The 54,507-nt window shown below is 63.0% G+C and carries 56 protein-coding genes and 1 tRNA gene (1 of these 57 cut by a window edge); 31 read left to right on the forward strand and 26 right to left on the reverse strand.

The genetic code is table 11. The annotated features are described in order from the left end of the window. The 3 genes from prfB to EJ078_RS00910 form a co-directional block, all read right to left on the reverse strand. Nucleotides 1-698, reverse strand: a protein-coding gene (gene prfB, locus EJ078_RS00900) for a peptide chain release factor 2 (protein WP_127216475.1) whose coding sequence is annotated in 2 segments (ribosomal slippage) — nucleotides 1-631 and nucleotides 633-698 — 1,131 coding nt in all (it extends 434 nt beyond the left edge of the window). Because the reading frame shifts where the segments join, the coding sequence is not laid out codon by codon here. 127 nt (nucleotides 699-825) lie between these two features. Beyond that, a complete protein-coding gene (locus EJ078_RS00905; protein WP_066989516.1) occupies nucleotides 826-3,282 on the reverse strand; it encodes a penicillin-binding protein 1A in 2,457 nt (818 codons plus the stop codon). Between the two features lie 231 nt (nucleotides 3,283-3,513). Continuing rightward, entirely contained in the window at nucleotides 3,514-4,770 is a 1,257-nt protein-coding gene (locus EJ078_RS00910) for an N-acetylmuramoyl-L-alanine amidase (protein ID WP_095778678.1), read from the reverse strand. A gap of 637 nt (nucleotides 4,771-5,407) precedes the next feature. Here EJ078_RS00910 and EJ078_RS00915 point away from each other — a divergent pair. Beyond that, entirely contained in the window at nucleotides 5,408-8,362 is a 2,955-nt protein-coding gene (locus EJ078_RS00915; protein ID WP_208721047.1) for an Rne/Rng family ribonuclease, read from the forward strand. A gap of 103 nt (nucleotides 8,363-8,465) precedes the next feature. Here the strand turns inward: EJ078_RS00915 and EJ078_RS00920 are convergent, their stop codons facing one another. Both EJ078_RS00920 and EJ078_RS00925 read right to left on the reverse strand, forming a co-directional pair. After that, the gene (locus EJ078_RS00920) at nucleotides 8,466-9,395 is read right to left on the reverse strand and encodes a glutaminase (protein ID WP_189413829.1); all 930 of its coding nucleotides are present in this window, start codon (nucleotides 9,393-9,395) and stop codon (nucleotides 8,466-8,468) included. 5 nt (nucleotides 9,396-9,400) lie between these two features. Next, nucleotides 9,401-10,549 (reverse strand): aminotransferase class I/II-fold pyridoxal phosphate-dependent enzyme, encoded by a 1,149-nt coding sequence (locus EJ078_RS00925; protein WP_127216806.1) that lies wholly within the window; start codon nucleotides 10,547-10,549, stop codon nucleotides 9,401-9,403. 207 nt (nucleotides 10,550-10,756) lie between these two features. Between EJ078_RS00925 and EJ078_RS00930 the strand changes: the two genes are divergently transcribed. The 6 genes from EJ078_RS00930 (at nucleotide 10,757) to aat (ending at nucleotide 16,142) form a co-directional block, all read left to right on the forward strand. Continuing rightward, entirely contained in the window at nucleotides 10,757-12,148 is a 1,392-nt protein-coding gene (locus EJ078_RS00930) for a M48 family metalloprotease (protein ID WP_208721048.1), read from the forward strand. A 57-nt stretch (nucleotides 12,149-12,205) separates the two neighbouring features. After that, the gene (locus EJ078_RS00935; RefSeq protein WP_067321649.1) at nucleotides 12,206-13,009 is read left to right on the forward strand and encodes a DsbA family protein; all 804 of its coding nucleotides are present in this window, start codon (nucleotides 12,206-12,208) and stop codon (nucleotides 13,007-13,009) included. Between the two features lie 200 nt (nucleotides 13,010-13,209). Further along, nucleotides 13,210-13,644 carry a type II 3-dehydroquinate dehydratase gene (gene aroQ / locus EJ078_RS00940; RefSeq protein ID WP_066989889.1) on the forward strand — a complete coding sequence of 145 codons (435 nt, stop codon included), beginning with the start codon at nucleotides 13,210-13,212 and terminating at the stop codon, nucleotides 13,642-13,644. Nucleotides 13,645-13,670: 26 nt separating this feature from the next. Continuing rightward, complete coding sequence (gene accB / locus EJ078_RS00945) at nucleotides 13,671-14,138, forward strand: acetyl-CoA carboxylase biotin carboxyl carrier protein (protein ID WP_127216805.1); 468 nt, start codon at nucleotides 13,671-13,673, stop codon at nucleotides 14,136-14,138. 19 nt (nucleotides 14,139-14,157) lie between these two features. Beyond that, a complete protein-coding gene (gene accC, locus EJ078_RS00950) occupies nucleotides 14,158-15,501 on the forward strand; it encodes an acetyl-CoA carboxylase biotin carboxylase subunit (protein WP_066989500.1) in 1,344 nt (447 codons plus the stop codon). Between the two features lie 23 nt (nucleotides 15,502-15,524). Continuing rightward, nucleotides 15,525-16,142, forward strand: a complete 618-nt coding sequence (gene aat / locus EJ078_RS00955; RefSeq protein WP_066989498.1) for a leucyl/phenylalanyl-tRNA--protein transferase — start codon at nucleotides 15,525-15,527, stop codon at nucleotides 16,140-16,142. A 9-nt stretch (nucleotides 16,143-16,151) separates the two neighbouring features. Here the strand turns inward: aat and EJ078_RS00960 are convergent, their stop codons facing one another. The 3 genes from EJ078_RS00960 to EJ078_RS00970 form a co-directional block, all read right to left on the reverse strand. Continuing rightward, the gene (locus tag EJ078_RS00960) at nucleotides 16,152-16,535 is read right to left on the reverse strand and encodes a hypothetical protein (RefSeq protein WP_066989496.1); all 384 of its coding nucleotides are present in this window, start codon (nucleotides 16,533-16,535) and stop codon (nucleotides 16,152-16,154) included. Between the two features lie 69 nt (nucleotides 16,536-16,604). Then, the gene (locus EJ078_RS00965; RefSeq protein WP_067321586.1) at nucleotides 16,605-17,186 is read right to left on the reverse strand and encodes a DUF2155 domain-containing protein; all 582 of its coding nucleotides are present in this window, start codon (nucleotides 17,184-17,186) and stop codon (nucleotides 16,605-16,607) included. Nucleotides 17,187-17,302: 116 nt separating this feature from the next. Next, nucleotides 17,303-17,701, reverse strand: a complete 399-nt coding sequence (locus EJ078_RS00970) for an NADH:ubiquinone oxidoreductase subunit NDUFA12 (protein ID WP_127217301.1) — start codon at nucleotides 17,699-17,701, stop codon at nucleotides 17,303-17,305. Between the two features lie 225 nt (nucleotides 17,702-17,926). Here EJ078_RS00970 and panB point away from each other — a divergent pair, with 225 nt between their 5' ends. Together panB and panC are read left to right on the forward strand one after the other, a co-directional pair. Further along, on the forward strand, nucleotides 17,927-18,766 hold the full coding sequence (gene panB / locus EJ078_RS00975; protein WP_127217302.1) for a 3-methyl-2-oxobutanoate hydroxymethyltransferase: 840 nt from the start codon (nucleotides 17,927-17,929) through the stop codon (nucleotides 18,764-18,766). After that, the gene (gene panC, locus EJ078_RS00980) at nucleotides 18,763-19,626 is read left to right on the forward strand and encodes a pantoate--beta-alanine ligase (RefSeq protein WP_127404265.1); all 864 of its coding nucleotides are present in this window, start codon (nucleotides 18,763-18,765) and stop codon (nucleotides 19,624-19,626) included. The genes panB and panC overlap by 4 nt, the downstream gene beginning before the upstream one ends. On the opposite strand, the gene EJ078_RS00985 is transcribed toward panC, so the two are convergent. The 4 genes from EJ078_RS00985 to EJ078_RS01000 form a co-directional block, all read right to left on the reverse strand. Further along, nucleotides 19,623-20,111 carry a GNAT family N-acetyltransferase gene (locus EJ078_RS00985; RefSeq protein ID WP_127246958.1) on the reverse strand — a complete coding sequence of 163 codons (489 nt, stop codon included), beginning with the start codon at nucleotides 20,109-20,111 and terminating at the stop codon, nucleotides 19,623-19,625. The two genes, panC and EJ078_RS00985, sit on opposite strands and share 4 nt — an antisense overlap. A gap of 4 nt (nucleotides 20,112-20,115) precedes the next feature. Beyond that, complete coding sequence (gatB, locus tag EJ078_RS00990) at nucleotides 20,116-21,615, reverse strand: Asp-tRNA(Asn)/Glu-tRNA(Gln) amidotransferase subunit GatB (protein WP_095824716.1); 1,500 nt, start codon at nucleotides 21,613-21,615, stop codon at nucleotides 20,116-20,118. A gap of 175 nt (nucleotides 21,616-21,790) precedes the next feature. Then, nucleotides 21,791-22,222, reverse strand: coding sequence for a CBS domain-containing protein (locus EJ078_RS00995; protein ID WP_066989480.1), 432 nt, complete (start codon nucleotides 22,220-22,222; stop codon nucleotides 21,791-21,793). A 104-nt stretch (nucleotides 22,223-22,326) separates the two neighbouring features. Beyond that, nucleotides 22,327-23,064: a rhomboid family intramembrane serine protease gene (locus EJ078_RS01000; protein WP_127217009.1), complete on the reverse strand. Its 738-nt coding sequence runs from the start codon at nucleotides 23,062-23,064 to the stop codon at nucleotides 22,327-22,329. Nucleotides 23,065-23,490: 426 nt separating this feature from the next. Between EJ078_RS01000 and EJ078_RS01005 the strand changes: the two genes are divergently transcribed. The 4 genes from EJ078_RS01005 (at nucleotide 23,491) to EJ078_RS01020 (ending at nucleotide 26,585) form a co-directional block, all read left to right on the forward strand. Beyond that, entirely contained in the window at nucleotides 23,491-24,129 is a 639-nt protein-coding gene (locus EJ078_RS01005; protein ID WP_067321654.1) for a PAS domain-containing protein, read from the forward strand. Between the two features lie 171 nt (nucleotides 24,130-24,300). Beyond that, the gene (locus EJ078_RS01010; RefSeq protein WP_067321610.1) at nucleotides 24,301-24,915 is read left to right on the forward strand and encodes a PilZ domain-containing protein; all 615 of its coding nucleotides are present in this window, start codon (nucleotides 24,301-24,303) and stop codon (nucleotides 24,913-24,915) included. Nucleotides 24,916-25,182: 267 nt separating this feature from the next. Beyond that, nucleotides 25,183-25,788 carry a transglutaminase-like cysteine peptidase gene (locus EJ078_RS01015; RefSeq protein ID WP_127217008.1) on the forward strand — a complete coding sequence of 202 codons (606 nt, stop codon included), beginning with the start codon at nucleotides 25,183-25,185 and terminating at the stop codon, nucleotides 25,786-25,788. Between the two features lie 365 nt (nucleotides 25,789-26,153). Then, on the forward strand, nucleotides 26,154-26,585 hold the full coding sequence (locus EJ078_RS01020; RefSeq protein WP_245459042.1) for an ankyrin repeat domain-containing protein: 432 nt from the start codon (nucleotides 26,154-26,156) through the stop codon (nucleotides 26,583-26,585). Nucleotides 26,586-26,620: 35 nt separating this feature from the next. Here EJ078_RS01020 and EJ078_RS01025 read toward each other — a convergent pair whose 3' ends face one another. Both EJ078_RS01025 and EJ078_RS01030 read right to left on the reverse strand, forming a co-directional pair. Beyond that, the gene (locus EJ078_RS01025) at nucleotides 26,621-27,148 is read right to left on the reverse strand and encodes a gamma carbonic anhydrase family protein (RefSeq protein ID WP_067330137.1); all 528 of its coding nucleotides are present in this window, start codon (nucleotides 27,146-27,148) and stop codon (nucleotides 26,621-26,623) included. 17 nt (nucleotides 27,149-27,165) lie between these two features. Continuing rightward, nucleotides 27,166-27,510 (reverse strand): hypothetical protein, encoded by a 345-nt coding sequence (locus EJ078_RS01030; RefSeq protein WP_095801299.1) that lies wholly within the window; start codon nucleotides 27,508-27,510, stop codon nucleotides 27,166-27,168. Nucleotides 27,511-27,619: 109 nt separating this feature from the next. Between EJ078_RS01030 and EJ078_RS01035 the strand changes: the two genes are divergently transcribed. From EJ078_RS01035 to EJ078_RS01045, 3 genes are all read left to right on the forward strand, one after another. Then, a complete protein-coding gene (locus EJ078_RS01035) occupies nucleotides 27,620-28,342 on the forward strand; it encodes a hypothetical protein (protein WP_127403806.1) in 723 nt (240 codons plus the stop codon). A gap of 132 nt (nucleotides 28,343-28,474) precedes the next feature. Next, nucleotides 28,475-29,713 (forward strand): cytochrome P450, encoded by a 1,239-nt coding sequence (locus EJ078_RS01040; protein WP_127217230.1) that lies wholly within the window; start codon nucleotides 28,475-28,477, stop codon nucleotides 29,711-29,713. Beyond that, nucleotides 29,682-30,446 (forward strand): transporter substrate-binding domain-containing protein, encoded by a 765-nt coding sequence (locus EJ078_RS01045; RefSeq protein WP_127403807.1) that lies wholly within the window; start codon nucleotides 29,682-29,684, stop codon nucleotides 30,444-30,446. The genes EJ078_RS01040 and EJ078_RS01045 overlap by 32 nt, the downstream gene beginning before the upstream one ends. Before the next feature lie 18 nt (nucleotides 30,447-30,464). On the opposite strand, the gene EJ078_RS01050 is transcribed toward EJ078_RS01045, so the two are convergent. The 5 genes from EJ078_RS01050 to EJ078_RS01070 all read right to left on the reverse strand — a co-directional run bounded on the left by EJ078_RS01050 (nucleotide 30,465) and on the right by EJ078_RS01070 (nucleotide 34,415). Beyond that, on the reverse strand, nucleotides 30,465-30,809 hold the full coding sequence (locus EJ078_RS01050) for a cupin domain-containing protein (RefSeq protein ID WP_095824721.1): 345 nt from the start codon (nucleotides 30,807-30,809) through the stop codon (nucleotides 30,465-30,467). Between the two features lie 5 nt (nucleotides 30,810-30,814). Continuing rightward, nucleotides 30,815-32,095 carry an O-acetylhomoserine aminocarboxypropyltransferase gene (locus EJ078_RS01055; RefSeq protein WP_127403808.1) on the reverse strand — a complete coding sequence of 427 codons (1,281 nt, stop codon included), beginning with the start codon at nucleotides 32,093-32,095 and terminating at the stop codon, nucleotides 30,815-30,817. 158 nt (nucleotides 32,096-32,253) lie between these two features. Beyond that, nucleotides 32,254-32,775 (reverse strand): CoA-binding protein, encoded by a 522-nt coding sequence (locus EJ078_RS01060; RefSeq protein WP_066989458.1) that lies wholly within the window; start codon nucleotides 32,773-32,775, stop codon nucleotides 32,254-32,256. Then, the gene (locus EJ078_RS01065) at nucleotides 32,772-33,548 is read right to left on the reverse strand and encodes an AAA family ATPase (protein WP_128294547.1); all 777 of its coding nucleotides are present in this window, start codon (nucleotides 33,546-33,548) and stop codon (nucleotides 32,772-32,774) included. Before EJ078_RS01065 ends, EJ078_RS01060 begins: the two co-directional genes overlap by 4 nt. Before the next feature lie 45 nt (nucleotides 33,549-33,593). Continuing rightward, complete coding sequence (locus EJ078_RS01070; protein WP_127403810.1) at nucleotides 33,594-34,415, reverse strand: enoyl-CoA hydratase; 822 nt, start codon at nucleotides 34,413-34,415, stop codon at nucleotides 33,594-33,596. Nucleotides 34,416-34,563: 148 nt separating this feature from the next. Between EJ078_RS01070 and EJ078_RS01075 the strand changes: the two genes are divergently transcribed. The 3 genes from EJ078_RS01075 to rpsI all read left to right on the forward strand — a co-directional run bounded on the left by EJ078_RS01075 (nucleotide 34,564) and on the right by rpsI (nucleotide 36,190). Next, the gene (locus tag EJ078_RS01075) at nucleotides 34,564-35,025 is read left to right on the forward strand and encodes a PaaI family thioesterase (protein WP_127403811.1); all 462 of its coding nucleotides are present in this window, start codon (nucleotides 34,564-34,566) and stop codon (nucleotides 35,023-35,025) included. A 224-nt stretch (nucleotides 35,026-35,249) separates the two neighbouring features. After that, entirely contained in the window at nucleotides 35,250-35,714 is a 465-nt protein-coding gene (gene rplM, locus EJ078_RS01080) for a 50S ribosomal protein L13 (protein ID WP_066989450.1), read from the forward strand. Further along, on the forward strand, nucleotides 35,714-36,190 hold the full coding sequence (gene rpsI, locus EJ078_RS01085; protein WP_066989448.1) for a 30S ribosomal protein S9: 477 nt from the start codon (nucleotides 35,714-35,716) through the stop codon (nucleotides 36,188-36,190). Before rplM ends, rpsI begins: the two co-directional genes overlap by 1 nt. A gap of 57 nt (nucleotides 36,191-36,247) precedes the next feature. On the opposite strand, the gene EJ078_RS01090 is transcribed toward rpsI, so the two are convergent. Continuing rightward, the gene (locus EJ078_RS01090; RefSeq protein ID WP_127403812.1) at nucleotides 36,248-37,156 is read right to left on the reverse strand and encodes a LysR family transcriptional regulator; all 909 of its coding nucleotides are present in this window, start codon (nucleotides 37,154-37,156) and stop codon (nucleotides 36,248-36,250) included. A 95-nt stretch (nucleotides 37,157-37,251) separates the two neighbouring features. On the opposite strand from EJ078_RS01090, the gene EJ078_RS01095 reads away from it, so the two are divergent. Both EJ078_RS01095 and EJ078_RS01100 read left to right on the forward strand, forming a co-directional pair. After that, nucleotides 37,252-38,121: an aldo/keto reductase family oxidoreductase gene (locus EJ078_RS01095; RefSeq protein WP_127403813.1), complete on the forward strand. Its 870-nt coding sequence runs from the start codon at nucleotides 37,252-37,254 to the stop codon at nucleotides 38,119-38,121. A gap of 168 nt (nucleotides 38,122-38,289) precedes the next feature. Continuing rightward, nucleotides 38,290-39,336, forward strand: coding sequence for a hypothetical protein (locus EJ078_RS01100; RefSeq protein WP_208721049.1), 1,047 nt, complete (start codon nucleotides 38,290-38,292; stop codon nucleotides 39,334-39,336). Here the strand turns inward: EJ078_RS01100 and EJ078_RS01105 are convergent. Then, the gene (locus EJ078_RS01105; RefSeq protein ID WP_245459046.1) at nucleotides 39,265-39,924 is read right to left on the reverse strand and encodes a glycerophosphodiester phosphodiesterase family protein; all 660 of its coding nucleotides are present in this window, start codon (nucleotides 39,922-39,924) and stop codon (nucleotides 39,265-39,267) included. The two genes, EJ078_RS01100 and EJ078_RS01105, sit on opposite strands and share 72 nt — an antisense overlap. Nucleotides 39,925-40,007: 83 nt before the next feature. After that, a complete protein-coding gene (locus tag EJ078_RS01110) occupies nucleotides 40,008-40,178 on the reverse strand; it encodes a hypothetical protein (protein ID WP_164757334.1) in 171 nt (56 codons plus the stop codon). A gap of 139 nt (nucleotides 40,179-40,317) precedes the next feature. Between EJ078_RS01110 and speB the strand changes: the two genes are divergently transcribed. Together speB and argC are read left to right on the forward strand one after the other, a co-directional pair. Beyond that, complete coding sequence (speB, locus tag EJ078_RS01115; protein WP_127215769.1) at nucleotides 40,318-41,319, forward strand: agmatinase; 1,002 nt, start codon at nucleotides 40,318-40,320, stop codon at nucleotides 41,317-41,319. A gap of 29 nt (nucleotides 41,320-41,348) precedes the next feature. Continuing rightward, nucleotides 41,349-42,281, forward strand: coding sequence for an N-acetyl-gamma-glutamyl-phosphate reductase (argC, locus tag EJ078_RS01120; protein WP_127215770.1), 933 nt, complete (start codon nucleotides 41,349-41,351; stop codon nucleotides 42,279-42,281). A gap of 22 nt (nucleotides 42,282-42,303) precedes the next feature. Here argC and EJ078_RS01125 read toward each other — a convergent pair whose 3' ends face one another. Beyond that, nucleotides 42,304-43,395 (reverse strand): COX15/CtaA family protein, encoded by a 1,092-nt coding sequence (locus tag EJ078_RS01125; RefSeq protein ID WP_127403815.1) that lies wholly within the window; start codon nucleotides 43,393-43,395, stop codon nucleotides 42,304-42,306. A gap of 152 nt (nucleotides 43,396-43,547) precedes the next feature. Between EJ078_RS01125 and EJ078_RS01130 the strand changes: the two genes are divergently transcribed. Next, a complete protein-coding gene (locus tag EJ078_RS01130; RefSeq protein WP_067330098.1) occupies nucleotides 43,548-43,763 on the forward strand; it encodes a DUF2842 domain-containing protein in 216 nt (71 codons plus the stop codon). Nucleotides 43,764-43,856: 93 nt separating this feature from the next. Continuing rightward, nucleotides 43,857-44,222, forward strand: coding sequence for a hypothetical protein (locus tag EJ078_RS01135; RefSeq protein ID WP_245457074.1), 366 nt, complete (start codon nucleotides 43,857-43,859; stop codon nucleotides 44,220-44,222). 50 nt (nucleotides 44,223-44,272) lie between these two features. On the opposite strand, the gene EJ078_RS01140 is transcribed toward EJ078_RS01135, so the two are convergent. Beyond that, the gene (locus EJ078_RS01140) at nucleotides 44,273-45,331 is read right to left on the reverse strand and encodes a polysaccharide deacetylase family protein (protein ID WP_127215772.1); all 1,059 of its coding nucleotides are present in this window, start codon (nucleotides 45,329-45,331) and stop codon (nucleotides 44,273-44,275) included. Nucleotides 45,332-45,412: 81 nt separating this feature from the next. Between EJ078_RS01140 and EJ078_RS01145 the strand changes: the two genes are divergently transcribed. Continuing rightward, on the forward strand, nucleotides 45,413-46,642 hold the full coding sequence (locus EJ078_RS01145; protein ID WP_127403816.1) for a GNAT family N-acetyltransferase: 1,230 nt from the start codon (nucleotides 45,413-45,415) through the stop codon (nucleotides 46,640-46,642). 54 nt (nucleotides 46,643-46,696) lie between these two features. Here the strand turns inward: EJ078_RS01145 and EJ078_RS01150 are convergent, their stop codons facing one another. Next, nucleotides 46,697-48,901 (reverse strand): exopolysaccharide transport family protein, encoded by a 2,205-nt coding sequence (locus tag EJ078_RS01150; RefSeq protein ID WP_208721050.1) that lies wholly within the window; start codon nucleotides 48,899-48,901, stop codon nucleotides 46,697-46,699. Nucleotides 48,902-49,164: 263 nt separating this feature from the next. Between EJ078_RS01150 and EJ078_RS01155 the strand changes: the two genes are divergently transcribed. The 5 genes from EJ078_RS01155 (at nucleotide 49,165) to EJ078_RS01175 (ending at nucleotide 53,983) form a co-directional block, all read left to right on the forward strand. Then, complete coding sequence (locus EJ078_RS01155) at nucleotides 49,165-49,728, forward strand: polysaccharide biosynthesis/export family protein (RefSeq protein ID WP_067000804.1); 564 nt, start codon at nucleotides 49,165-49,167, stop codon at nucleotides 49,726-49,728. 8 nt (nucleotides 49,729-49,736) lie between these two features. After that, entirely contained in the window at nucleotides 49,737-50,867 is a 1,131-nt protein-coding gene (locus EJ078_RS01160; RefSeq protein ID WP_127216720.1) for a glycosyltransferase, read from the forward strand. Between the two features lie 139 nt (nucleotides 50,868-51,006). Beyond that, nucleotides 51,007-52,539: an undecaprenyl-phosphate glucose phosphotransferase gene (locus tag EJ078_RS01165; RefSeq protein ID WP_127216721.1), complete on the forward strand. Its 1,533-nt coding sequence runs from the start codon at nucleotides 51,007-51,009 to the stop codon at nucleotides 52,537-52,539. 65 nt (nucleotides 52,540-52,604) lie between these two features. After that, a complete protein-coding gene (locus EJ078_RS01170; protein ID WP_127216722.1) occupies nucleotides 52,605-53,852 on the forward strand; it encodes an O-antigen ligase family protein in 1,248 nt (415 codons plus the stop codon). Nucleotides 53,853-53,906: 54 nt separating this feature from the next. Further along, nucleotides 53,907-53,983, forward strand: a tRNA-Pro gene (locus EJ078_RS01175). A 44-nt stretch (nucleotides 53,984-54,027) separates the two neighbouring features. Here EJ078_RS01175 and EJ078_RS01180 read toward each other — a convergent pair. Beyond that, nucleotides 54,028-54,486, reverse strand: coding sequence for a YbaK/EbsC family protein (locus EJ078_RS01180; RefSeq protein ID WP_127403914.1), 459 nt, complete (start codon nucleotides 54,484-54,486; stop codon nucleotides 54,028-54,030). Between the last annotated feature and the right edge of the window lie 21 nt (nucleotides 54,487-54,507).

Consider the following 54,507-nt stretch of genomic DNA (forward strand, 5'->3'; position numbering starts at 1 on the left):
AAACGTTGATCTCGATCGTGTCGTCGATGACGGGATAGACCCAGACGCTGGCGAAGGAGGTGTGGCGGCGCGCATTGCTGTCGTAGGGCGAGATGCGCACCAGGCGGTGAACGCCAGATTCCGTCTTCAGCCAGCCATAGGCGTTGTGCCCCTTGATGAGCACAGTGGCCGACTTGATGCCGGCCTCTTCGCCTTCATGGACTTCCAGCACCTCAACCTTGAAGCGGCGCCGCTCAGCCCAGCGCGTGTACATGCGCAAGAGCATCGACGCCCAGTCCTGGCTCTCGGTGCCGCCGGCGCCGGCATGGATTTCAAGATAGGTGTCGTTGGCGTCCGCCTCGCCCGACAGCAGGGTCTCGACCTGACGGGCCTTGGCCTCGCCCCGCATCGAACGCAGCGCCGCTTCGGCTTCCGCGACGACGCCCTCGTCGCCCTCTTCCTCGCCGAGTTCGATCAGGCCGATATTGTCCTCGAGCGCCTGGGTCAGCCCTTTGACCGCCGCGATCCCCTCATCGAGGCTCTGGCGCTCCCGCATCAGCTTCTGCGCTTCCGCGGGGTCGTTCCAGAGGCTGGAATCCTCCGCGCGCGAGTTCAGATATTCAAGCCGCTTGAGGGCCGGATCCCAGTCAAAGATGCCTCCTCAGCAGGGTTATCGCCTGCCTGATCTCGTCGACAATGTTCTGCGTTTCCGCGCGCATGGCTCTTCGTTCTGTCCTGTACTTGTCGTTCTTTTCGGAATCGGCGCGATACATAGGCACGGCACCGCCGCCTGTAAAGCGAAATGGGCCGGCGTTGAGCTGCCGGCCCATTCGAAACCTGGGGAAGTCAGTAAAGGCCGCCGCCACCGTCCTGGATGGCCTGATTGGCCTGCGGCGACAGCGCGCCGCCGGCACCATTGGAGCCGTCCGCGCCCATGCCGATGACCCAATAGCTGTCGGCCGGGCCGGTGCCGGGCTTGAACGCCTCGATGATGGTGTTGGGGTCGCCTTCGGCCGCGCGCATGCCGGTCTTGCGGTTGATGGCGATCAGCTTCATGCCTTCCGGAACCTGGAAGTCGACATTGGGCGTGCCGTCGAGCGCGACGCGCATGAAGTCCTTGAAGATCGGCGCGGCGAGGCCACCACCCGTGGCCCCCTTGCCCAGGCCGCGCGGCGTATCGTAGCCCATATAGAGGCCGACGACGAGGTTCGGCGTGAAGCCGATGAACCAGGCGTCCTTCTCATCATTGGTGGTTCCGGTTTTGCCGGCGATATGGCGGCCGAGCTCGGCGATGGTGGCGCCGGTGCCGCGCTGCACCACGCCCTCCATCATTGAGGTGATCTGGTAGGCGGTCATCGGATCGAGCACCTGCTCGGAATTGTCGACCAGTTCCGGCTCGGGTTGGTTCTTCCATTCGGCAGCGTTGCAGCCCTCGCAGCCGCGTTCGTCCTGCTTGAACACGGTCTTGCCGTAGCGATCCTGGATGCGGTCGATCAGCGACGGTTTGATCGACTTGCCGCCATTGGCCATAATCGAATAGGCGGACACCATGCGCATGACCGTCGTCTCGCCGGAGCCCAGAGCCATCGGCAGATAGGGCGCAAGATGATCGTAAACGCCGAAACGCTCGGCATATTCGACGACCAGCTTCATGCCCATGTCGTTGGCCAGCCGCACCGTCATCAGGTTGCGCGACTTCTCGATGCCCGAGCGCAAGGTGGCCGGGCCGGCGGCCGTGCCGTCATAGTTCTTCGGCGTCCAGGTCGTGTTGCCGCTCTGGATGGTGATCGGCCCGTCCATGATCACGGAAGCCGGCGTGTAGCCGTTGTCGAGCGCCGCCGAATAGACGATCGGCTTGAACGAGGAGCCCGGCTGGCGCATCGCCTGGGTCGCTCGGTTGAACTCCGACTGCGCGTAGGAGAAGCCGCCGACCATGGCCAATACACGCCCGGTATGCGGGTCCATGGCTACCAGACCGCCTTCGACCTCGGGCACCTGGCGCAGGCTATAGGCGTTGTCGGAGCCCTCGTTCTTCTGCACGAAGATGACGTCGCCGGGTTCAAGCACTTCCGCCGGAGATTTCGCCCGGACGGACTTGCCGTTGACGAAATGGCGCATGGCAAAGCCCATGTCGTCCTTGCTGACTGTTCCCTCGACGCGGTCCTTGACGAGGTCGCCGGAGACCTGGCGCGCCGGCTGAATGCCGATCGTCAGCCCGTCGGCAGAACTGTCAAGCACGACGGCGAGCGTCCACTCCGGCACGTCCTCCAGCCCCTTGACCGCGCCGAGCGGCACGCCCCAGTCGCCGGAAACGTCGATATGGGTCACCGGTCCGCGATAGCCGCGCAGCGTATCGTATTTCAGCAATCCGTTCTGCATCGCCTTGCGGGCGATGAGCTGGATTTTCGGATCGAGCGTGGTGCGCACCGACAGGCCGCCCTCATAGAGCGCATTCTCGCCGTAGCGGGCGATGATCTGGCGGCGCACCTCCTCGGTGAAATACTCGCCCGCGAACAGGTAGGAGCCGTTGCGGCGCGGCTTCACGCCGAGCGGCTCGGCCTTGGCCTTGTCGCCCTCCTCGCGCGTGACGTAGCCGTTCTCGACCATCTGATCGATGACCCAATTGCGGCGCTCGATCGCCCGGTCGGCATGCTTGAAGGGATGATAGTTGTTGGGGCCCTTGGGCAGCGAAGCAAGGTAAGCGGCTTCAGCGACGGTGAGTTCGTTGACCGACTTGTCGAAATAGGTCAGCGCGGCGCCGGCCACGCCATAGGCGCCGAAGCCGAAGAAGATCTCGTTGAGATAGAGCTCGAGGATGCGGTCCTTCGAATAGGCCTGTTCGATGCGGAAGGCCAGGATCATCTCTTTGATCTTGCGCTCGTAGGTCTGGTCGGAGGTCAGCAGGAAGTTCTTTGCAACCTGCTGCGTGATCGTCGAGGCGCCGACCTGACGCCTGCCGGAGCCGAAATTCTGCAGATTGACGATGATGGCGCGGCCGAGGCCGGTGATGTCGATGCCCGGATGGTTATAGAAGTTCTTGTCCTCGGCCGACATGAAGGCTGCCTTGACGCGGTCCGGGATCGCCTGGATCGGCAGATAAAGGCGCCGCTCGCGAGCATATTCGGCCATCAGCGAGCCATCCGAGGCATGGATGCGCGTCGTCACCGGCGGCTCATATTTGGCCAGAACCTCGTAGTCGGGTAGATCCTTCGTCAGATGGCCGATGTAGATGGCAAGGCCCGCAGCGACCAGCAGCGCCAGCGTCGTGCCGATGCCGAAGAAATAGCCGATGAGACGAATCATGCCCGCTCCAGTCCGAGGTCCGGGATTTCCTAAACGAAGCCGACAGTCGCGCAAGCTTCAGGGCCGGTCCCAATCCGCAATGGAAACCCATTGTCGCGACCATGTGGACAAAATACGGCAGCACGAAGTTTCAGGACTCCGTCCGTCAAATAATAACGCCACGTGTTGTCGTCGCGCAACGCTGCTTGCGGTTGTAGGACGGCTCAAGGTTGTGGGCGGGTTCGGTCCCCGTCAGCCCCCAGCCCTGGCTCCCGCTTTCGCCGCGGCAAACAGGGCAACGGCATTGGTTATGCTCTGAGCCGCCTTGCCGCGCCAGTCGGCGCTGAGCAATTGCGCCTCGTCCTTGCTGTTGGAGAGGTAACCAAGCTCGACCAGAACCGAGGGCACGTCGGGCGCCTTCAGCACCTTGAAGCCGGCCGAGCGCTGCGGATTGTTGATCAGACCGACGCTGGTCGACAACTGGCCGACCAGCGTGTGCGCAAAGCTCATCGAAAAGCCGTGGGTCTCGCGGCGGATGAGGTCGATCAGGATATCGGTGACCTCCTTATTGTCGTCCTCGATCTTTAGGCCGGCGAACTGGTCGGAGAGGTTTTCACGATCGGCGAGCGCCTGAGCCTCGGGATCGGAAGCCTTGTCCGAGAGCGTGTAGACCGTGGCGCCGCGGAGACCTCTGACGGCGATCGTATCGGCATGGATGGAGATCAAGAGATCGGCTTCGTGCTGGCGGGCGATGCGCACGCGCTCGTCGAGCGGCAGGTACACGTCACTGTCCCGTGTCATATAGACATCATAGCTGCCAACCGCGGCCAGCTTGTCACGTAGTTCGGTCGCAAAGGCGAGCGTGACGTTCTTCTCGACCGTGCCGCCGGCGCTCTCCGCGCCGCCGTCGACGCCGCCATGACCCGGATCGATGACCACTGTGAAGCGGTGCCCAGGCGCCGAAATCGGCCCTGTGCCGACACGGCCGCCCTTGTCGGTAGAAACGGTCGAGCCGGTCGTCAGCGATTGGTTGGCCAAAGCCTCGTCGAATTCTCTTTCGGATGCGGCCGACATGTCGATGGCGACGCGATAGCCGCTGCCATCGTCATTCTTCAGCACCTCGAGCTTGTCGACGGCAAACGGTCCCTTGCCGGACAGGATCAGCCGAGAGCCTTTGCCCTGATCGCCGTAGCGGACGGCGCGCACCAGCCCGCGCGGCTTCACGTCCTTGGCGTTGAGGGCGAATCGCGTGCGCGGCAGGTCGACGACAAGGCGGCTGGGACCGCGCAGCAGAAACCACTTCACGTCCGGTTCTCGGTCGAAGGTCACGACGATGCGCATCTTGGTCGCGTCGCCGGCCATCTTGTAGCCGGTGGCGCCAAGCAACCCGTCGGCCCGCGAGGCGGCGGTCGCGCCAAGCAGGATCACCAGCAGGAAAACAGTCCTTGCCATGAGCCGCAGATATCCGGCGGCGCCACGCTCCTTGTCTGCGGTGCCTGCCAGTCCCATCTCTATTCTAGTCGCTCCCCGTTAGGCGCCTCGCGCCGGCCTGTTTGGCAGAACGGCCTGTCTGGCGGCCAACCCGATTAACGATTGGTATCCAGAGAAGGTTAACCAAGCCTTTCATGCGGTAGGTGGAGCGCCACCTTCCCCAGCGGAAGCGCTTTTTGCCGGCATCCGAAATCGGGGTTGCCTTCCAACCCGCCAAATCATAAAAGCGACATTGGATCACTGCAATCCTGGAACCGCCCGCCCTGCAGCTTCCCGCCAGGGTAAGATGTGCAAGGCGCTTCCGGGTTTCAGATGATCGCGACGATTTTCGCAGGCGTGCTCCCGTGGCGGGGGAATCGCTTGCGCGATGAAAACGGCCGGGATCTCCCGCGCCGGCTCTGTGCGAGCAAACAAGCTGGTCCGGCCAAGCCCGGGCTTTGGTTCAAAAGGTTCTGCTGGGTGCCGATGGCTTCAAGCGCAATCATGGAAAGGTCCGCATTGAACCGCGCCATTGTGGCTGCGGGCGGCACCGCCATCGCGCTCAAGCTTCGGCCGGCGGACATTCAATTATCCGGCAGCCACACAAATCCAGGCACACAGCGGCGGGGTCTGCCTCGCCAGCTGCGGCTGATGGCTGCCGGGAGGAAACGAAATAATGCCCAACAAGATGCTGATAGACGCCTCCCACCCGGAGGAAACACGCGTTGTTGTCGTTCGCGGTAACCGCATCGAAGAATTCGACTTTGAATCCCAGGACAAGAAGCAGCTCAAAGGAAACATCTATCTCGCCCGCGTAACCCGCGTCGAACCTTCCCTTCAGGCAGCCTTTGTCGAATATGGCGGCAACCGTCACGGTTTTCTCGCCTTCAGTGAAATTCACCCCGACTATTACCAGATCCCGGTCGCCGACCGTCAGGCCCTGCTGCGCGCCGAAGCGCAGGAGGCGGACGACGAAGAGGACGAGGAGGCCGAGACCGGCGAGGAACAGCAGGCGCGCGATCGCGGCGGCCGCCGCAACCGCCGGCGCGGCGGCAAGAACCGCGACCGGGCCGAGCAAAAGCGCGGTTCCGATGCTGCCGGTGCCGACGAAGGCGGCGAAAGCGCCGATGAGGTCGCAGCTTCCAGCGCTTCCGCTGATGAGCCCGGCGATGCGGCCGATACCTCGACCGAAGCCACCGAAGGCTCCGAAACCGTTGAGACCGTAGCCGAGGCAGCCGGCGAAGAGGAGAACAAGGCCCCCGAAGCCGGCAGCGACACCGAAGACGCCGATGCGACCGACAGCGAGAATCGCCAGCCTTCCGAGAGCGGCCCCACTTCGATCGCCGCGAGCATCGATGCGGATGTGATTTCGGAACCGGTGCAGGCCGAATCGACCAGCGAGGTCGCTCCGGCCGAGGAAGCCGCTCCCAGCGACGATGATCGCGGCATGCTCGAAGAAGTTTCGTCCGCACATTCGGACGAACACGAAATCGAATCGGTCGGCGCCGAGGATGCGCTTGAAGAGGTTCGCAACCGCCGCAAGCCGGTGCGCCGCCAGTACAAGATCCAGGAAGTCATCAAGCGCCGCCAGATCCTACTGGTCCAGGTCGTCAAGGAAGAGCGCGGCAACAAGGGCGCGGCGCTGACCACCTATCTGTCGCTCGCCGGCCGCTATTCGGTCTTGATGCCGAACACCGCGCGTGGCGGCGGCATATCGCGCAAGATCACCAATGCCCAGGACCGCAAGCGGCTGAAGGAGGTCGTCGCCGATCTCGAGGTGCCGCAGGGCATGGGAGTCATCCTGCGCACCGCCGGCGAAAGCCGCACCAAGGCCGAGATCAAGCGCGACTATGAATATTTGATGCGGCTTTGGGAGAATGTCCGCAATCTCACGCTGCAGTCCACGGCCCCTGCCCTGGTCTATGAGGAAGGCAGCCTGATCAAGCGCTCGGTCCGCGACCTGTACAACAAGGATATCGACGAGATCCTGGTCTCCGGCGAGGACGGCTACCGCGAGGCCAAGGACTTCATGCGGATGCTGATGCCGAGCCATGCCAAGGTGGTTCAGCCCTACCGCGACACCACGCCGATCTTCGTGCGCAACGGCATCGAGGCGCAGCTCGACCGGATGCTGCAGCCGCAAGTGACGCTTAAGAGCGGCGGCTACATCATCATCAACCAGACCGAGGCGCTGGTCTCGATCGACGTCAACTCCGGCCGCTCCACCAAGGAGCATTCGATCGAGGACACCGCGCTCCACACCAATCTGGAGGCCGCCGAGGAAGTCGCGCGGCAGCTCAGGCTGCGCGACCTTGCCGGCCTGATCGTCATCGACTTCATCGACATGGAGGAGAACCGCAACAACCGCGCGGTCGAGAAGCGGCTGAAGGATCACCTCAAGAACGATCGCGCCCGCATCCAGGTCGGTCGCATCTCGCATTTCGGCCTGATGGAGATGTCGCGCCAGCGCATCCGTGCCAGCGTGCTGGAATCGACGATGAAGCCCTGCCCGCATTGCGGCGGCACAGGCCATGTGAGATCGGACTCCTCGGTGGCGCTGATGGTGGTGCGGGCAATCGAGGAATTCCTGCTCAAGGATTCGCGCAGCCACATCACAGTGCGCACGCCGGCGGCGACCGCGCTTTATGTGCTCAACCACAAGCGCGCCAATCTGGTCGAGCTCGAGGCCCGGTTCGGCCTGAGCATCACGCTCGAAGCCGACGAGACGCTGGGCGCGCAACACTACGCGATCTTCCGCGGCGCGGTGGCTGAGAAGCCGGAAGGCTTCGTCGAGGTGCCCAGCCTGCCGACCTATGTCGAGCCGGAAGAGCCCGAGGACGAGATCGTCGTCGAGGAGGAAGAAGAGGTATCGGTTCAGGCCGAACAGCCGCGCCATCCACAGCAGGGACAGCATCCGCATCGGTCCGAGGACGGCGAAGGCGGCCGCAAGCGCCGCAAACGCCGTCGGCGGCGCGGCGGCAAGGATCGCGACCGCGAGCATCAAGGCCATGGCGATGCCGTCTCGGCCCCCGCACCTGCGGACGTCGGCACGATTGCTGGCGAAGCGACAGCCGAGGTAACGGCTGAAGCACCGGCCGGGGCGGAAGCAGCCGAAGAGGGGCAGGGCAAGAAGCGCCGTCGCGGCAAGCGCGGCGGCAAGCGCAATCGCCGCGAGGAAGGCGAAATCCCTGCCGATGCCGATGCCGGCGATGGTTTCGAAGGCGAAGAAGCGGAAGTCGAAGCTCCCGAGGGCGCGCCGCCGGTCGCTGCAGCCGAAGAGCAGGCCGCGCCCTCGCCTGCCAATGACGATGTCGCGGAAACGGAGAAGCCGAAGAAGCCTCGCCGTGCACCGCGATCGAAGAAGGCTGTCGAGGAAACCGTCTCCGAGAAAGCGCCCGAGCCGGCGGCGGGACTTCCCGCTGAACCTGCGGCGGCCGAACCGGAGCTGGCAGCGGCCGCTGCTGCTCCGAGCGAGGCTGAAGCATCCGTCAATGCCCATCCAACGCGGCGCAAACCGCAGTCGATCGACACGCCGGCTGTCCCCGTCGTTTCGTCCAACGTCAGCGAGGAAGCCAAGACCGAAGAAAAGCCGAAGCGTGCCGGCTGGTGGCAGCGGAAGGGCTTTTTCTAAGCTCTGTCAGCTCATTAGGTTTCGCTGTTGAACAGAAGATCCCGTGCTCGTCCGGCGCGGGATTCTCGTTTTCTGGCCTTCCAATCTTGCGCCCCAGCACCTGCTAAGGCGCGAAGATCGACCAGTTCATCATCCTGGCGAGCTTCTCAAGCGCTATGGAGCCGAGCTTTGAATTGCCGTTCTCGTTGAGGCCGGGGGACCAGACGGCGAGCGAGGCGACGCCCGGCACGATGCCAAGAATACCGCCGCCGACGCCACTCTTACCCGGAATGCCGACCCGGAAGGCGAAATCGCCGGAGCCGTCATAGTGGCCGCAGGTCAGCATCAGCGCGCCGATGCGGCGCGCACGCTCGGTCGACACGACCGACAGCCCGGTCGCCGGGTTCCGACCGCCATTGGCGAGGAAGCGGCCGGCCATGGCGAGCTGCCGGCAGCTCATGGCGATGGCGCAATGATGGAAGTAGACGCCCAGCGCCAGCTCCGGCTCATGGTCGAGATTGCCAAAGGACTTCATGTAATTGGCCAGAGCGAAGTTGCGGTAGCCGGTAGCGCGTTCCGAGGCCGCGACCTCGCGGTCGATGATGATCGTGTCGTCGTCGGCCAGGAATTGGACGAAGCGCAGGATCTCGCCGATCGCCTCGCGCGGCTGGTGGCCGGCAAGCAGGATGTCGGATACGACGATGGCGCCGGCGTTGATGAACGGATTGCGCGGAATGCCGCTCTCATGCTCGAGCTGGACGATCGAGTTGAACGGATTGCCCGACGGCTCGCGGCCGACACGCTGCCACAACGCATCGCCGATCTTGCCCAGCGCCAGGGTCAGCGTGAACACCTTCGAGACGCTCTGGATCGAAAAGGGCTGATCGGCATCGCCGGCAACGATGATGCGCCCGTCATTGGTCACGGCGGCAATGCCGAATTTCTTCGGATCGACCTTGCCGAGCTGCGGGATATAGGTGGCGACATCGCCACGATCGCTGCGCTCGGTCATTTCGGCGGCCACTTCCGCCAGCGCCTGTTCAAGCTCGGGCATGGCGTCTATTTCAGCCAGCTTTCGATGCGCGCCAGCGCCTCGACCATGTCGTCATGGCTGCCGGCATAGGAAAAGCGCATGGTGCGATGGCCCTGGAGCGGATCGAAATCACGGCCGGGCGTGGCCGCCACATGCGCCTCGGCCAGCATCTTGCGCGCGAAGGCCATGCTGTCATTGGTGTGCCGCGTGACATCGCAGAAGGCGTAGAACGCGCCGTCCATGGGCGCCGCGAGCGGGAAGCCCAGCTCCGGCAGACGCTTCATCAGCAGGTCGCGGTTCCAGGCATAACGCGCCTTCACCGCTTCCAGCTCTTGCGTGGCATTGAAGGCCTCGATCGCCGCGACCTGCGATAGTTCCGGCGGCGAGATGTAGAGGCTCTGCGCGATGCGCTCGACCGGCCGCACCAGTTCGTCCGGCAGCACCATCCAGCCGATGCGCCACCCGGTCATGCAATAATATTTCGAGAAGGAGTTGATCACCGTCACGCCGGCGCCATAGGCAAGTGCAGTGACGTCGGGCGCGGCATAGGCCAGCCGGTGGTAGATTTCATCCGAGATCACCGCGATGCCAAGCTCGCCTGCGGTCTTCACCAACGCGGAAAGCTCGTCGGCTGGAATGACCGCGCCGGTCGGATTGGCTGGACTGGCAAACAGCACGCCTTTCAACGGCTTCTCGCGGTGTGCGCTCTTCAGGTGGTCGGCATGCAGATAGGCGTCCGATCCAAGCTCGATCTCGACGATCTCGATGCCAAGCGCGGCCATGATGTTGCGGTAGGCCGGATAGCCGGGCGCGGCGATGGCGACGCGGTCGCCGGGATCGAACATCGCCAGGAAAGCCAGGTTGAAGGCGGCGGACGATCCGGTTGTGACGGCGATACGGGCGGGCGCGACATCGATTCCGTAATGCTCGCCATAGTGCGCGGCGATCGCCTTGCGCAGCTCCGCCAGGCCAAGAGCATCGGTGTAGCCGATGCGGCCGTGCTTCAGCGCGAGAGCGGCGGCTTCGCGGACGCCGACCGGCGCCGGGTCCGACGGCTGGCCGACCGCCATCGATACCACGGGAATCCCGGTCGCCTTCAGCCGGTTGGCCTCGGCCAGAATATCCATGGCGTGGAACGGCTCGACCTCGCCGCGGCGTGAAAGCGAAACGACCATCTGACTCTTCAGCCTGCCTTTGGTTGGCAAATCCACAGGCAAACCATCGCTCGCTTGCCCTGGAACTGCCGGGAGTTCGACGGCAGCGCCGCACAAATGCCCGATTGGTGTGGGGATCACAAGCGCGCAGGAAGTTATCGGCGCCGACTTTTCATCCTTCGCCCGCTCGTCTACCAGTGGACCTGTCATGTTGAGCCGACCCGAACGATGATCGATAGATCGACCGCAATAGGGCGAACCGCGCGCGGGTTCGCGACGCTCCTGCTTGCCGCCGCCGTCGCGGTGTCCACTTCGCTGAGCGCCTTCGCGCAAGGCGTGCCGGTGGTGCGCGACGCCGAGATCGAGGCGCTGGTGCGCGACTATGCCCGACCGATCTTCAAGGCGGCGGGCCTTGCCAATGACGGGATCGACATCGTTCTCGTCAACGACCAGAGCTTCAATGCGTTCGTGACCGGCCGCCGCCTGTTCATCAACACCGGCGCGCTGGTGACGGCCGAGACGCCGAACGAGATCATCGGCGTCATCGCGCACGAGGCCGGCCATATTGCCGGCGGCCACCAGCAGAAGCTGCGCGATCAACTCGATCGCGCCAAGACCATGGCCATCATCGCCACGCTGCTCGGGGCGGGCGCGATCGTGGCCGGCGCCACCACCAACAGCCGCGGCCTTGCCGGCACCGGCATGGGCGTCGCCGCCGGCGGCGGCGAGATGGCGCAGCGCAGCATCCTTGCTTATCAGCGCGGCGAAGAAATCACCGCCGACCGCTCGGCGATCACCTACCTCAATGCCACCGGCCAGTCCGGCATGGGCATGCTGAAGACCTTCGGGCGCTTCCAGAGCGCGCTTTCGCTGTCGGGCACCCAACTCGATCCTTACCGGATCAGCCATCCGATGCCCCGGGAGCGCATCGCCAATCTCGAGGTGCTGGTCAAGGCGAGCCCATATGTCAGCCAGGTCGACGCGCCGGCGCTGCAGCAGCGGCATGACATGATGCGCATCAAGATCGCGGCCTATATGCAAGGCCAGGCGGCCGTGGCGCGGCTGATGCGCAAGAACCCGACCAGCCTTGCCTCGCGCTATGGCGACGCGCAGCAGACCTATCTCTACGGCAATCCTGGCGCCGCGCTGACGAAAACCGCGGCCCTAATCAAGGAACAGCCGAAGAACCCCTATTTCCAGGAACTGCGCGGCGACATCCTGATGAAGGCCAACAGGCCCAAGGACGCCGCGGATGCCTATGCCAAAGCGGCGAGCCTCGACGCGGCGCGGTCCGGCTTGCTGCTGGTCTCGCTCGGCCAGGCGCTGATGGCGGTCGGCACGCCGGACTCAATCAACAAAGCGGTGGCGCAGCTCAACAGCGGGATCGGGCGCGACAAGGAAAACGCCGTAGCCTACCGCTATCTGGCTCAAGCCTATGCCGAATTGGGGCAAATCCCGGCCGCCGACCTTGCGACAGCGGAGGGCCATTTCTATTCGGCCGACTATAAGAACGCGAAGATCTTCGCCATGCGCGCTCAACAGAAATTGAAGCGCGGCGAGCCCCGCTGGCTTCGCGCGCAGGATATCATAAACTACACGCCATCTAACAAACTCAAGTGAACCTCCCGGCCGCGCACGGCGACCAGGTTGGACCGGGACAGGCAGAAGGAACTGATCATGAACAAGGCAATCCTGCTCGGCAGCGCCGGCGTGGCGGTGGCGCTCGGCATGCTGGCATTCGGCTTCGTGGCAGGAAGCCCGCAGGCCGCTAGGGCCGACACGACGCAAGCCATCCAGGTGGCCTCGGCGGACAGCAAGATCGACCGCAAGGAGGTCGAAGGCATCATCCGCGACTATCTGTTGAAAAACCCCGAGGTCCTGCTCGAGGTTCAGGACGCGCTCGAGGCCAAGCAGAAGGAAGAGCAGCGGCTCGCCGCACTCGGCGTCATCAAGGATGCGAAGGACGAGATCTTCAACTCCACCTTCGACGGCGTGGTCGGCAACCCGAAGGGCAAAGTCACCATCGTCGAGTTCTACGACTACAATTGCGGCTTCTGCAAACGCGCCATTGAGGACATGAAGGCGCTGACCAAAGCCGATCCGGACCTGCGCTTCGTGCTCAAGGAGTTTCCAATCCTCAGCCCGGATTCGCAAAAGGCCAGCGTGGTCTCGATGGCCTTCCATCTGATGATGCCGGAGAAGTACAGCGAGTTCCACACTGCGCTGCTCGGCAGCCAGGGCCGTGCCACCGAATCCACCGCCATGAAGGTCGCTGTTTCGCTCGGTGCCGACGAGGCGAAGCTGCGCGAGAAGATGAAGGATCCGAGCATCAACGAAGCGCTCTCGCGCACCTACGATCTCGCCACCAAGCTGTCGATCACCGGCACGCCGTCCTATGTGGTCGGCAATGAGGTGGTGTTCGGCGCGCTCGGACAGCAGGTTCTGGCGGAGAAGATCGAGCAGGCCAAGAGCGCGCTCTAGGTTTGGGCATGGTCTTTTCCGAAAACCGCTGCACAGTTTTCGGGATCATGCTCTAAGGGATTGCGAGTCGCGATAACAGGCGGTTTTCCGCCTGTTGTGGACAGCGAAAGAACGTACTTGCGCTCTTTTCGCGGGCGGATATGCCCATTATAGAGGTCCGGCGCGCCGGCTTGAGGCCGGCGCCGAAGAGGTCGGCATATTTGAAAACGATTTTCGTCCTGAACGGTCCCAATCTCAATGCACTCGGCAAGCGCGAGCCGGGGATCTATGGCGGCAAGACGCTTGCCGCCATCGCCGAGGATTGCAAGGCCGCCGGCACGGCGCTCGGGCTCGAGATCGATTTTCGTCAGTCCAATCACGAAGGTGATCTCGTCGACTGGATCCAGGAAGCCGGTGAAAAGGCCGCAGGCATCGTCATCAATCCCGGGGCCTACAGCCATACCTCGATTGCCATTCACGACGCCATCCGCGCCATCGCGCCGCTGCCCGTCGCTGAAGTCCATCTTTCCAATATCCACGCGCGGGAGCCTTTCCGCCACGTCTCCATGGTCGCGCCGGTCGCTGTCGGCATGATCTGCGGGTTCGGGCCACTCGGCTATACGCTTGCGCTGCAGGCACTGGCGGCGCGCCTGTGACCGGCTCCCAAACAGAAGGCTCGAAAATGTCGATAAAGAAGAACGGTGTTGACCAGCAGCTGATCCGCGACTTGGCGGGCATACTGAACGACACCAACCTGACCGAGATCGAGGTCGAGCTCGGCGATCTGAAAGTGCGCGTGTCGCGTCAGTCTCAGGCCGTCCACGCGGTCGCTGCTCCGCTTCCTATGCTGTCCGCGGCGGTTGCCGGGCCGGCTCAGGCGGTAGCGCCCGCGCCCGCAACGGCAGCCGATCCTTCCAAGAACGCCGTGCCCTCGCCGATGGTCGGCACCGCCTATCTCGCGCCCTCGCCCGACGCCAAGGCGTTCATCGAGATCGGCCAGAAGGTGAAGGAAGGCCAGACGCTGCTCATCATCGAAGCGATGAAGACGATGAACCAGATTCCCTCGCCGCGCGCCGGCACGGTGACGGCGATCCTGATCGAGGACGCCCAGCCGGTCGAATACGGCATGCCGCTCGTGGTCATCGAGTAGAGCCGGGAACAGCGGGCAGATGTTCCAAAAAATCCTCATCGCCAATCGCGGCGAAATCGCGCTTCGGGTGCTGCGCGCCTGCAAGGAGCTCGGCATCCAGACGGTGGTGGTCCATTCGACGGCCGATTCCGACGCCATGCATGTGCGGCTTGCCGACGAAAGCGTCTGCATCGGCCCGCCGCCGTCACGCGAAAGCTATCTCAACATTCACCAGATCGTCGCCGCTTGCGAGATCACCGGCGCCGATGCCGTGCACCCGGGCTACGGCTTCCTGTCAGAAAACGCCAAGTTCGCCGATATCCTCGCCGCCCATAACATCACCTTCATCGGCCCTTCGGGCGACCATATCCGCATCATGGGCGACAAGATCGAAGCCAAGCGCACGGCAAAGCGCCTCGGCATCCCGGTGGTGCCTGGTTCGGACGGCGCGATCAGCGACGAGAAGGAAGCAAAGCGCATTGCCGCCGCGATCGGCTATCCGGTGATCATCAAGGCTTCGGCCGGCGGCGGCGGCCGCGGCATGAAGGTCGCCCGCACCGAAGCCGACCTCGAAGTGGCGCTGCAGACCGCCAGATCAGAAGCCGGCGCTGCCTTCGGCGACGATGCCGTTTACATCGAGAAATATCTGGAAAAGCCGCGCCATATCGAATTGCAGGTGTTCGGCGACGGCGCCGGACGCGGCGTGCATTTCGGCGAGCGCGACTGCTCGCTGCAACGCCGCCACCAGAAGGTGTGGGAGGAAGCGAACTCACCGGCCCTCAACGCCGAGGAACGTGCGCGCATCGGCGGCATCTGCGCCAAGGCGATCGCCGATCTTGGCTATTCCGGCGCCGGCACGATCGAATTCCTCTACGAGAACGGTGAATTCTATTTCATCGAGATGAACACACGCCTGCAGGTCGAGCATCCGGTGACCGAAGCGATCACCGGCATCGACCTCGTGCATGAACAGATCCGTGTCGCCTCCGGCGGCGGACTGTCGGTCAAGCAGGAAGACATCAAGTTCAACGGCCACGCCATCGAGTGCCGCATCAACGCCGAGGATCCGCGCACGTTCACGCCGTCGCCCGGTACGATCACGCATTTCCACACGCCGGGCGGCCTCGGCATCCGCGTCGATTCCGGCGTCTATTCCGGCTACCGGATCCCGCCCTATTACGACAGCCTGATCGGTAAGCTGATCGTGCATGGGCGCAACCGCGTCGAATGCATGATGCGGCTGCGCCGGGCGCTCGACGAATTCGTCGTCGACGGCATCAAGACGACGCTGCCGCTGTTCCGCGACCTCGTCGGAAATCCGGATATCGCCAACGGCGATTACGACATCCACTGGCTTGAGAAATATTTGGCCAAGGAGGAATAGGATCTTGCGGTTATAATGGCGCAATGACTCGTCCCTACGCGCCCGGCTACCGCATCCCGACCGACCTGCTGCTGAAAGCCTATGCCTCGGGCGTGTTCCCGATGGCAGAGAGCGCCACCGACCCGGAAGTGTTCTGGGTGCGGCCGGAGACGCGCGGCATCATCCCGCTCGACGGATTCCACACGCCGCGCAGTCTGAAGAAGACGATCCGCAGGCACCCTTTCGACATCCGCTACGATTTCGACTTCGAGGCGACGATCGACGGCTGCGCGGAAAGGCGCGACGAGCGCCGCTCGACCTGGATCAACGCGCCGATCCGCGAAGCCTATGTCGAGCTCTATCGGCTGGGCCACTGCCATTCCGTCGAGGCGTGGCGCGAGGGCCGGCTGGCCGGCGGTCTCTATGGGGTGTCACTCGGGCGCGTCTTCTTCGGCGAAAGTATGTTCGCCCGGGAAACCGACGCCTCGAAGACCTGCCTCTATTATCTCGTCGAGCGGCTGAACGAACGCCGCTTCGCGCTCCTCGACACGCAGTTCACCACCGAGCACCTGAAGCGCTTCGGCGCCATCGACGTGCCGCGCAGCCGCTACGAAAAAATGCTGGCAGAGGCCCTGAAGGGCGACGCGGTCTTTTATCCCTGAGGTAAGCGGTCACCCGCTCGCAGTTTCAATTGGCGTCTGGGAATGAAACATCATCTTCCAGCCATCGGCGCGATGAACATAGCCGGTGCTGACGAGAGCGGCATAGGGCTCGCCGTTTTCCCGCGTCGCGCGCGCCTCGTAGGTTAGCATGACGATATCGCTGCCGGGTTCGACCATGCCTTTCAGCCGAATGTCGAGATCGCGCCAGCGATTGGGCTTGGTGGCGGTCTTGGCCAGATCGGCATTGGTCATCGCCTGCGCCATCTCCGGAAAGGCGACGAGGCAATCCACATCGGCGTGGGCCGCGAAATACGCGGAATCGCCGGTCCAGAAGCCTTTCTCGATATCGAGAAGCTCTTTCTTGCTGGCAGTGATCGGCCTGATCGTTGCCATGGAAATCTCCCGTCGCCATCACCGTTTATCCAACGGATTGCGAAAAAGAGGGTTCCGAGAGTTCCGAGATCAGTTCGTGTCTGTGGTGTCGGCGCCATCCGGCGCGGGCGCCGCGTCCGACGGCTCAGGCGCTGCCTCGGCAGGCGGCTCCTGCACGGGCGGCTTCGGCTTGGCGGCATTCGTCTTCGGCTTGCCCGTATCGGCTTTGGCGGCGGTCGGCGGCGGCACGTCCGATTTTTGCTTGCAGCCCTTCAGCCAGACGTCATAGACGGCGTGCTCGACCGCGTTGAGACCGGGGCTTTCGGCGAACATCCAGCCGGTAAAGATACGGCGGATCTTGCGATCGAGCGTGATCTCGTCGACCTCGACGAAGGAATCGGTCTTCGGCTGTTCGGTCTCAGGCCGAGAGTAGCAGACGCGCGGCGTCACCTGCAGGGCGCCGAACTGCACCGTCTCGTCGATATAGACGTCGAAGGTGATGATGCGGCCGGTGATCTTGTCGATGCCGGCGAATTCGGCGACCGGATTGGTGATGCGGTCGGAAACCGCCGGCGCCGCCGGTGTCTGCGCGGCGGCGAACCCTGCCGTCGAGGCAGCCAGAACGGACGCTGCCGCGAACAGTCCCGTCGAGAGTCGGCCGAAAGAGTTCATGCAGGGATACCGGTGGTTGCGCCCGGGTGATTCTCTAAATCGCCCAAGGCTAGTCAGGGCTGCGCTATCAGCAAGCAGCTAAACGCCAATTGTGGCGACAAAAGACCGAAACGCGTTTACGAACCGGGCGTCCAAGCGTCGTAGTCGCCGGTGACTTGCGGGCGATGCTGGTTGGTCAGAATGGAACCTTGCGGGCGATAGGCGCGCGGCGTTCCTGTGAGGTTGGGACGGTGCGGCTTCTGCCAATCACGAGCCTTATAGCTTTCGCTCGACGGAGGCGTGTCGACGCGATGATGCATCCAGCCATGCCATCCCGGAGGGATCTTCGAGGCTTCGGAATAGTCACGATAGATGACCCAGCGGCGGGTGCGACCTTCCGAATCGATGCCGCCCTCGTAATAGACGTTGCCGACCTCGTCCTCGCCGACCTTGTTGCCGAAGCGCCAGGTGTGGAAGCGCGTGCCAAGCGTCTGGCTGTTCCACCAGGTGAAAAACTGCAGCAGGAAAGTCTTCATCCAGATCCTCGTTGCGGCAGCGGCCGCGCCGTTTCCTGCTTATGGCGTCAGGTCAACGCGAAGGCAAGGGTTTTGCCCAGCCTGCGATGTAAATGCTTCGTGCGCTAAATCGATACACGCGTGGAGATATCGCCACCTCGGCTTGCCAAGCGTTTGCGCAGTTTCTAAAGCTCGCACGCCCGGCAAAGCTGGCGGCCGGCCCGCGCCGGTTGAGGGAGGTGACGATTGGCCCCAGAACGGTCCACCGGCAATCGGATCGGCGCCGAAGACATTCGCCGCCGCAAGGGCGGCGTGCCGATCGTCTGTCTCACCGCCTATACCTATCCGATAGCCCGCATGCTCGATCCGCATGTTGACCTGCTTCTGGTCGGCGACAGCGTCGCCATGGTGCTGCATGGCCATGCCACGACGCTCGGCGCTTCGCTGGAGATGATGATCGCGCATGGACAAGCGGTGATGCGCGGCTCGGCGAAGGCCTGTGTGGTGGTCGACATGCCGGCAGGCAGCTACGAGGCCTCAGTGGCGCAAGCCGTTGCCTCGGCAAGGCGCATCATCGGCGAGACGGCCTGCCAGGCGGTCAAGCTCGAGGGCGGGGTCGACATGGCCGCGCAGATCGCGGCAATCGTCGCGGAAGGCATCCCGGTCATGGGCCATATCGGCCTGCAGCCGCAGTCGGTGAACAAGGAGGGCGGCTACAAGATCAAGGGCAGGAGCAGGGAAAACATCGCCGCCCTTTTTCGCGACGCCGAAGCGGTTGAAAAGGCCGGCGCCTTCTCGGTCGTCATCGAGGGCACGGTCGAGGCGGTGGCTGCGGACCTCACCCGGCATATCGCGATCCCGACCATCGGCATCGGCGCCAGCGGCGACTGCGGCGGCCAGATCCTGGTGGTAGACGACATGATCGGCATGACCGTCGACCTCGTGCCGAAATTCGTCAAGGAATACGCAAAGCTGCGCGACACCATTGCGGATGCGGCGGCGCGTTACGCCGACGAGGTGCGCAGCCGCGCATTTCCCGGACCTGACCACGTTTTTTCGGCGGCATCGGGCAAGGACCAGGCATGAGCGGGCCAATCGTCGTCGAGAGCGTTGCGGCCCTTCGCGCGCAGATCCGGGATTGGCGCCGGGCTGGCCTCAAGATCGCGATGGTGCCGACCATGGGCGCGCTGCATGACGGCCACATCTCGCTGGTCAGGATCGCGCTCAAAAAGGCGGAGCGCTGCGTCGTCTCCGTCTTCGTCAATCCGACCCAGTTCGCGCCGACCGAGGACCTGGACAAATATCCGCGCCAATTGGCCCGCGATCTCGACCAACTGCGGGAAGCAGGCGTGCATCTGGCCTTCACGCCAGGCGTGGCGGAAATGTACCCGGCCGGCTTCGCCACCAAAATCTCGGTCGGAGGCCCCTCCTCCGGCCTGGAGACGGATTTTCGGCCTGCCTTCTTCGACGGCGTCGCCACTGTCGTGGCCAAGCTTTTCCTGCAGGCAGCGCCCGACTGTGCCGTGTTCGGTGAGAAGGACTACCAGCAGCTTTGCGTTGTCAGGCAGTTGTGCCGTGATCTCGATCTGCCGGTCGAGATCGTCGGCGCGCCGACCGTGCGTGATTCCCGCGGCCTCGCCATGTCGTCGCGCAACGCCTATCTCGGCGCGGCCGAGCTCGAGATCGCGCGCAAATTCAACGTGGTTCTGCGTCAGACCGCGGCCGAACTCGCGTCCGGCGCGGATGAGGCACGTGCGGTGAGTGAGGCTGCCGAAGCGCTCGTCAGGGCGGGCTTTCGGAAGGTCGACTACGTCGCCGCGCGGGAGGCCGCAACGCTCGCGCCCTGGCGACGAGACCGCGACGGCCGCCTGCTCGCGGCGGCCTGGCTCGGCACCACCAGGCTGATCGACAATGTGGAAATCCCTGCCGCTCCGCCGGCGCTTTAGCCGAGCCGCTTCTCCAGGATGAGCGCGGGCCATCCCGAACTGCCGCCGCAATCCGCTGTCCTGCCTGCCGTCCGAAATCCGTTCGCCTCGTAGAAGGCGATCGCCGCCGCATTCGCCTGCTCGACCTCCAGACGCAGCGTCCGCATCTGCGGAAAACTGGCCTCGACTTCGTCGAGCAGCGCCTGGCCGATCCCTTGCCGCTGACAATCCGGAGATACGTGGAGCTGGTTCAGAAGGACGATCTTCGGGTCGGTGGTGGCGGTCGCGAAAGTCATGCCGCCAAGCCGCTTGCCATCGTCAGCGACCAGGAATTCGGAATTCGGCCGGGCCAGCTGCGCCTTGAGCGAAGCAAGAGAATGCCAGTCGTCGGTGATCGCCGTTACATGCTCGGCGCCGTAAATGGCGTCATAGATCGCATACCACGTCTCGACCAGCAGCGCGCGGATCGCAACAAGATCGTGCTCGCTGGCGGTGCGGACGAACATCGCTCTATTCGATGCCGAGCTTGGCCTTGACCAGCTCGTTGACCGCCTGCGGGTTCGCCTTGCCGCCGGTCGCCTTCATCACCTGGCCGACGAACCAGCCGGCCATGGTCGGCTTGGCGCGCGCCTGCTCGGCCTTGTCCGGATTGGCGGCGATGACCTCGTCGACCGCCTTCTCGATGGCGCCGGTGTCTGTCACCTGCTTCATGCCGCGGCTTTCGACCAGTTGGCGCGGATCACCCCCCTCGTTCCAGACGATCTCGAACAGGTCCTTGGCGATCTTGCCGGAGATCGTGCCCTCCTTGATCAGGTCGACGACGGTACCGAGCTGCTCAGGCGAAAGCGGAGCGTTTTCAATATCTTTGCCAGCCTTGTTGAGAGCGCCCAGCAGGTCGTTGATGACCCAGTTGGCGGCAAGCTTGCCGTCGCGCCCCGAGGCCACCTTCTCGAAATAGTCGGCGATCGGCTTTTCCGAGACCAGCACCGAGGCGTCGTAGGGCGATAGGCCTAGCGAGCCGATCAGCCGCGCCTTCTTCTCGTCCGGGAGTTCCGGCAGATGCTGTGCCAGATCATCGACATAGGCCTGGTCGAACTCCAGCGGCAGAAGGTCGGGGTCGGGGAAATAGCGGTAGTCATGCGCCTCTTCCTTGGAGCGCATCGAGCGCGTCTCGCCCTTGTTGGGGTCGAATAGGCGCGTCTCCTGCTCGATCGAGCCGCCGTCTTCGAGGATGGCGATCTGACGGCGCGCTTCGGACTCGATGGCCTGGCCGATGAAGCGGATCGAGTTGACGTTCTTGATCTCGCAGCGCGTGCCGAACGCGCCACCCGGGCGGCGCACCGAGACATTGACGTCGGCGCGCAGCGAACCCTCGTCCATGTTGCCGTCGCAGGTACCGAGATAGCGCATTATGGTACGCAGCTTGCTGACATAGGCCTTGGCCTCGTCGGCAGAGCGCATGTCCGGCTTGGAGACGATCTCCATCAGCGCAACGCCGGACCGGTTGAGGTCGACATAGGACATTGTCGGATGCTGGTCGTGCATAGACTTGCCGGCATCCTGCTCCAGATGCAGGCGCTCGATGCCGACCTCGATGTCCTCGAACTCGCCCTGCCGGTCCGGTCCGACCGAGACGATCACCTTGCCTTCGCCGACGATCGGCTGCTTGTACTGCGAGATCTGATAGCCCTGCGGCAGGTCCGGGTAGAAATAGTTCTTCCGATCGAAGACCGACTTGTGGTTGATCGCGGCCTTCAAGCCCAGCCCGGTGCGGATCGCCTGCTTGACGCATTCCTCGTTGATCACCGGCAGCATGCCGGGCATCGCCGCGTCGACCAGGCTGACATTGGCGTTGGGCGCCGCGCCGAAAGAGGTCGAGGCGCCGGAGAACAGCTTTGCCTCGGACGTCACTTGCGCATGCACTTCGAGCCCGATGATGATTTCCCAGTCGCCGGTGGCGCCGGAGATCAGGCGTTTCGGGTCGGGCGTGCGGGTATCGATGATGCTCATGGAGGCCTATGGGTCGCATTCGTGGCTGGCGCGATTTTGCTTATCGCGTTGCGAAAATCGCATCACTCGCTAGTGCAAACCGTTCCTTGAGACAAGTCCAAAGCCGCGCGCAGGCCTCCAGGCAGCTTGCGCTTGTAAGCCCACGGGCTGTGCTGGCGGCACCTTCCCGCCTGTATCAGGCGGTGGCGATGTAGGCCCGGATCTCCTCGGCCTCGCGCTCGACATCCTCGATCCGGCGCTTGACCACATCGCCGATCGACACGATGCCGTCGAGCATCCCGTCCTTCTCCACCGGCAGGTGGCGGAAGCGACCCTTCGTCATGATCTCCATGACCTCGTTGACCGTGTGGTTCTCGTTGCAGATCTTGACCTTCGGCGTCATGGCCGATCGGACCGGAATATCGAGCGCGGCCGCGCCCTCCCTGGCCAATACTCGCACGATGTCGCGCTCGGAAAGGATGCCGACGATCTTGCGGTCGCCATTGGTGATGACCAGCGCGCCGATCCTATGCTCGGTCAGGATGCGAATGGCTTCGCTCAGCTTTTCATTAGGCCCGAGTGTGAACACGTCATGGCCTTTTTGCTCAAGAATTGCCTTCACAGTCATGGCGTCCTCCTGTGCCTTGCCCGCCGGCTCCTGCCCTGACCGGCATTCACGTTCCGGTGAACATGGTGCGCCGTGATTGGTTGCATTTCAAGTGCGCCGCAGTGCTACTCGGGCGGCTGGGGCCGATCGAAAAAGCGCACGCCGAAAAAGCCGGCGACAAAGCCGCCGATATGGGCTTCCCAGGCGATCTGTCCCTCGATCCCCGGCGCAAAGCCGAGAAGGCCGGTGGCGAGGTTGATCACCATCCAGACGCCGAGGAAGGTCATGACGCCGCGCGAACGCAGCACGATTGCGATCGGCAACGGCTCGCCGGCGAAGGCCGCCTGGCCTGACGAGCGATCGATCCGGAAGCCGTAGCGCGCCGCAGCTCCCATCATGCCCGAGATCGCGCCGGAAGCGCCGACCAGCGGCATCTCGCCATAAGGGTGCATGGCCCAGAACAGCGCGACCGAAGCCAGCCCGGTCACGGCGTAGAACACCGCAAATCGGGCCGCGCCGAAACGATTGGCGAGCGGTGAGCCGAAAGCGGCAAGCCAGACCATGTTGACGGCAATGTGAGCGAGGCCCCCATGCATGAAAGCATAGGTGAAGGGGCGCGTGAACAGGAACCAGTCGAAGCCGTATCGGCCGGTGTAGAGCACCGGAATGAAGGCTCCGTCGTAGAGCAGCATCATTTGCTGGTCGTCGTTCAGCACATATCGCTCCAGCAGGAAGACGATCGCGCAGATCCCCATCACCGCCAGCACAACCGGCGGCAAGTTGAACACCGGCTCGCGGCGCGGCTCCGGCGCCTCGTCGTCTGGTTGCAATTCGGATTCGGTCGGTGTTACCGGTTCGCTCATGGCCTCTTCGCAGCTGGCTGGAGACTCGATTTCGGCCGAAGCATGTAGTTCACGCCGGATCGAATCACAAACCGCGAATCGCCCCAAGCTGAAATCGGATAGCGCCTGGATCGGCGACGCTGCGAATCAAAAGAAAGCCGTCCAGGTTTCCCTGAACGGCCGGTCGAGTCCCCTGCTCCCCGAAAACTGACTGAAGCGCTGCCGATCGCTGCTGAAACGACCGTTTTGGAGTGGTTTTTGACATGCCACAGGCCCGGTCGGCGCGCAACGTAAACCACTTGTTAACCTTAACGACCCCGAGACGTGAACAAACGTTAACGATGCTGGCACGCATCCTGCTCCGCACCGCATGAAGGTCATCGGAGGGCGCCCTGTCTGTTCGCCGATGGGACAACAAGAAAGACAGATTGCCGGAGCGGAATGGAAATGAATCAGAACGGATCAATCGCGCTGTTCCAATATTGGAACCGGCTGCGTGATGGCCGCCCGGCTCCGAAACGCTCGGAAGTGGAGCCGGCGGACATCAAGACGCTCCTGGCCGATACGTTCATCCTGGAGCGCGACACACGCGCGGAAGCCGTGTTCCGGCTGGCCGGCACCAGGCTCTGCGCCTATTACGGCCGCGAGCTCAAAGGGTTTTCCTTCCCCTCGCTCTGGCGCGAGAAGGACCAGCGGCTTATGTCGCGTCTCATCCACGGCGTCTTCGACCAGAAATCGGTGCTGCTTCTGACCTATGAAGGATTCAGCCGAAACGGTCGTTCCAGCAAGTTCGAGCTGCTGGCGCTGCCGCTCGATGGCGGCGTCGAGAGCCCTCGCTGCCTCGGCATCGTTAGCGCCGCGGATCGGCCGTTCTGGCTTGGTGCCGACCCGCTGGCGGACGCCCTGATCGACGCGATTCGGGTCATCGATCCCGACAAGGACCCGATGTTCCTAAAGAACCGGCCGGCGATCGATGTTCCGTCGCTCGTGCCGACGGAGTTCGACGCGCCCGAGACCATTTCGGCGCTCGGCCGCGTACGCCGGATACGGCATCTCGTCGTCTTCGACGGCGGGCGCAACGAGTAGAGCGGATCGCGAGATTTTGCCCCGATCTGGTCCAGGCCTTTGCCTTGCGTGGGCGTCCGCCCCCAACCCATTTGGGCCGGCTTTTTCCCGTTTGTTAACCTGCTTTGCTGTAGCTTTTTCCGGTGAAATTCCTCGCACGTCGCGCGGAATGCCAACGGGGTGTAGGCAGTCATGAGGTCAGCGGCGGAATTTGCGCCGTCCCGTGTGGAGCGGCGCAATTTTCAGCGTGTCCGGGTGAAAATCTACGGACGCTTCATGCTGGAGGACCGCACGGAACACGCGTGCCAGGTGATAGACATGTCGCCAGGCAATGTCGCCTTGCGCACCGATCGCGTCGGCATGCCGGGGGAAAAGGTCATTGCCTATATCGATCACATCGGTCGCATCGAAGGCATCGTGACGCGCACCTCGCAGGACGGTTTCGCGATGACCGTCATCGCTTCGGACCGCAAGAAGGACAAGCTCGCCGCGCAGCTCACCTGGCTTGCGAACAAGCATGAGCTCGACCTGCCGGAAGACCGCCGCCACGAGCGCGTCGCGCCGCGCAATCCGATGAGCGTGCTGCAGCTCACCGACGGGCGACAGTATCAGTGCCGCATCATCGACCTGTCGCTCTCGGGCGCGGCGATCGAGATCGACGTCAAACCAGCAATCGGCGTGCAGGTCATGCTGGGAACGATGCGCGGCCAGGTCGTGCGTCACTTCGAGGACGGCGTCGCCATTGAGTTTGCCGTCATCCAGCGGCCGGAAACCTTGGATTCGGAATTCAACGCGCCGCGGTCCTGACCGCTTAGAATGCGGACATGCATCCAACCGGCCTCCAGCGGCCGGTTTTTTGTTGGCCGGATCAGGGCCTTCTAGCAGCCGGGCGGCATGTCGAGACGCCACGTGATCCGGGTGCGGCGGCCGGTTTAGATTCTCAACAATCCGCAGTCGAGATAGTTCAAATTTTATATTTAATCTACGGGCGTTTTACTCAATCTCTACTTCCGGTTTTTGCGTCAAATAAATCCCAACGTGGCACAGTCTCTCTCAAACGGGGAGACTACCATAATGAAAATGACGAGGGGCAAGCTGTTGCTCTTGGCAATGGCGATGCAGCTTTCCGCCTGGGGCACGGCAAGCGCGGGACCGCTGTTCATGCATACGGGTGGCCGCACCACCCAGCCCGTCGGCCATTATGAACTCTGCCAGCGTATCCCCATCGAATGCAATGAGAGGACGCCGAATGGGTCTCCTGTCGAGCTGACCCGCAAGCTGTGGGCGACGATGATCAAGGTCAACAATTCGGTCAACACCCGCGTCAAGCCACGTACCGATATGGAGATCTACGGGGTCGAGGAATACTGGGCCTATCCCGACAACGGTTTCGGCGACTGCGAGGACTTCGCGTTGGAGAAGCGCCGCGAATTAATGGCCGCCGGTGTCCCCGCCGGCGACCTTTTGATGACGGTCGTGCGCCAGCCGAACGGCGACGGCCACGCGGTGCTGACGGTGCGCACCAGCCTCGGCGAGTTCATCCTCGACAATCTCGAGCCGAAAGTGCTCGCCTGGAACGACACGGTCTACACCTACCTCAAACGTCAATCGACAGAGAATTCAGGCGTTTGGGTTTCGATCAACGACGGCCGCGAGGACGCGGTCGCCAGCGTCCGCTAGGATCCCAATGCATGCTGCCCCAAGATGCGCAGGGCTTTTGGGGCAACACGAAGAGATTAAGCACGCCGCATTCATACGGCGTGCCTGGAAAAAGCCCGGTCGAGTCCCCACCCTCCCCGTCCCCAACGACCGGGTTTTAGGAGCCGGCCCTGTCCCCGGGCCGGCTCCGCTTTTTTTGCCGCCGCCTGCGGGCCTTTCTCGTAACGGCAGACCGGAGCACTATGGCCGTTTATTTTTGGATGGACGGCGATGCTGGAAATCCCTGACGACCGCTGCGAGCGCGCCAAGCTGTTCAAGGCGATAGACGACGCCTTCAAGGCGGGCGATTTCGATGGGCTTGGCAAGGCGCTCGGCGGCTCCGCGCAATGGTACGACGAGAGGATGCCGTTCGAGCTCGGCCTCGGCCATCCCTTGGAATACGCGTCTATTGGAGCCCGGCCGGCTTCATCGTCACGCTGCTTGATGCAGGCTCGAATCCGAATTACGAGGATCCCGCCGGCTTCCCGTCGATCATCGCCGCGCTATCCACCGAGCGGCCGGACAGGCTGCAGCTTATCCAGATCCTGCTCGAGCAGGGCGCCGACCCGAACATGCGCGGGGTCAACGACTGGACGCCTCTGCATTACGCCGTGGCGCAGCGCGACGCCGAGGCAATCCGCCTGCTGCTGGCGTCGGGCGCGGATCCGTCGCTCAGGACGCGCATCGATGATTGTGAAACCGCCCTGGAAGGTGCAGACCGCGCCGGTTTCGAAGCGGGGGCGTCGCTACTGCGTGAGGCGATGTCCCGACGCAGTTGATAAGGTCGCCGGCGAAGCGGCGGACTGAACCGCTCTCAGAGTTCCTTCAATCCGGTCTTGAAGCGCCTGCCGTTGGCGACATAGTGCGCGGCCGAGACCCGCAGCCTCTCGATTGCCGCGTCATCCAGCACCCTTATCACCTTGGCGGGCGAGCCGACGATCAGCGAATTGTCCGGGAAAACCTTGTTTTCGGTCACCAAGGCGCCGGCGCCGACCAGCGAATTCTTGCCGATCCTCGCGCCGTTGAGAACGATGGCGCCCATGCCGATCAGGCTGTTGTCGCCGACCGTGCAGCCATGCAGCAGCGCGCGATGACCGATCGTGCAGCCCTGCCCGATGCTGAGCGGATAGCCCGGATCGGTGTGCATGACCGTATGTTCCTGCACATTGGTGTCGGCGCCGATGGTGATCGTTTCACCGTCGCCGCGGATGACGACGCCGAACCAGAAGCCGGCATTGCGGCCTATCGCGATATCGCCGATCAGCGTGGCGTCGGGGGCCACCCAATTGGTTTCGGCGTCTTCGAACCGGGGCGCCTTCCCGTCGATCGCATAGATCGGCATCTTTTCTCCGATTCGTTTCAAGCCGAGAATTCGGCGGAGCTTAGGAGACCCGTTGCCCAGGAAGCAATGGTGATCAGCACGATGCCGAGCGCCAGTGCCCACGCAATCGCCGTGCAGCCGCAGGAAAGCAGCGCCAGCGTGCCGATGCGTCCCTCGCGCCGCGCAGCCAGAGCATCATTGGTGAGCATGAACGGGCCGGCGCAGGCGGTCACCGCGAGCGAGCGCACAATATGGGCAGGCGTGACATAGGGTTCGGCGAAGGCCAGCCGGCCACCGCAGACGATTTCCATCGCCGAGCCGGCGAGGCCGCAAGCCGTCAGGCCGACCGCAAAAGCGTAGAGAGGGAGCAGCATGAGATCCATCTTTACCAACCGTTTACCATGAGACCGCACAGTCGTGCCGACGCGCTGCAAGAGCCATGCCGCGCTAGTTGTGCCACCTGAGGACAGGTGAGCGGATCGGGGAATTGCGATGAGAGAGGCAGCCGCCGCGGAGGAATTCGAGGTTGTCGACTCGACCTTGATGAAGCGGGTCTTCTATGTCTTCGCGGCGCTCGCCCTGCTTTCGGTGGTTATCAGTCTCGGCGGCAAATGGCTCGGCCGGTCGATCGCCATGGCCGGCTACACCGACGACACGACCGTGCGCCAGGTCGTCATGGGCAACAATGTGATCAGTGTGCCGGCCAACTTCATCCGCTTCGACCAGGCCAGGCGCGACGGAAACGCCTCGCGCCTCGACCTTTATCTGCGCTATCCTGAAATGGACGGCTACAGCACCGCCGCGCGCGGCGACTTCAACCACACCACGACCAGGAAGATCATCTTCCTGTCATTCGAGCCGCGGATGATGTCGCGCGACATGAGCGGCCGTTTCGCGCCGATCTACAGCGCCCTGATCGTCAAGCCGGGCACACCCGGCCCGGGCGGGACGACGCTCTACGGCTTCGCCGAGAAATCGGGCTATCTCAACGAGGTCCTGGCGGTCGCCGACCGCCCCGGCAAAGACCCGTTCGTCGCCCGCTGCCTGAGCGGTCCAAGTGCCGAGGAATCGCTGGCCCCCTGCGAGCGCGACATCCAGGTCGGCGACGATCTCAGCCTCACCTACCGCTTCCCGCGCGAGTTGCTCGGGAACTGGCAGGTGCTCGATGCCGCGATCGCCACCAAGGTGGCCGGTATCCTGAAAACGGGACGCTGAAGCGCTGCGCCGGAGCCATGGGCGCGCCACCCGCTCTTCCTCTCCAGCGGCCAGCCTGGCTCAATATATCGGCACGACCGGCTCGGCGATGCGGTCTGGCATCGGGCCGGCAAGGCGCGCTATTGGTCGAACATGATGCCACCCTATCTCACGTTCGACCCCGTCAGCCGCCGCCTGCGCCTCGACCCGCATGAACCGGCCTTTGTGCAGAACCCGTATGAGGGCTACGCCTTCTTGCACGGCGCTTCGAACGCCTTCTTCTGGGAGAATTACGGTTTTTGGTGTTTCGGCGGCTTCGACGACGTCAACCGCCTGCTTCGCGATCGTCGCTTCGGCCGCCAGAACCCGGCCGGCATTCCCGACAGCCGCGGAGTTGGCGACGACCGTTCGCACCTGACCGCCTTCGACGCCATCGAAGCCAATTCGATGCTTGAGCTCGAGCCGCCGGTGCACACGAGGTTGCGGACACTGGTCAATCGGGCCTTCGTCTCGCGCCAGGTCGAGCGGCTGCGGCCGCGCATCGAGGCTCTGGCCAATGAGCTGATCGACCGCTTCGAGCCGGGCTCCGTCGATCTTCTGCCCGCTTACGCCTCGCCCTTGCCGATCACCATCATCGCCGAGATGCTCGGCGTTCCGGTCGAGATGGGGCCGCAACTGCTCGACTGGTCGCATCAGATGGTCGCCATGTACATGCACGGCCGCACGCGCGAGACCGAGGAGACGGCCAACCGCGCCGCGCACGATTTCGCGGCTTTCCTGCGCGGCTATGTCGCCGAGCGGCGCAAGAGACCCGACGACGATCTGCTTTCGCTGCTGATCGAGGCCCAGGACAACGGCCAGAAGCTCTCGGAGGACGAGCTGGTTTCCTCAGCTATCCTTCTGCTCAACGCAGGGCACGAAGCGACTGTGCACCAGACCGGAAATGCCGTGAGAACGATCCTCGCGCAGGGCGGCGATGGGCGCCGCTTCTTTGCAACACCGGAGGCCAATGCCGCCACGGTCGAGGAATGCCTGCGCTACGATGCGCCGCTGCACATGTTCCTGCGCTATGCCTATGAAGAGATGGAAGCTGCTCCGGGCATTTTGCTCAAGCCCGGAGAGACGGTGGCGCTGCTGCTCGGCATGGCCAATCACGACCCGCTGGCTTTCGCCGGACCGGCCACATTCAACCCGGCGCGGACGGACCAGAAGAACGTGTCGTTCGGCGCCGGCATCCACTTCTGCATCGGCGCGCCGCTGGCCAGGCTGGAGTTGCAGGTGTCGCTGAAGACGCTGTTCGACCGGCTGCCGGATCTAGGCCTGACGGAAGAGCCGCGCTTCCGCGACACCTATCATTTTCATGGATTGGAAGCGCTCTCGGTGCGCTTCTGAGCCGCAAAAATCCGAAGATCTGAAAATGAGATTCGCCTTTCTGCAGGAACCGCCCTTCTGCTTCACCGATGCATCCGGGAAAGTCGGCGGCTGCGACGCGATGCTGGCCGAGAAGATCTTCGCGATGTCCGAAACGACGGCTTTCACGCCCGTCGAGACTGGATTCGCCGAGTTACTGCCGGGACTGGCCGACGGCCGCTGGGACATGACCACCGGCCTGTTCATCTCGGAAGAGCGCAGCAAGCTGGTGGACTTCAGTCGCCCGATCTGGTCGCTGCCGGACGGCTTGATGGTCGCCAAGGGCAACCCGCTCGACCTTGAAGGCTATCGCTCTCTTGCAGGCCACCCCTCCGCGAGGCTTGGCGTGATATCGAACCAGATCCAGCATCGGACGGCCCTGCAGAATGGCGTGCCGCCGGAGCGGATCAGTGTGTTCACCACGCAGGCCCAAGCGGCGGAGGCGGTGGCTACCGGCATGGTGCAGGCCTATGCCAGCGTCGCCATGGCGCATCGCGGCTACATCGCGCGGCGACCGGCTGCTCTGGCCGATGTCATTGACGTTCCCGCGTCCGAACGGCTGCCCGCCGCCGGCGCGTTTGCGGTCGCCAAAGGCAACGACGCGTTGAGGCGGCGTGTGGATGATTGTCTGGGCGACCTGCTTGGAAGCCGGTGGCACCGCGACCTGATGGCCGGATTCGGTTTCTCCGAAGCGGATGTCGACCGGCTGCTCTAACAGCCCGGCAAGCGCGCTTCACAGCTTGATCACATATTCCTTGCGAGTCGTCTCCACCACTTCCCAGGTCCCTTTGAAACCCGGCCGCAGCACAAAACTGTCGCCGGCCTTGACCGTGCGCGCGTCGCCGCCGTCTTCGGCGATCACCGAGACGCCGGACAGGATGTGGCAGAATTCCCATTCGTCATAGACGATGCGCCACTTGCCCGGCGTCGCTTCCCAGATGCCGGCATAAAGGCTGCCGTCCCGCTCCTCGACATTCCAGGTGCGGAATTTCGGATCGCCGGAGATCAAGCGTTCCGGGGCCGGCGCGCCGGCCTCCGGCTCGACAGTTTCGGGATCAACCGCGAGAAAGGCGGACATCGTGCTCAGACCTTGCTCAGCGCCTGTTCGAGGTCGGCGACGATGTCGTTGACGTCCTCGATGCCGATCGACAGGCGGACCGTGTCCGGGCCGGCACCGGCCTTTACCTTCTGCTCGTCGGACAGTTGCCGGTGCGTGGTCGAGGCCGGGTGAATGACCAGCGACTTGGTGTCGCCAACATTGGCGAGGTGCGAGAACAGTTCCAGCGCCTCGACGAACTTGACGCCGGCCTCGTAGCCGGCCTTGAGGCCAAAGGTGAAAACGGCGCCGGCACCCTGCGGCGAGTATTTCTTCTGCAGCGCATTGTTCTTGTCGCTCGGCAGTCCGGGATAGTTCACCCAGGCGACTTTTGGATGGTTGGAAAGCCAGGCGGCGACGCTCGCGGCGTTGTCGCAATGACGCTGCATCCTGAGCGGCAAGGTTTCCAGGCCGGTCAGGATCAGGAAGGCGTTGAAGGGCGAGATCGCCGGGCCGAGGTCGCGCAGGCCGAGCACGCGCGCGGCAATGGCAAAGGCGAAGTTGCCGAAAGTCTCGTGCAGGACGAGGCCGCCATATTCAGGGCGAGGCTCCGACAGCATCGGGTATTTGCCCGACTTCGACCAATCGAAGGTGCCGCCGTCGACGATGGCGCCGCCGATCGAATTGCCGTGGCCGCCGATGAACTTGGTCAGCGAATGCACCACGATGTCGGCGCCATGCTCGATCGGCCGCACGAGATAGGGCGAGGCCAGCGTGTTGTCGACGATCAGCGGCAGGCCGTGCCTGCGAGCGATGTCGCCGATCTTCTCGATGTCGACGAAGATGCCGCCCGGATTGGCGAGGCTTTCGATGAAGATCGCCCTGGTGTTGTCGTCGATTTGGCTCTCAAAGGTCGATGGATCGTTGGTATCGGCCCAGCGGACCTCCCAGCCATAATTCTTGAAGGCGTGGCCGAATTGGTTGATGGAGCCGCCATAAAGCTTTGTGGCAGATACGAAATTGTCACCCGGCCGCATCAGATTGTGGAAGACGATGACCTGGGCGGCGTGGCCGGAGGCGACGGCCAGCGCGGCAGTGCCACTTTCGAGCGCGGCGAGACGCTCCTCGAGAACCGCCTGCGTCGGGTTCATGATGCGGGTATAGATGTTGCCGAAGGCCTTCAGCCCGAACAGCGAGGCGGCGTGGTCGGCGTCATCGAAGACATAGGAGGTGGTCTGATAGATCGGCGTGGCGCGCGCGCCGGTCGCCGGGTCCGGCTTGGCGCCGGCATGGACGGCGAGCGTGTTGAAACCGGGCGTACGGGTCATCGAAGCCTCCCTCTCAAACTTGCGAAAATCGCCGGGCATTCTTGGCCAAGCGCGGTCGTGAATGCAAAGAACAAAATACCTTTCGGCGTGCGATCTGCGGCGAACGCCCGGGAAAATCCATTTCTTCCCGGAATAATTTTGCGCGCCTGGTTGTCCGTCTATTTCTGGCGCACGCCAAAACTCTGGAAACCCTTGCGCATCAATGGCTTCTTCGACGACAGCACGCCGGAGTTGACGCCGGTCCAGCCGATCTCGCCCGACAGCTTGCCATATTCGATCTTGGGACAGCGGTTCATGACCACCTTGATGCCGGCTGCCTCGGCGCGCGCGGCGGCCTCGTCATGGCGAACACCTAGCTGCATCCAAACGACCTTCGGCAGCGGATCGAGCTTCAGTACCTGCTCGACGATGCCAGGGACAGCGGCCGAGCCGCGAAAAATGTCGATCATATCGACCGGATGCGGCAGGTCGGCCAGGCTGGCATAGACCGTCTGTCCAAGGATCTGCTTGCCGGCATGACCGGGATTGATCGGCAACACCGAAAAACCCTTGGCCAGCAGATATTTCAGCACGAAATAGCTTGGCCGCACGTCGTTGGGCGAGGCGCCGACCATGGCAATGGTCTTCACCGAGTTCAGAATGCCGGCAATGTAGCTGTTGTCGTAGGCGTCGTGATTCATGGCTCGTCCTCATACAGCGCATCGGCGAGAAAGGCAGCCGGATCGCTGCAGAAGTCACGCATCATGCGAAAATGATCGGTGTCCTGAAAATTAATCAGATCGAGGCCGATGCGGCTGATGCGGAAGAGCCGCGCGTTCGGGCAGGCCATCAGCAACGGAGAGTGCGTCGCCATGATCACCTGCGCGGTGCCGGACCGCTCCATGCGCTGAAGCAGCTTCAGCAACTCGATCTGGCGCGTCGGCGAGAGCGCGCTTTCGGGCTCGTCGAGGATGTAGATGCCCTGTCGTCGGCAGCGTTCCTCGAAGAAGCGGATGAACCCTTCGCCATGCGACCATGACAGGAAGTCCGGCGGCGCTCCGCCGGACTCCAGCGCCGCCTGGTCAAGATAACGAGCCACGGAGTAAAAGGACTCCGCCCGGAAGAACCAGCCCGCGGTGACCTTCGGCAGCCAATGGCAGCGCAGCGCAGCGGCAAGTGCAGCACCACTCTTGTCGATGGCGCCTGAGTGGTCGACGGGCATATAACCTTTGCCGCCGCCGGCCTCGTCATAGCCGGCCAGCGCGCCGATGGCTTCGAGCAGCGTCGATTTGCCGGTGCCGTTCTCGCCAATGATGATGGTGATGGCCGACGTGAATTCGAACTCGAACTCGCGATCCCGGAAGATCGGCAGGCTCCATGGATATCCGTCCCAATCCGCGACGCGCGAAGAGTCAAGCAGAATGCGCTTGAGATAGGGCGCTTTCAGCCGCGTCACTTGCTTGCGGGCAGCCACGTCGGACCTTCAATCATAAAAAAGCGCGCTGCATTCTCGGGTCAATTATTCGTCGGCCCATTCCGGCTTGCGCTTGCCGATGAAGGCGGCGATGCCTTCCTCGGCGTCGCGCGCCAGCATGTTTTCCACCATCACGCGGCCGGTATAGGCGTAGGCGTCGGCCAGCCCCATTTCGGCCTGGGCGTAGAACGCCTCCTTGCCGGTCTTGACCACCAAAGACGATTTTGAAGCAATGGTTTGCGCGTATTTGTTGACAACCTGATTCAGATATTCGCGCGGCACGATCCGGTTGACGAGACCGAACTCCTTGGCCGTCGCCGCATCGATCGTCTCGCCGGTGAGAAGCATTTCCATCGCTTGCTTGCGCGAGGCGTTGCGCGACAGCGCAACCATCGGCGTCGAGCAGAACAGGCCGATATTGACGCCGGGCGTGCAGAAGGTCGCTTCGTGCGAGGCGATGGCGAGGTCGCAGCTCGCGACAAGCTGCAGTCCGGCCGCGGTAGCCAAACCGTCGACCTCGGCGATCACCGGCCTCGGATGGCGCACGATGGTCTGCATCAGCTTTGCGCAGGCGACAAAGATCTTTTCGAAGAAGGCGCGGCCGCGATCCGGTTCTGCGCGGTGCGCCGTCATTTCCTTGAGGTCGTGGCCGGCGCAAAACACTTTGCCTGACGCTGCCAGGATGATGACGCGTACGGATTTGTTGTCCTTCACGCGGTCGAACTCGGCCTGCAGCGCCGCCATCGTCGCCAGCGACAGCGCGTTGGCCGGCGGGCTTGCAAGAGTGAGGCGCAGCACGCCCTTGTCTTGGCTGACAAGAACCGGGCCGTCGGCGACGGCGGGCTTGATGGTGAGGACTTCGGCCATTTTTGAACCTCTCGATCAGCGGTCCCGGGTTATGGAGCAACAGAACTAACATGCTGCCGATTGAAGAACAGCCGCGAGACGTGTTTTCTCCGTGGCACCGTTTGGTCCAGGCGCGCCGCCTGGAACTTCCCGTATATAGGAATCGCGCATGCCCGCTCAAAGCAATCTCAAGCCGGTGCTGACCGCGGCCGAAGTCAACGCGGTGATGGCAAACGTCTATCCGCAGCTCAACGACCAGTTCTCCTTCTATGAGGCGCTGGAAGTGTTTCCGGGCGGCTGCACGGTGCGGCTCAATGCCGACCAGCGCCATCTGCGCCCCGGCGGCACCGTCTCGGGTCCCGCGCTGTTCACGCTTGCCGACATTGGCGGCTATGTGTGCGTGCTCAGCCATGCCGGGCCGGATGCGCTTTCGGTGACGACCAATCTCAATATCAACTTCATGCGCAAGGCCGAGGCCGGACCGATTGACGGCCATTGCCGTATCCTTAAGCTCGGAAAGAGCCTGATGGTCTTCGACATCGACATCGTCGCCGGGCCCGACCGGCACACGGTGGCCCACGCCACAGGGACCTATTCGATCCCGCCGAAGCGAATGGATGAGGTAAAATAATACCGTTTCGCCAATTGATTGTTTTTGCTTTATTTTCAGCGCCAATAGAGTTTCCGCTTGGCTTGACGCATCCGGCACCCTCGCCTATAAGCCGTCACGAAACAGCGGCCGCAAGGGCCGCCGTTTTGTTATTGCCGGACGGCTTGGCCTCTCCGTCAATTCAAGCAACAAAAAACGCCTGTTCCTGCCGTTCGCGGACAGGACGGTCAACCTGAGAGCAAAACATGGCTACCTTTTCGCAGAAGCCTGCGGATGTGGTGAAGAAGTGGGTGCTGATCGACGCCGAGGGTCTCGTCGTCGGCCGCCTTGCCACTGTCATCGCCAACCATCTGCGCGGCAAGCACAAGCCCACTTTCACCCCGCATGTCGATGATGGCGACAATGTAATCGTCATCAATGCCGACAAGGTGGTGTTCACCGGCAAGAAGTACACCGACAAGGTCTATTACTGGCACACCGGCCATCCCGGCGGCATCAAGGAGCGCACCGCGCGCCAGCTGCTCGAGGGCCGCTTCCCCGAGCGCGTCGTCGAGAAGGCTGTCGAACGCATGATCCCGCGCGGCCCGCTTGGCCGCCGCCAGATGAAGAATCTCCGCGTCTATGCAGGCACTGAGCATCCGCACGCGGCCCAGCAGCCCGTCACGCTCGACGTGGCCAAGCTGAACTCCAAGAACAAGAGGGCCTCGTAATGGCTGAGCTTTCCTCGCTCGCAGAACTCGGGACTGTCACGACCGCCGCGCAGCCGGCCGCGCCTGTCCACGTCCAGAAGCTCGACAAGTCGGGCCGCGCCTATGCTACCGGCAAGCGCAAGAACGCCATCGCGCGCGTCTGGGTGAAGCCGGGCTCCGGCAAGATCATCGTCAACGACAAGGAATTCGCGACCTATTTCGCGCGTCCCGTGCTGCAGATGATCCTCAACCAGCCGATCGTCGCCGCCAACCGCGCCGGCCAGTACGACATCGTCGCCACCGTCATCGGCGGCGGTCTTTCCGGCCAGGCGGGCGCCGTGCGTCACGGCATCTCCAAGGCGCTGACCTATTACGAGCCGGGCCTGCGTTCGGTGCTCAAGAAGGGCGGCTTTCTCACCCGCGACAGCCGCGTGGTCGAGCGCAAGAAATACGGCAAGGCCAAGGCGCGCCGCAGCTTCCAGTTCTCGAAGCGCTAAGCGCTACGGGTCCCCAGCTTTCGAAAAGGCCGCCTCCGGGCGGCTTTTTTGTTTCCGTCACCAGTGCCCGGCCGGCGTTTTTATGTAGTCGATGAACGCGCGCAGCGGTGCCGGCACCAAGCGCCGGCCAGGGTAATAAAGAAACGGCCCCGAGAAGCTTTGCCACCAGGGCTGGAGCACAGGTTCCAGAACGCCGCTGTCGAAATACGGGCGCACCCAGTCCTCGAAGAGCCAAAGGATGCCGAGGCCGGCGATCGCCGCATCGACAGCGAGATCGACGCCACCACCGATGCTGACGACCAACGGCCCCGTGGGATCGACCCGCACCACCTCGCCGTCCCGCTCGAACTCCCAAGGCGTCATGACCCCGCTCGGGAAGCGGCCGCGCACGCAGGCATGGCCAAGCAGGTCGCGCGGGTGCTGCGGCCGACCGTGCCGGTCAAGGTAGGACGGCGCGGCGGAGGTCGTGAAGCGCTGCGCGCGCGGTCCGATCGGCACCGCGATCATGTCCTGCTCCAGCCGCTCGTCATAGCGGATTCCGGCGTCGCAGCCGGCCACCAGCACATCGACAAAGTTCTCCTCGGCGATCACCTCCAGGCGAATGGCGGGATAGGCCGCGAGAAATCGCGGAACGATTTTGGGCAGCACCAGCCGCGAGGCGCTTATCGGCACGTTGAGACGCAAGGTTCCGGCGGGCCGGTCGCGAAAGCCGTTCACCACATCGAGCGCAGCTTCTACCTCGCCCAATGCGGGGCCGAGCCGCGCCAGCAGGCTGGCACCAGCTTCGGTCAAAGCAACGCTGCGCGTGGTGCGGTTGAAGAGCCTAACACCGAGTTGGGTTTCCAGACGGCGGATGGCTTCGCTGAGCGCTGACGCGCTGCCGGCCGTGGCGCGAGCTGCTTCGCGAAAGCCGCCGGCGCGGGCCACGGCCATGAATGCCTGGAGATCGTTGAGTTCGGCCGCCATTGTCCTAAATTTCGTACAAGCTGTGCCGAATATAGCTGGTTATCGGGACAGCGGCTATGCCTTATCTCCCTCGCCGGCAACGAAGGAGAAGCACGATGTCCAGCGTAAACAAACCCGGCACCTATAAACTCGGCGAGCGGTCGGTCCGCCGCCTCGGCTACGGCGCCATGCAGCTCGCAGGCAAAGGAGTGTTCGGTCCGCCAAAGAACCATGACGCGGCCATCGCCGTGCTGCGCGAAGCGATAGCGCAAGGCGTGAACCATATCGACACCAGCGATTATTATGGTCCGCACGTCACCAACAAGCTGATCCGCGAGGCGCTATCGCCCTACCCCGACGACCTCACCATCGTCACAAAGATCGGCGCCCGTCGTGGCGAAGACGCCTCCTGGCTGCCGGCCTTCACAGCCGATGAACTCGAACAGGCCGTACACGACAATCTTCGCAATCTTGGCCTCGAGGTGATGGACGTCGTCAATCTGCGCATCATGTTCGGGATGCATGGTCCAGCCGAGGGCTCCATCGAGGCGCAGGTCACCAAGCTCGCCGAGCTTCAGCGCAAGGGCCTGGTGCGCAATATCGGCTTGAGCAACGTCACCCGAGCGCAAATCCAGGAAGGCCGCAAGATTTGCGAGATCGTCTGTGTGCAGAACCAGTACAATCTGGCGCATCGCGACGACGACGCGCTGATCGATGAACTGGCGCGCCACCGCATCGCCTATGTGCCGTTCTTTCCGCTTGGCGGCTTCAGCCCGTTGCAATCGTCGACGCTGTCCGGCGTGGCCGAGCGGCTCGGCGCGACGCCGATGCAGGTTGCGCTGGCGTGGTTGTTGCAGCGTTCCCCCAACGTCCTTTTGATCCCGGGCACTTCGTCGGTCGGGCATCTGCGCGAGAACCTTGCGGCAGCGGAGCTGGAGCTGTCGGCGGATGTGCTGCGCGAGTTGGAGGGGGTTGCGGATAAATAGAAGCATCCGGAGACGCTACACACAAATCTTTGTACTGGACTCTCTGTTAGCCGAAGGGTTCAGGGCGCGTGGCCTAACCTGCTTTCATTTTCGCAGTCTTGCCACTATGCTGACGCTTCTCGTTAACTTCGCACTCTTGCGACGTCCCTTCAGCAACGGCTGGCATAAATGGATTTTCCAAGTTACTACTCTCAAAACATTGCCAAATTGGATGCCCTAACTAAGATTGCTCACGGACTTGTTGAGAATTTGATAAGACAAAATAATATCGACACGCTCGCAATCACCTCAAGAACGAAGACATTAGCATCTTGTCTTTCAAAAATCGAAAACAAATCATGTAGAAGCCCGATATCCCAGATCACTGACCTGGTCGGAATACGCGTCATTGTATACTTTGAACATCAAATAGAAATTGCGTCTAGCATCATCAGAGACCTTTTTGATATCGATGAAAAGAACTCATTTGACCAGAGCAAAAAACTTGGGAGTGACCGCTTAGGTTATCGATCAAATCACTTTATTTGTAAACTCGGCCGGTCGAGAAAGGCCCTCAAGGAATATAAAGATATATATGATATAAGCTTTGAGGTGCAGATTAGAACCATTTTGCAGCATGCATGGGCAGAGCTGGCTCACGACAGGAGCTACAAACTATCGAGCGGACTTCCTAGCGAAATTCAAAGAGACGTAAACCTGTACGCCGGCCTACTTGAAATTTCAGACAAAGCCTTCAGCAGAATCGTAAGAGAGATCGATTTATATGCCGAGAAACTTGACTCAATTGACATCCAAAATGAGGAAATAAATTCTCTATCTCTCATCAAGTTCGTAAAGAATTCTGCCGATAAATATGATTTGCATAATGTTCGCGTGCGGGATCAAGGGTCGTTTGATGAAGTTGTTCAAGAGGTAAAGAATTTTGGAATAAGTAACATTGGTGAGTTATCCTCATTAATTGATGACGGATTCCTTGCCATGGAGCGCGCTCAGTCCAATGATAACGAATTTGGATTCATACGAAACCTACTTATGTGGTCCGACCTTCCTAAGTATTTAACCTCCTCATGGAATGCTCATTGGACAGCAATTGATGTAACATCTTTTAACTTATTGAAGAAAAAATTTAGAAATGCCAGAAGTCTATTCAGAGGGAAAGACATTGATATCGAAGATTATGACCTTCTTGACAACGACACCGAAGAGGACGACTAAATACGTTTGACCGAATTTCTTTAATTGATGCTCGCCGTATGTGATCACCTGGTCGGCCATGCCGAGATCGCGCGCCTCCGCGATCATGCCCGGCAGATCGGTCACCTCCAGCTTGTTGTCGAGATTGATGATCAGGATCCTGTCCCTGGTCGTGAGCAGCATCTCGCGCAGCGTCGACACCACCTCGTCGGTCACGACGCCCGTGCCCTCGATGACCAGTCGGCACGTCTTCAACTCGGCCAGTGTGTAGTTCACCACCTCGCCCTTGCACGTGGTCGTGCGATCGAGCCAGCTGTCATGCATGATGACGAACGCGCCGCCCTTCGCGCGCCGGACGTCGACCTCAACGATCTCGGCGCCGATCGCGATCGAGCCTTCGACGGCGGCCAACGAATTCTCGGCGTAGAGCGTCTTGCCGGCTTGCATGCTGCCGGCGCGATGCGCCGCGATCATCACATGATCGCGCCACTGGTTGGCGTGTTCGAAGCGGTCGAGGATTTGGGCGGCGCGCGTCTCACCGGCTAAGGTTTGACTCGAGGCAGTCGCAAGCGCGGCGGACAGAAGAAGGCTCAGCCAGAGTGTTCGCATCGGGGAATCGCTCCGTTCCGGGTCGGGACCCGGTTAGGCGATGCCCATGACAGGGAGGTGAACGAAGCCGGCTAGCTGTTTGCTCAAAGCCGCTTGGCGAGGCGGCGGAACCAGGCCAGCGCCGGCATCTCGACGACACGCCACGTGAGCCAGGACGTGACGATGACGGCGATCAACATTGCTATGATCGCCGGCAAACCAATCCATGGCGAGCCAACACCGAAGCCGGTCACCTGATCGCCGCGCAGGCTCATGTCGCCGACCTGCGTCGTGGCGAGACAAATCCTGTGTTGGGGCACTCCTCGAGCGCCGCTCGATATCGGCAAGCTGTGACTGGCAAGTTGCGTGCCGGTTCTGTAGTTGTGGCTCCCCGATGACAACCGAGGACCCGTAATGGCGAACCAAGAGATCGACCACGCCTTCACCGCCCGTTCCAAAACGGGCGCGTCGTTGGAGCCGACCTATGCCGGCGCGCTGTCGTTCATGCGGCGCAAATATACCAAGGATGCGAAGGGCGCGGACGCCGTCGTGTGGGGCATTCCCTTCGATGCGGCGGTCACCAATCGTCCCGGCGCGCGCTTCGGGCCGCAGGCGATCCGCCGCGCCTCGGCGATCCTCGACAACGATCCGCAATATCCGTTCTCGCGCGACCTGTTCGAACAGCTCGCCGTGGTCGATTACGGCGATTGCCTGCTCGACAGCGGCAACCACCAGAAGACGCCTGGTACGATCGAGCGCGAGGCGGCCAAGATCCTGAGCTCAGGCGCATTCCTTTTGACGCTCGGCGGCGATCATTTCGTCACCTGGCCGCTGCTGAAGGCGCATGCAGCGATCCACGGGCCGCTGGCGCTGGTGCAGTTCGACGCGCATCAGGACACGTGGCCGGACGACGGCAGGCGCATCGATCACGGCTCCTTCGTCGCCCGCGCGGTCAAAGAAGGCATCATCGATCCAGATCGCTCGATCCAGATCGGCATCCGCACCCATGCGCCGGACACGTTCGGCATCAAGATCCTTTACGGCCATGAGGTCGAGGAGATGCGCGCCTCCGACATCGCCTACGCGATCGTGGAGCGCACAGGCGGCAGGAAGACCTATCTTACCTTCGACATCGATTGCCTTGACCCGGCGTTCGCGCCGGGCACCGGCACGCCCGTGGCCGGCGGCCCGTCCTCGGCCAAGATGCTTTCGACGCTGCGCCAACTCGGCCAGATCGATATCGTCGGCGCCGACGTCGTCGAGGTTGCGCCGGCCTATGATCATGCCGATATTACAGCGATCGCCGGATCGATCATCGCCATGCACTATCTCGGCCTGGTGGCCGAAAGGAAGGCGCGGCTCGACGACCTGAACAACGGCACTCATGCCGTGCTACATAACGCTCAAGGCATATAGCTCTGGAATCGCAGGGATTTTGGCAACCGATGAAACCGAAAATCTTCATTGACGGCGAACATGGCACGACAGGCCTGCAGATCAGGGCGCTGCTGGCCGACCGCGGCGATCTGGAGATCATCTCCATTCCCGCCGACCGCCGCAAGGAAGCCGCCGCCAGGGCCGAATTCCTCAACGCCGCAGATGTCGCGATCCTCTGCCTGCCGGATGCCGCGGCCAAGGAAAGCGTATCGCTGATCGAGAACGATACGACCAAAGTCATCGACGCTTCGACCGCGCATCGTGTGGCCGAAGGCTGGGAATACGGCTTTGCCGAGATGGACAAGGATCAGGCCAACAAGATCGCCAGCGCAAAACGCATCGCCAATCCCGGCTGCTGGCCGCAGGGCCCTATCGCGACGCTGCGTCCGCTGGTCTCGGCCGGCCTGCTGCCTGCCGATTTCCCCGTCACCGTCAACGGCATCTCCGGCTATTCCGGCGGCGGCCGGCCGATGATCGAGGACTATGTCGGCAAGGGCGAGGACGCGCCTGAATTCCTACCCTATGGGCTCACGTTGCAGCACAAGCATGTGCCGGAGCTCAGGACCTACGCGAAGCTGTCGCACGATCCGATCATGCAGCCCGCCGTCGGCAATTTCGCGCAAGGCATGATCACGGTGGTGCCGTTGCAGCTCGGCGGCCTCAACCGTGTGCCGAGCGGCGCGGAGCTTCATGCGGCGATCGCCGATCACTATGCGTCGGTCGGCGGCGGCGTGGTCGAGGTTGCGCCCTATACGCATATGGAGCGCATGCCGGAGATCGATCCGGAGGCCTATAACGGCACCAACCGGATGAAGGTCTATGTGTTTGCCAATGACGAGCGGGCGCAGGCGCTGCTCCTGGCCGTCTACGACAATCTCGGCAAGGGTGCTTCCGGCGCTGCCGTGCAGAATCTCGACCTGATGCTCGGCATCAAGCATTGAGCGACGATGCGCAAGGCGCGCCTCAGCCTCCGACAGCGATCTCGGTCGACAGCGGATAGGCACCCTTGGTGCCGCGCCAGTGCGCGGCGGCGAAGCCGAGCACGATCAGCGCGACGCCTTGATGGGTCAGCGCCATATGCAGCGGCACCTGCATCAAAAGCGTGCCGATGCCGATCGAGGCCTGCGCCAGCACCAGCAGGAACAGCAGCGTGGCGCGGCGGGCATGCGTGGTGCCGGGCTGACGCCGCCAGGTGGCGATCATGTGCCAGAGCGCCACCGCAAAGAGCGTGTAAGCGCCGAGCCGGTGCACGAACTGCACCGTCTTCGGGTTCTCGAAGAAATTCAGCCAGGCAGGTTTCAAGAGCAGGAGATCGGCCGGGATCACCTTGCCGTCCATCAGCGGCCAGGTGTTGTAGGAGAGACCGGCGTGGAGGCCGGCAACCAGGCCGCCGAGATAGATCTGGATCAGTGCCAAGAGCACGATCGCGCCGGCAAGCCGCTGGGTCGAGCGGTCGGCGGCGCGCTCGGAGTGCGGCGCCAATCCTCGCGCGACAACCATGGTGGCGGTGAAGATTAGCGCCGCGAGCGTCAGATGCGTCGCCAGCCGGTACTGGCTGACCGAGACACGGTCGACTAGACCCGAGGCCACCATCCACCAGCCGATGGCCCCCTGCAGGCCGCCGAGCAGAAGTATACCTAGAAGCTTCGGCCCGAGGCCGCGTTCGATGCGGCGCGTCGCCCAGAAGAACAGCAGCGGCAATGCGAAGACCGCGCCGGCGCTGCGGGCGAGGATGCGGTGCACCCATTCCCACCAGAAGAGCGACTTGAAAGCTTCTAAGCTCATGCCCTTGTTGAGCTCTGTATATTGGGGGATCTGCTGGTAGCGCTGGAACTCTTCCTGCCATTCGGCATCGTTGAGCGGCGGGATCACGCCGTGGATCGGCTGCCATTCGGTGATCGACAGGCCGGAACCGGTGAGCCTTGTGGCGCCGCCGACCAGCACCAGCGCGGCCAGCACGACCAGCACGAAATAGAGCCAGCCGCGCACCAGAGCGCGGTTGTGCAGATCGCGGTCGCGGGCGGCGTATGGGGCCGTGGTGGTTATGGCGGCCATGGGAGTTTCCCGGCAGTTGAAATCGCGGGATTGGTGGACCATGGCCGCCCGGCTGGCAAGACCGGACAGCGCGGCACGCCGTCGCGCCGGCCCGCGGCGGTTGCGCCTGCTCCCCAATCGGCCTAAGCGAGGCGGGTCAACGGGACCGCGACATGCCCATTCGCCTGAAAAAGCTGATTGGAACCATCCTGCTGGTGGCGCTGGTCGTCATCTACGCGCTGATCGCCTCGGCCATCGCGGTCACAAGGCTCGCCGAATACGGCTCCTTGGCGCATTTCCTGTTCTTCCTGCTCAGCGGCCTGCTCTGGGTGCTGCCGGCGATGGGCATCATCAAATGGCTGATCCTGGAGCCGCCTCAGAAGGGCTGAGCGCGGCCGCGCCAACGCTAACGTGATTCATACGTGATTGCGCATTGGGACTAACTTGCGTGGCTTGACCGCATGGCAGGAAGGGCTTGCGTCATGCCAAAAGCCTCGTTCGCGGGATTGATCCTGATCATCGCCTGCATGGCGGCCTCGATGGCAGCCGCCGAAACCATCAATGTGTCGGACGATCATGGCGGCAGCGTCGCCGCGTACAGCCAGCGCTGGAAGGGGCTCGCCGCGCGCGGCGTCAATGTCCGCATCGTCGGCAAATGCCAGTCGGCCTGCACGGTGCTGCTCGGCTACATTCCCCGCAGCCGCATCTGCGTGATGCCTGCGGCAAGCTTCGGCTTCCATCTGGCGCACCGCACCGACATGACCGCCGTCTGTGGAATGCCTATGCTGCCGACATCCGAGGCTGGATCAACGCGCATGGCGGGCTTGCGTCACAGCTCAAATGGATGAGCGCGCCGGACACCTACCGCTATTTCCACAGATGCTGACGCCCCTTCGGGCTAAATGGTCACGACCATCTTGCCGGCATTGGCAAGCGGCGTGGTCACACCCGACAGCATCGTGCGGATATGGGCGACGCTCTGGTAGCGGCCGTTGACGGAAATGCGCGGCAGCGCATGCAGGAAGCCGGCATGCTCGGCTCTCAGGACGCCATGCCGGGTCGTCACCGCCGAGACATAGCCGGCATCACGAGCGAAGCCGACCTCGCGGCAGCCAACCGCGCTGGCATAACCGTAGGGGTAAGCGAAGTGGCGCGGCTCTGCGCCCAGCCGTTCCATGAGGATACGGCGGACGTCGCCGATCTCGTGACGCGCTTCCGCCTCGGACAACCGCTTGAGGTTGCGGTGGTTGACGGTGTGCGCGCCGATCGTCACCAGCGGATGGGCGGCCACCCTGCGAATCTCATCCCAGCTCATCAGGGTGCCGGGGCGGCCGGTGCCGAGCTCGATGCCGTTGGAGCGCGCCAGTTCACGCAGCGCGGCGCCCTGCTTTTCCTCGGGGACCTCTTGGGTCAACCATGCGTTCAGCCTTGCAATCGTCTGGATTTTTCGGCCGGGTGTCGAGCAATCGACGACCGTCGATCCTCTCTTCGTCTTCAGCGTCAGGTGCGAGCCGGTGTCGACGATATCCTCGATGACGTCCCACCACAGGTCGACCGCACCCTCGATCAGGCCGGGCGCGACATAGATGGTGATCGGCGCACCGTGCTTCTCCAATACCGGCAGCGCCTCCGTCATGTTGTCGCGATAGGCATCGTCGGCGGTGATGGTGGCGAACTGGCTGTGTTTGCCGCCCGCCCCGATGCGTTCGACCGCTTCATCAAGGGTAACAAAGACATAGCCCCTTCCCTTCATGTCGGCGATCAGCTTGTCGAGGAAGGCAGGGGCGATGTTCAGATGACGATTGACGCTGTTCGGCTTCTCGGGCATCGCGGTCACGCGATGCAACATCAAGATGGCACCGATGCCGCCGACAAACGGCCTCGCCAGCGGAGCGAGACCGGTGTAGCGGGCAACGTTCAACGCCAGCTTCCGGATTGCCTCGGCCCCGTCGATCATTCCTTCACCTTTTGCGCCTAGGCTCATCCAAGGACCTACGCGAACCCCAGGTTGCAACCAATACGTCTTAAGGATTGAGGGATGGTTGACGCCGCCGCGTCATTTGACGGCAATCGCGTCGCTGCCAACGAAGCGCCGGCGCGTGCGCCTGCCTCGAGCCGAGGCAGACTGACGGCGGCGGTGACCGATGGCACCGGTCTTGCGGGCTATGCGGAATTCTGCGCTTCGGCGCTGTTTGCTCCGGCGCAGAGCGCGTCCTGGGTGAGCAACTGGGCGGCCAAGACCAAAGCCGATATGGCGGTCGCCACGCTAAGCATCGGGGGTCGACCGGCTCTTTCGCTGGCGCTGGAAGTGGTCCGAAACGGCCCGTTCCGCGTCGCTCGTCTCGCCGGCGGACGTCATGCCAACGGCAATTTCCCCGCAACCGACCCACGGCTTTTGCCTGCTGTAAACGGTCCTGCGATCCGCTCCCTGCTCTCGTCAATCGCCACGGCACGGCCCGACATCGACCTCGTTTCGCTGGAGCGGCTGCTGCCCGATCTCGACGGCACCGCCAACCCGCTCGCCGCGTTGCCCAATTTTGCGAGCCCTAACCTTGCGCTGGCCGTCGACCTCGATGGCGGCTTCGAGGCGCTGCTCAGCCGCGCGAGCGGCAAGCGGAAGCGCAAGAAGCACCGCTCGCAGACGCGCAAGTTCGAGGCCGTCGGCAGCTTCCGCCGTATCGAGGGGCGAAGCCGCAAGGAGGTCGACAGGTTGCTCGACGCTTTCTTCGACATGAAGCAGGCGCGCTTCGCCAAGATGGGCATCGCCAACGTGTTCGGCGATGAAGGCGTGCGCGCCTTCTTCCGGGCGCTGTTTGCCGATGCGCTTGCCGAGCAGGAGCCATCCTTCCTGCTGCACGGGCTGGAGGTAGCGGGAAAACTTCGCGCCGTTACCGGCTCCAGCCGCTCAGGCAAGCGCCTGATCTGCGAGTTCGGCGCGATCGCCGAGGATGATCTCGCCTTCACCAGCCCCGGCGACTTCCTGTTCTTCGACAACATCCAGGAAGCCTGCGAGCAAGGCTTCGACCTCTATGATTTCTCGGTCGGCGACGAGCCCTACAAGCGGCTCTGGTGCGACATTGAGGTCCGGCATTTCGAGGTGCTGATGCCGCTGACGCTGAAAGGTCACGTGCTAGCCACAGGGCTGCGGCAAGGCGCGCGGGCGAAGGCCTTCATCAAGAACAATCCGACGGTGTGGACACTGACCAAAAGCTTGCGCCGGAAGGCTGCCGGACAGGCCGCCCCTATTGTTGCCGAGGACGACGCCTGACCGTCGACCGTCAGCCCGAGACTCAAATCCGACCACTTCGCGGGCGATATCTGCTCAGGCCGCCGACCGGCGTCCGGGCAACGGATCTCCCGGTTCATAGCCAACCGGCGTGACCAGCGTGACGTCCGGATAGCCGTTCTCGATCAGCTTGACCGCCGCCTGCGTGACCTCGTCATCGGCTTCGAGCATCGACAGGAAGACTTCCGTGCCATCGCCAACCAGGCGGCCGATGCCTTGTGCGTCGGCAGGGCCGCATTCGACGACGACGAGGTCGTAAGCCGTGGTCAGCGACTGCATGATGATCGGCAGCCGGTCGGCGGCGCGCATGGCGCGGATAGGATCGGCGGTACCGACCGGAATCACATGCGCGTCCGAATAGAGATCGGGATGGATGACGTCGCTGAACTGCGCCTCGGAGGCCAGCAGATTGGTGATGCCGGGAAGCAGTCCGCTGTCCAGCATCGGGCGCGAGGCGGCGCCCGAGGCGGTGAGATCGAGCAGGAGCACCCGCAGGCCCGCATCCGACACTTCGCGCGCCACCAGCACGGCGGTGGCGGCGGCCTCGTCACCTTCCGGGGAGACAAAGATGGCGCGCGCGGCACCCGAGGCAATCAGCTTTTCCGCCGCCTTCTCGACATCGATCTCGCCAAGTCTCGGCTGCCACGACCGGCGCGCTTCGGGCTGTGCCGGGTCTGGTGGATCTACCGGCTCGGCAGGCGTTGCCTCCATGACGGTGCCCTGCCCGATCCGCTCGTCAGCGACCGAATCGTCGCTAGCTTCATCCTCGGCATCGGCGAGCGCCGGTTCGGTGCGCGCCACCGGCATCGCCACCTGTTCGATCGGCTCGAATCGGGCTCCGGCGGCCGGACGCATGGCACGGCCGGAGAACAATTCCCTCAGAAGCGTGCTAATCGCCATCAGCAGCAGCGACGCGGCGGCGGCGGCACCAGTGATCGGGCCGATCTTCGGGAAATACGGTTCGGTCGGCACCTGTGCTTTCGAAAGCAGACGGGCGTCGACCGGCAGATAGTTGCGGTCCGCGCGCGAGGCCGCCTCGCGGTAGCTTGCCATATAGGATTCGAGCTGCTGGCGCTGGGCATTGGCGTCGCGCTGCAGCGCATCGAGCTCCACCTGCTGCTCGCCGGCGCGGGCCGAAGCGGCTTTCAGCGTGTTGACCTCCTGGACCAGCTGGTCCTCGCGAGCCTTGGCGGTCTGTGCCTGAGTCGCCAATCCCTTGAGGATCTTCTGCGCCTCGTTGCGGATCTGGTCGTTGAGATCGGCAAGCTGCGACTTCAGCGCCCGGATGCGAGGATGGTTGTCGAGCAGCGTCGTCGACAGATCGGCAATATTGGTCCTGAGCTCTACCTGCCGCTCGAGCAGGCGCTGGATCAGCTCGGAAGACAGAACTTCCGGCACGCTGTCGAGCGTGCCGCCATTCTGCAGCGCCTTGCGCACGCTGTCGGCGGTCGCCTCGGCGGCGGCGCGATTGGCGCGCACCCGGGAAAGCTCGCTCGACAGTTCCGAGAGCTGCTGCGTCGCGAGCACGGAATTGTTGCCGCCCATCAACAGGTCGGATTGCGCGCGATAGGCGGCAACCTTGGCTTCGGCATCCTTCACCCGGTTCTGCAGATCGGTGATTTCCGGGCCGAGGAAGCCTGTGGCGGCGGTGTTCGATTCCATCTTCGCACTGCCTTTTGAGGCAAGGTAGGCCTGCGCAATGGCGTCCGCGACCTGGGCGGCGAGCTTTGGATCGTTCGAGGAGAACTCAACGGCAATTACGCGGGATTTTTCAACGCCGTAGACGTTGAGCTTATCGTGCATTGCCTTGAGCACGCGCTCTTCCGGCGGGATGTCGAAGGGATCGCTCTTCAGGCCGACAAGCACAAGCGCGCGACTGAGCGCCGACATCTTCAACGCTTCGTCGAATTCCGGCAACTTTTCCAGGTTGAGGTCCGAGGCAACCTTCTTGAGGATATCGGGCGAGGACATGATCTGGACTTCGGTGGCTACAGCCTCCTCATCGGTCGCCGGCTTGTCGTCGCTGGTTGTGCCGGCCGGCCGAGTGAAGACCGATTCGCGCGACCCGATCTCCAGCTTGGCCACTGCCTTATATTGCGGCGTCGCCAGCCAGGCGAAGGCAAACGCCAGCCCGGTCAAGACAAGCGTGACGAGAACAATGCGCAGCCAATTCCTCGCCAGGCTGGCGAAGAGCTGTCTCAGGTCGACATCGACATCTGCGGCCGCGGACTGAACGGACATGCATCCTGCTCCGAACTTTGAGTCGAGGATGGACCGTAAACAACTATGGTAACTCAGCCGTTAAGATCAGGATGCGTACTTATTAGAACGCACTCAAAGAACGTCCTGCGAAAGCAATAGAACAATTGGCCTTTTTGCCAGCAGCCGATGAGTCTAAGGCCCATCCTTTACCGACCATTAACCCTAACAGGATGATAACGGGCGCACTTCCTGGGGTTGGCCGCCTCACCGGTGGCGAGAGCGACGAAGGTTCGTGTCCGATCATGAAAAGCACTGCTCATCTGTTTCGCGCCATGCTCGCCTTGTCGCTGCTTACCGGCTGTTCCAGCTACCGGCCGGCGCCCGCCGCCTTTCATGAAGTCCTCGACCAGCCATACAGACTCGGCGCCGGCGACCGCATCCGCGTCACGGTGTTCGAGCAGGACGGGCTGACCAACACCTACAGCGTCGACCAGTCCGGCTACATCTCCTTCCCGCTCGTCGGCGCCGTGCCGGCGCGCGGCCACACCGCCCAGCAGCTCGAAAAGGAAATCGCCGATAAATTGCGCCAGGGATATCTGCGCGATCCCGACGTCTCGGTCGAGATCGACCGCTACCGGCCGATCTTCGTCATGGGGGAAGTCGGCGCCGCAGGGCAATATTCCTATGTGCCGGGATTGACGGTGCAGAAGGCGATCGCGATCGCCGGAGGCTTCACACCGCGCGCCAACCAGGAAAGCGTCGACATCACCCGCGACATCAACGGCAAGGTCATGACCGGCAGGGTGCAGACATCCGATCCGCTCCTGCCCGGCGACACCGTCTACGTCCGCGAACGCCTGTTCTGACAATCAACGTGGCGGCTCACCTCCGGATCGTCCACTGCTTCCGCTCACCTGTCGGGGGAATCTTCCGGCATGTGCGCGACCTGACCGAGGCGCAGGTCGCCGCCGGCCATTCCGTGGGTATCGTCTGCGATTCGACCACGGGCGGCGACTATGAGGAGCGGCTGTTCGGAGCGATGAAGGAGCGCCTGGCGCTCGGCATCCATCGCACGCCGATGCAGCGCCATATCGGACCGGGCGACATCGCCGCGGCCTGGCGCACCTATCAAATCATCAAGGAATTGCGGCCGGACGTGCTGCACGGGCATGGCGCCAAGGGTGGCGCCTATGCCCGTCTGTTCGGCTCACTGTTGCGGGTTTCAAGGTCTCGCGTGGCCCGCCTTTATTCGCCGCATGGCGGCTCGCTGCACTATGACGAAACGACGGCGACCGGAAAGCTGTTCTTCGCGCTGGAGCGTTTCATGGCCCGCTTCAGCGACTGCCTTCTGTTCGTTTCCGATTATGAGCGGACAACTTATCGACGGAAGGTCGGCGAGCCGCCCATCCCCAACAGGCTGGTCTATAACGGCCTGCGGGCCGTCGAGTTCGAACCGGTGGCGCCGGCGGCTGATGCGGCCGATCTCATATACATCGGCATGATGCGCGATCTCAAAGGCCCGGACATCTTCATCGATGCGCTGGCGCGCGCCGGCAGGGAGCTCGGACGCCGGCTAAGCGCGGTGATGGTCGGTGCCGGCGACGACCTGCCACGCTACCACGCTCAGGTGGAGCGACTCGGACTGAAGGGCCACGTCCGCTTCCTGCCGCCGATGCCGGCCAGAGAAGCCTTCGCCCTGGCCGAGCTGATCGTCGTCCCGTCCCGCGCGGAAGCAATGCCCTATATCGTACTCGAGGCCCTGGCAGCCGGCATGCCGATGATTGCCACCGCCGTGGGCGGCATTCCCGAGATCTTCGGCGACGACTCCCCTGCCCTGATCCGACCCGATGCCCGCCAACTTGCCGACAGGCTCAGAACGGCTTTCGACGATCGCGGCGCCTACCGCAAGCTGATGCCGCAAAACCCCGAGTTGAGGGCGCGATTCGGGGCCGACGTGATGGCGGCCGAGATCGAGAAGGCTTACTTCGCGGCGTTAAAGATTTAGAATTTACTAATCTAGCTATAGGCGTGAAAAAACCGCCAGTCGTCGCAAGCAACAACACGCATTCAAAGCCACCTGTTGTTTCAAGGCTTTCTTAGTTCTCTTTTGCTATTCACTCGCGCGAAGCTCGCGGACAATCCCCATGAACGAGATCGACCCCACGCACCGCTTTTCGATGGAGGCGGTGCGCAAATTCGACGGCCCGGCCGAAGCTCAAGTGCCCGGCATCAATGACGTGGCGCGACAGGTCGCCTCGCAGTACCGGCGCGATACGATGTCGCCGATCATGGTCAGCGGCGTGCTGCGCATGGTCGAATTCGCCGTGCTCTTCCTGTCAGGCATGTGCCTTTATTTCTACTATGTCGGGTTCTTCAACTATCTCGCCTGGCAATATCCGCTGACGATCGCGGCAGCTTCGTTCCTGGCGGTGGTGCTGCTTGACGTCAGCGACAGCTACCAGATCGCGGCGCTGATGCGCCCCCTCGCCAATTTCGGCCGCGTGCTCCTCGTCTGGGCTGGCACCTTCGCGCTGATGGCTCTCACGGCCTTCGCCATGAAGGCTTCGGAGGACTATTCGCGTCTTCTGTTCGGCAGTTGGTTCGTGGTCGGCTTCGTGCTGATCTTCGGGCTCAGACTGGTGATGTCCAGGCTGATCAGGCGCTGGGCGCGCGATGGGCGCATGGAGCGCCGCGCGCTCATCGTCGGCGGCGGCAAGTCGGCCGAAATGCTGATCCGCTCGGTCGAGAAGCAGCCCTATAACGATATTCGCATCTGCGGCATCTTCGACGATCGCGGCGACAAGCGCTCGCCGCCGATCGTCGCGGGCTATCCGAAGCTCGGCACCATTTCCGAGCTGATCGAGTTCGCCCGCATCGCCCGCATCGACATGCTGATCGTCTCGCTGCCGCTGACGGCGGAATCGCGCGTGCTGCAGCTTTTGAAGAAGCTCTGGGTTCTGCCGGTCGACATCCGGCTCTCGGCGCATTCCAACGCGCTGCAGTTCCGCCCGCGCGCCTATTCCTACATCGGCTCGGTGCCGATGCTCGACATCTTCGACAAGCCGATCAACGACTGGGACTCTGTCGCCAAGCGCAGCTTCGACATCATCTTCTCGCTTGTCGGCATCCTCGTCTTCTCGCCAGTGATGCTCGCCACCGCGATCGCCATCAAGCTCGACAGCAAGGGGCCGGTGCTGTTCAAGCAGAAGCGCCACGGCTTCAACAACGAGGTCATCGAGGTCTACAAGTTCCGGTCGATGTATATCGACAGGTCGGACCCGACCGCCAAGCAGACGGTGACCAAGAACGACCCGCGCGTCACCCGCGTCGGCCGCTTCATCCGCAAGACCTCGATCGACGAGCTGCCGCAGTTCTTCAACTCGCTGTTCGGCTCGCTGTCGCTGGTCGGGCCGCGCCCTCATGCGATCGCCGCCCAGTCGCACAACCTGCTCTATAACGAGGTGGTCGACGGCTATTTCGCCCGCCACAAGGTCAAGCCGGGTGTCACCGGCTGGGCGCAGATCAACGGCTGGCGCGGCGAGATGGACACCAATGAAAAGATCCGCATGCGCACCGAATACGATCTCTACTACATCGAGAACTGGTCGATGCTGTTCGACCTGCGCATCCTGTTCCTGACGCCCGTCCGCCTGCTCAACACGGAAAACGCCTATTGAGCGCGCTCGCGCAGGAGTTGCCGGCGGACGCGGTCAGCAAGTTGCCGCCTCAGGCGGTCAACCAGTTGCCGCCGCAGGCGGTCAACGCCAAGCTGATCGCGCTGATCTCGTCGGCCGCTATCGTCGTCGGCATTCTGCTTTCCGGCTTCGTCATCAGCGAGCCGGCGCCCTACGAGCTCTACATGGCCGGACTGATCGCCGTCTGGGCGCTGTTCGGCCTCAGAATATCGCGAGCGATATTGCCGCTGCTGGTGCTGTTGGTGGCGATGAACATCGGCGGCATGATCGCGATGACGCAGATGGCGGACCTCGCCAACACGCCGCTCTATCTGGCGGTCTCGCTGTTTCTCGCCTTCAGCGCGGTCTTCTTCGCCTCGGTGACATCGGTCCAGCCTGACCTCTACCGGCTGATCTTCATCGCCTATGTGGTCTCGGCTGTGGCGACCTCGCTGCTGGGAATAGCCGGCTACTTCCATGCCTTTCCGGGCGCGGAGATGTTCACAAAATACGACCGCGCCGCCGGCGCCTTTCAGGACCCGAACGTGTTCGGTCCGTTCCTGGTGCTGCCCGGCACCTACCTGCTTTATCTGCTCTTGACCGGCCCTGTATCGCGCATGCCGCTTCTGGCGGTGCCGCTATTGATCATCACCGCCGGCATCTTCTTCTCCTTCTCGCGCGGCGCCTGGGGCATGTTCGCGGTTTCGGCGGTGCTGCTCACCGCTTGCCTCTTCCTGCAGAGCGCCAGCGGCATGTTCCGCCTGCGGGTCGTGGTGATGACGATCGCCGCGCTCGCGCTGCTGATCATCGCCATCCTCGTCATCCTGCAGCTGCCCGGCGTGTCGGACATGTTCACCCAGCGCGCGCATCTCGAGCAAAGCTACGATACCGCGCGCCTCGGCCGCTTCGCACGCTATACGATCGGCTTCCAGCTGGCACTGGAACACCCGTTCGGCATCGGCCCGCTGGTCTTCGGCACGATCTACGGCGAGGACACGCACGACATCTGGCTGAAGGCGCTGATGGACTATGGCTGGCTGGGCTTCGTCTCGTTCCTGACCCTAACCCTGTGGACGATCTGCGCCGGGTTCCGCATCCTCCTGCGCGCTCGTCCCTGGCAGCCCTATCTGCTTTGCGCCTATGTCGCCTATCTCGGCAATATCGGGCTCGGCACCTTCATCGACATCGACCACTGGCGCCATCTCTATCTGCTGCTCGGGCTGATCTGGGGCGCGATCGCGCTGGAATACCGGCACCAGAAGGAATCGCGGTTGGCGCGCGCCCTCCCTGCTGCGGCACTGTCATCGGCGAATTAGCCGCCGAATTCGGTTGACCCGCACGGGGTTATCACGATACATCGCCACCCGGTCCGGAGTGTAGCGCAGCCCGGTAGCGCACTTGACTGGGGGTCAAGGGGTCGTCGGTTCGAATCCGGCCACTCCGACCATTTTTCAAGCCTGAGACTTGTCCCCCAGAAGTCCTCTCCAATCCCTACTGGCACACGTCGACCCATTTGGCGTCGACAAGTTCGGCCATCCGCTGCGGCGTAATCCGCACCGCCGCGTTGGTGGCGCCGGCGGCGGGAACGACCTCGTCGAAGGCCCGCAGCGTCACATCGCAAAAGACCGGCAGCGGCGCCGGCAGACCGAAGGGGCAGACGCCGCCCGGCGGGTGGCTGGTCGCGGCAAGCACCTGTTCGCCGTCGAGCATGCGCGGCTTGCCGCCGAGCGTGTCCTTGCATTTGCGGTTGTCGAGCCTGGCAGTGCCGCTGGTCACGACCAGCATGGTCTCCTCGCCGACGCGCAGGCAGATGGTCTTGGCGATCTGCGCCGGCAGCACGCCATGGGCGTCGGCCGCCAGTGCCACGGTCGCCGAGCTCGCTTCGGTGACCAGCACCTCGATGTCGGGAGCGTGTTCGGCAAAGAAGGCGCGGACCGATTCCAAGCTCATGAGCGAAACCTCAATCAGGCA

Origin of the sequence: Mesorhizobium sp. M1A.F.Ca.IN.022.06.1.1 (assembly GCF_003952605.1) — a bacterium.
Classification (GTDB): domain Bacteria; phylum Pseudomonadota; class Alphaproteobacteria; order Rhizobiales; family Rhizobiaceae; genus Mesorhizobium.

Coding starts and splice junctions, on each gene's coding strand:
- EJ078_RS00905 (WP_066989516.1), bottom strand. CDS start 3,282: ATGATTCGTCTCATCGGCTATTTCTTCGGCATCGGCACGACGCTGGCG.
- EJ078_RS00910 (WP_095778678.1), bottom strand. CDS start 4,770: ATGGGACTGGCAGGCACCGCAGACAAGGAGCGTGGCGCCGCCGGATAT.
- EJ078_RS00915 (WP_208721047.1), top strand. CDS start 5,408: ATGCCCAACAAGATGCTGATAGACGCCTCCCACCCGGAGGAAACACGC.
- EJ078_RS00920 (WP_189413829.1), bottom strand. CDS start 9,395: ATGCCCGAGCTTGAACAGGCGCTGGCGGAAGTGGCCGCCGAAATGACC.
- EJ078_RS00925 (WP_127216806.1), bottom strand. CDS start 10,549: ATGGTCGTTTCGCTTTCACGCCGCGGCGAGGTCGAGCCGTTCCACGCC.
- EJ078_RS00930 (WP_208721048.1), top strand. CDS start 10,757: ATGATCGATAGATCGACCGCAATAGGGCGAACCGCGCGCGGGTTCGCG.
- EJ078_RS00935 (WP_067321649.1), top strand. CDS start 12,206: ATGAACAAGGCAATCCTGCTCGGCAGCGCCGGCGTGGCGGTGGCGCTC.
- accB (WP_127216805.1), top strand. CDS start 13,671: ATGTCGATAAAGAAGAACGGTGTTGACCAGCAGCTGATCCGCGACTTG.
- accC (WP_066989500.1), top strand. CDS start 14,158: ATGTTCCAAAAAATCCTCATCGCCAATCGCGGCGAAATCGCGCTTCGG.
- aat (WP_066989498.1), top strand. CDS start 15,525: ATGACTCGTCCCTACGCGCCCGGCTACCGCATCCCGACCGACCTGCTG.
- EJ078_RS00960 (WP_066989496.1), bottom strand. CDS start 16,535: ATGGCAACGATCAGGCCGATCACTGCCAGCAAGAAAGAGCTTCTCGAT.
- EJ078_RS00965 (WP_067321586.1), bottom strand. CDS start 17,186: ATGAACTCTTTCGGCCGACTCTCGACGGGACTGTTCGCGGCAGCGTCC.
- EJ078_RS00970 (WP_127217301.1), bottom strand. CDS start 17,701: ATGAAGACTTTCCTGCTGCAGTTTTTCACCTGGTGGAACAGCCAGACG.
- panC (WP_127404265.1), top strand. CDS start 18,763: ATGAGCGGGCCAATCGTCGTCGAGAGCGTTGCGGCCCTTCGCGCGCAG.
- EJ078_RS00985 (WP_127246958.1), bottom strand. CDS start 20,111: ATGTTCGTCCGCACCGCCAGCGAGCACGATCTTGTTGCGATCCGCGCG.
- gatB (WP_095824716.1), bottom strand. CDS start 21,615: ATGAGCATCATCGATACCCGCACGCCCGACCCGAAACGCCTGATCTCC.
- EJ078_RS00995 (WP_066989480.1), bottom strand. CDS start 22,222: ATGACTGTGAAGGCAATTCTTGAGCAAAAAGGCCATGACGTGTTCACA.
- EJ078_RS01000 (WP_127217009.1), bottom strand. CDS start 23,064: ATGAGCGAACCGGTAACACCGACCGAATCCGAATTGCAACCAGACGAC.
- EJ078_RS01005 (WP_067321654.1), top strand. CDS start 23,491: ATGAATCAGAACGGATCAATCGCGCTGTTCCAATATTGGAACCGGCTG.
- EJ078_RS01010 (WP_067321610.1), top strand. CDS start 24,301: ATGAGGTCAGCGGCGGAATTTGCGCCGTCCCGTGTGGAGCGGCGCAAT.
- EJ078_RS01015 (WP_127217008.1), top strand. CDS start 25,183: ATGAAAATGACGAGGGGCAAGCTGTTGCTCTTGGCAATGGCGATGCAG.
- EJ078_RS01020 (WP_245459042.1), top strand. CDS start 26,154: ATGGTACGACGAGAGGATGCCGTTCGAGCTCGGCCTCGGCCATCCCTT.
- EJ078_RS01025 (WP_067330137.1), bottom strand. CDS start 27,148: ATGCCGATCTATGCGATCGACGGGAAGGCGCCCCGGTTCGAAGACGCC.
- EJ078_RS01030 (WP_095801299.1), bottom strand. CDS start 27,510: ATGGATCTCATGCTGCTCCCTCTCTACGCTTTTGCGGTCGGCCTGACG.
- EJ078_RS01035 (WP_127403806.1), top strand. CDS start 27,620: ATGAGAGAGGCAGCCGCCGCGGAGGAATTCGAGGTTGTCGACTCGACC.
- EJ078_RS01040 (WP_127217230.1), top strand. CDS start 28,475: ATGATGCCACCCTATCTCACGTTCGACCCCGTCAGCCGCCGCCTGCGC.
- EJ078_RS01045 (WP_127403807.1), top strand. CDS start 29,682: ATGGATTGGAAGCGCTCTCGGTGCGCTTCTGAGCCGCAAAAATCCGAA.
- EJ078_RS01050 (WP_095824721.1), bottom strand. CDS start 30,809: ATGTCCGCCTTTCTCGCGGTTGATCCCGAAACTGTCGAGCCGGAGGCC.
- EJ078_RS01055 (WP_127403808.1), bottom strand. CDS start 32,095: ATGACCCGTACGCCCGGTTTCAACACGCTCGCCGTCCATGCCGGCGCC.
- EJ078_RS01060 (WP_066989458.1), bottom strand. CDS start 32,775: ATGAATCACGACGCCTACGACAACAGCTACATTGCCGGCATTCTGAAC.
- EJ078_RS01070 (WP_127403810.1), bottom strand. CDS start 34,415: ATGGCCGAAGTCCTCACCATCAAGCCCGCCGTCGCCGACGGCCCGGTT.
- EJ078_RS01075 (WP_127403811.1), top strand. CDS start 34,564: ATGCCCGCTCAAAGCAATCTCAAGCCGGTGCTGACCGCGGCCGAAGTC.
- rplM (WP_066989450.1), top strand. CDS start 35,250: ATGGCTACCTTTTCGCAGAAGCCTGCGGATGTGGTGAAGAAGTGGGTG.
- rpsI (WP_066989448.1), top strand. CDS start 35,714: ATGGCTGAGCTTTCCTCGCTCGCAGAACTCGGGACTGTCACGACCGCC.
- EJ078_RS01090 (WP_127403812.1), bottom strand. CDS start 37,156: ATGGCGGCCGAACTCAACGATCTCCAGGCATTCATGGCCGTGGCCCGC.
- EJ078_RS01095 (WP_127403813.1), top strand. CDS start 37,252: ATGTCCAGCGTAAACAAACCCGGCACCTATAAACTCGGCGAGCGGTCG.
- EJ078_RS01100 (WP_208721049.1), top strand. CDS start 38,290: ATGGATTTTCCAAGTTACTACTCTCAAAACATTGCCAAATTGGATGCC.
- EJ078_RS01105 (WP_245459046.1), bottom strand. CDS start 39,924: ATGCGAACACTCTGGCTGAGCCTTCTTCTGTCCGCCGCGCTTGCGACT.
- EJ078_RS01110 (WP_164757334.1), bottom strand. CDS start 40,178: ATGAGCCTGCGCGGCGATCAGGTGACCGGCTTCGGTGTTGGCTCGCCA.
- speB (WP_127215769.1), top strand. CDS start 40,318: ATGGCGAACCAAGAGATCGACCACGCCTTCACCGCCCGTTCCAAAACG.
- argC (WP_127215770.1), top strand. CDS start 41,349: ATGAAACCGAAAATCTTCATTGACGGCGAACATGGCACGACAGGCCTG.
- EJ078_RS01125 (WP_127403815.1), bottom strand. CDS start 43,395: ATGGCCGCCATAACCACCACGGCCCCATACGCCGCCCGCGACCGCGAT.
- EJ078_RS01130 (WP_067330098.1), top strand. CDS start 43,548: ATGCCCATTCGCCTGAAAAAGCTGATTGGAACCATCCTGCTGGTGGCG.
- EJ078_RS01135 (WP_245457074.1), top strand. CDS start 43,857: ATGCCAAAAGCCTCGTTCGCGGGATTGATCCTGATCATCGCCTGCATG.
- EJ078_RS01140 (WP_127215772.1), bottom strand. CDS start 45,331: ATGATCGACGGGGCCGAGGCAATCCGGAAGCTGGCGTTGAACGTTGCC.
- EJ078_RS01145 (WP_127403816.1), top strand. CDS start 45,413: ATGGTTGACGCCGCCGCGTCATTTGACGGCAATCGCGTCGCTGCCAAC.
- EJ078_RS01150 (WP_208721050.1), bottom strand. CDS start 48,901: ATGTCCGTTCAGTCCGCGGCCGCAGATGTCGATGTCGACCTGAGACAG.
- EJ078_RS01155 (WP_067000804.1), top strand. CDS start 49,165: ATGAAAAGCACTGCTCATCTGTTTCGCGCCATGCTCGCCTTGTCGCTG.
- EJ078_RS01165 (WP_127216721.1), top strand. CDS start 51,007: ATGAACGAGATCGACCCCACGCACCGCTTTTCGATGGAGGCGGTGCGC.
- EJ078_RS01180 (WP_127403914.1), bottom strand. CDS start 54,486: ATGAGCTTGGAATCGGTCCGCGCCTTCTTTGCCGAACACGCTCCCGAC.